Raw genomic sequence first — 54,683 nt, 5'->3', positions numbered from 1 at the left:
GTGGCCGGGATCCTGGTCTCGCTGGTCGGGCTGGTGCTGATCGGCCGTGAGCTGCTGTTCGGAATCCAGACCGAACGCCTGGCGGACGAGCTGGCCGCCACCGGCGGGCTGCCCGTGGACGATCTGCCGCGCTCGCCCGGGGGCCGGATCGACCGTGCTGCGGCCGACGCCCAGTTCCAGCGGTGGGCCGAGGAGGCCACGGCCGCCCCGGAGGACTGGCGCGCCCGGTACCGTCTCGCCCTGGCCTATGACGCCTCCGGGGACCGCTCCCGGGCCCGAGCGGCGGCCCGGGAAGCCGTGCGACTGCGTCAGCGCACCCGCTGACCGGGCTGTTCCCCGGCGCGTGAGAGCGCGGCGGTGAGGGCTTCGAGGGGGCCGCGTCGGCCGGTGCGGTGCGCCACCAGGCCTGCGCCGAGGAACAGGGCCCACAGCAGGACCACTGCGGCCGGGCCCTGCAGGGGAGCGCCCGCGGCGGCGGCCACGCCGAGAAGCACGAGGTGCCCCACGTAGAGGCTCAGGGAGAGTCGCCCCGTGCCCGCGAGCACCCCCGTGCCGGCGAGCAGGCAGAGCCCGAGCACGGCTGCCGCCCAACCGGCCGCACGGACGGCCTCGAGGGGGGAACCGCTGTGCGGGGTCACCATGGTCAGCCAGAGCGGGTCCGGCACGAGCCAGGCGAGGCGGTGCTCGCCCACCAGCACGGTGGCGGACAGTTCGGCCACCGGGGCGTGCGTGGCGGCGGCCACCCGGGCCATCACACCCGGTGCCGCCCGCACGGCGGTTCCCAGCACCCACATTCCGCCCGATGCGGCGGCTCCTGCCGTGAGCAGGCACCCGGCCGTCCGTGGGGACCGCAGCTGCAGGCGGCCCAGGGCCATGCCGAGCACCATGAACCCCGTCCAGGAGAGCACGGGGTAGTACCCGGTGACGGTCAGGTCCAGCAGCAGCAGTGGGAGGTCCGCCAGGTGCTCGGGAGAGGGGCTCACCCAGAGCCGGCCTCCGGTGAGGAACTCCTCCCGCCCGAGCAGCCGCTGGCCCGCGGTGGCGGCGGCGAACACCAGCAGCGGCCCGGCGGTCACCCATGCCGCGCCCACGGCCGCGAGCGTGCGCAGCCGGGCACGCAGCAGGGGCAGCACCAGCACAAACATGAGCGCGTAGTGGCACAGGATCACGGCCACTGGCGCCCCGGCCCAGCCGCAGACCAGCCCCAGCCCGAACAGCAGCGTGGCCCGGCGGGCGGTGCGCCGACGCAGCAGGGCGGCACGGGCCCGTCCCACGGGGCGCACACCGCCGGAGGCAAGGGAGAGCCCGACGCCGGCCAGCACCACGAACAGGGCTGCGGCACCGCCGGCGAACACCAGGTGCAGCGGGCCCGGGGCTCCGTGCCCGGTGAGCGGGGGCATCACGTGCACGGCGGCCAGGCCCAGCAGGGCCACACCGCGGGCGGCGTCCACCCCTGCCAAGCGCGCGGTGCGCGGCCTGCGTGGGTCCGGGGACGGTGTGGTGAGGCCGGCCGCGGGGCCGCTGGGTCCCGTCGGCGGGGGAGTCTGCGGCATGGTCACCTGTCCTCACGGTTGGGGCGGCGGCGGGGTCGGGCGCGGCACGCGTCGGTCGAGCCCTGCCCTGGGCCATCCTCCCAGGTAGCCTGGGGCCATGACTGACCTGCCTGGAACCGCTGGAACCGTCCGCCCCGCCGACCTGCCCTTCGGCACCGTCGTGCCCGCCATGGTGACCCCCATGGCCGAGGACGGGGCGGTGGACCTCGACGCGGCACAGGCCCTCGCTGTGCACCTGGTGGACCGCGGCGCGGACGGGATCGTGGTCACCGGCACCACGGGGGAGACCTCCACGCTCTCCGACGAGGAGAACATGGCCATGTTCCGGGCCGTGCTCGAGGCCGTGGGCGGGCGCGCGAAGGTCATTGCCGGCACCGGCACCAACGACACCGCGCACTCCGTGGAGCTGTCCCGCAAGGCCGCCGCGGCCGGCGTCGACGGTCTGCTGGTGGTGACCCCGTACTACAACAAGCCCAACCAGGCCGGCATCCGCGCGCACTTCGAGGCCGTCGCCGACGCCGTGGACGTCCCCGTGATGCTCTACGACATCCCCGGCCGCTCGGTCATGCCGATCCAGGCCGAGACGATCGTCGCGCTCGCCGCGCACCCGAACATCGCGGCCCTCAAGGACGCCAAGGGCGACCTGCAGTCCACCACCACCGTCCTGGCGCACACGGACCTGCACGTGTACTCCGGCGACGACGGCGCGACCCTGCCGCTGATGGCGATGGGCGCCGTCGGCGTCGTCTCCGTGTCGACGCACGCCGCCCCGGAGCGCTACCGGGCGCTCGTGGATGCGGTGCACGCCGGGGACCTCGCTGCGGCCCGCCGTGAACACTTCGCCCTGGACCCGGTGCAGCGCGGTGTGATGGGTCACGTGCAGGGTGCGGTCGCGGCCAAGGCCGTGCTCGCCGCCCAGGGCGTCATCCCCACGGACACCGTGCGCCTGCCGCTGGTGCGAGCCACCGAGCAGGAGCTGGCCGCCATCCGCGCCGACCTCGCCGAGGCCGGCATCAGCATCTGACCGACCGCGCCCCGGGTGCGTATCGCGTCCGCGGGCGCGGTACGTTGGAGGGCATGGCGACCCGCAGCACCTCCTCGCGCTCGTCGTCCTCCTCGAAGGCCCCGTCCGGCTCCCGTGCCGGCCGGTCGCGCACCTCGGGGAAGGGCGCGACCGCCTCGTCCTCCGCGAACGAAGGCCCCTCCGCGTTCAGCCGTGCCGTGCACGGGGCGTGGATGGCCGTGGCGACCCCGGTGGGCGCAGCCTTCCGCAAGGCGGGCCCGGATGTGCGGATCGCCCGGGAGGATCGCCGGGACGGCACCGGCCTGCTGCTGGTGCTGCTGGCCGCACTCGTGGCGGCCGTCCACTGGTGGGGCCTGCGCCGCACCGTGGTGGGCGGGGTCGTGGAGGCCGTGGTCGCCGGCACCGTGGGCTGGTTCGCCCTGCTGCTGCCGGTCGTCCTGCTGGTGATCGCGGTGCGGTGCTTCCGGCACCCCACGGACCACCGGGCCAACGGGCGCATCGTCATCGGCCTGCTCATGGCCACCGTCGCCGGCTGCGGCATCGCGCACCTGGTGGGCGGTCTGCCCTCGGCCAAGGACTCCTTCGAGGCCCTCCTGGGCGCCGGCGGCATCGTCGGCTACCTCGCCACGGTTCCGCTGGCCGCGCTCGTGACCCCGATCCCGGTGTGGATCCTCATGGTGGTGCTGGCCCTGTTCTCGTTGCTCGTGCTCACGGCCACGCCGCTGGGCTCCATCCCGGAACGGCTGCGCGGGGCCTACGCGTGGCTCACCGGCCAGGACGCCGAGGACGCCGAGCAGCGGCGCGGCGAGCGCCGGGAGCAGCGCCGCCGCCGTCGTGAACGGTCCGGGGCGCACCACGGGGAGCAGACCTCCGTGGACCTGCACGGCGGGCGCACCCACCCGGACCACGATCAGTCCTACCTCGACCACGGCAGTCACGCCGCCGAGCCCGCCGCAGAACGTCCCGGGTTCCTCGCGCGCCTGTTCAGCCGCTCCGGGGGCCAGAGCGGGCAGGAGGACTACCTGCCCGAGCACGGCCACGAGTCGGTGGCCTATGACACCGCCGTGGTCGGCACGGCGGAGCCGGCAGGGTACGGGGCCCACGCCGTCGAGGAGGCCACCGTGCCCCTGGATCGCGCGGCCGTGCCCTCCCGGCCGGCCCGGCATGCCGGCGGGCAACAGGTCTTCGACGCCGAGCGCCCCACCGGTCGGCGGCGCCGTCCGGCCCCCGTGGACGACTTCGACCCGTGGGTCGAGGAGGACGGCGACACCCCTGCCGGTGCGCCTGAGCCCCCGGCCGGGGTACGCCGTCCCACGGCGGCGGACCGGGCCCTGGAGCAGGTGCGCGAGCACGCCCGCGCCGTGCGCGAGCGCAGCGCTCAGGAGGCCGCCGGCCAGGACGCCGCCGGCCCCGCCCCCGCTCGGTCGGCCACGTCCGCCCAGGAGGACCTTCCGGCTGATGAGCAGCCGACCGTCGCCCTGCCCTCGGCCCGACCGGCCGCCGAGGAGACGGCCGACGCCGCGCGGGCCGAGCCCGCAGCGCCTGCCGAGCCCGCGCGTCGTGCCTCCGTGCCCGCGGTGAGCCGCCCCGAGCCGGTCCCGCCCGTGGAGTCTGCGGCACCGGCGGCCCGGCAGACCTCCCCGGACGGCAGCGTCTACGAGCTGCCGGACACCGCCCTGCTGCCGGCCGGCCCGCGCCCGAAGGAGCGCTCCGAGGCCAACGACCGCGTGGTGGAGGCGCTGACCACCACGTTCACGGAGTTCAAGGTGGACGCCCAGGTCACAGGTTTCTCCCGTGGCCCGACAGTCACCCGCTACGAGGTGGAGGTCGCCCCGGGCACCAAGGTGGAGAAGGTCACGGCGCTCGAGCGCAACATCGCCTACGCGGTGGCCTCCTCGGACGTGCGCATCCTCAGCCCCATCCCCGGCAAGTCGGCGATCGGCATCGAGATCCCCAACGCGGACAAGGAGGTCGTGGTGCTCGGCGACGTCCTGCGCTCGCAGGCGGCCCAGCAGACGGACCACCCGATGGTCATGGGCGTCGGCAAGGACGTCGAGGGCGGCTACGTGGTGGCCAACCTCGCCAAGATGCCGCACATGCTCGTCGCCGGTGCCACCGGCGCGGGCAAGTCCTCGTTCGTGAACTCGATGATCACCTCGATCCTCATGCGGGCCACCCCGGACGAGGTCCGGATGGTGATGGTGGACCCCAAGCGTGTGGAGCTCACCGCCTATGAGGGCGTCCCGCACCTGGTGACGCCGATCATCACCTCCCCGAAGAAGGCTGCCGAGGCGCTGCAGTGGGTGGTCAAGGAGATGGACACCCGCTACGACGACCTCGCCGCGTTCGGTTTCAAGCACGTGGACGACTTCAACAGGGCCGTGCGCGCCGGGCAGGTGACCCTCCCGCCGGATTCGAAACGGGTGCTGCGCCCCTACCCGTACCTGTTGGTGATCGTGGACGAGCTCGCGGACCTGATGATGGTCGCCCCCCGGGACGTGGAGGACGCCATCGTGCGCATCACCCAGCTGGCTCGTGCCGCCGGCATCCACCTGGTGCTGGCCACCCAGCGGCCCTCGGTGGACGTGGTGACCGGATTGATCAAGGCGAACGTGCCCTCCCGCATGGCGTTCGCCACCTCCTCCGTCACGGATTCGCGCGTGGTGCTGGACCAGCCCGGTGCGGAGAAGCTGCTCGGCCAGGGCGACGCCCTGTTCCTGCCCATGGGCAAGTCCAAGCCCATGCGTGTGCAGGGCGCCTGGGTCAACGAGTCCGAGATCCACGCGGTGGTGGAGCACGTCAAGTCCCAGATGCAGGTGCAGTACCGGGAGGACGTGGTTCCCGAGAAGGCCGAGAAGGTCATCGACGAGGACATCGGCGACGATCTCGACCTGCTCCTGCAGGCCGTCGAGCTCGTGGTCACCACCCAGTTCGGCTCCACCTCCATGCTGCAGCGCAAGCTGCGGGTGGGCTTCGCCAAGGCAGGCCGCCTCATGGACCTCATGGAGTCCCGCGGCGTGGTGGGCCCCTCCGAAGGCTCCAAGGCCCGCGACGTGCTCGTCAAGCCCGAGGACCTCGCCGGGGTGCTGGCCACGATCTCCGGCGACGCTCCGCCGGAGGAGCCGGCCAGTGCTCCCGCCTCCGAGGCCTCGGCCCCGGCCGGCCAGGCCCCCGCGGGCCAGGCCCCGAGCGCTCAGACTCCGAGCGGTCAGGGCTCGGGTGCGGCGGCCGTGTCTGCAGGGCAGGACCGCTGGTCCTCCACGGACCTGGTCGGCGACGACCTCGACTCGCGCCCGCAGGCCGTGTCCTGGGACGATGAGGATGACGACGCTGAATCGGAGGACGCATGGCAGCTGACAGGGCGGTGACCCCCGACCAGGGGCAGAAGGTCTCGGCGTGGAACCTGCCGAACATCCTCACAGGCCTGCGCATCGTGATGGTCCCGTTCTTCGCGTGGGCCTTGTGGGCCGGCGGACCGTGGGGGCAGGACTCCACGGTGGCCCGCTGGGCGGCCTTCGGCCTGTTCGCGGCGGCCATGTACACGGACAAGCTGGACGGCGACATCGCCCGCAGCCGCGGGCTGATCACCGACTTCGGCAAGATCGCAGACCCCATTGCGGACAAGCTCCTCACCGGGGCGGCGCTCGTGCTGTTCTCCCTGCTGGGGGAGCTGTGGTGGTGGGTCACCATCGTGATTCTCGTGCGCGAATGGGGCATCACCCTGATGCGCTTCGTAGTGATCCGCTACGGCGTGATGCCCGCCGGCCGCGGTGGCAAGCTCAAGACCGTCCTGCAGGCCGTGGGCATCGCCCTGCTGCTGATGCCCCTGGTGCCCGTCGTGGGGGCCTGGTGGCCGTGGCCGGGCTGGATCGTGATCGGTGCCGCCACCGTGCTCACGGTGCTCACCGGCATCGAGTACGTGCGCGACGCCCTGCGTCTGCGCCGTGACTTCCTCGCCCGCGGGGGTGCCTGATGCCCGCCGGGCCCTCGTCGGCCGCACGGCAGATCGTGCACACGGCGACGGCGGCCGGGATCACCGTGGCCACCGCCGAGTCCCTGACAGCCGGGCAGGTGGCCGCGGCCCTGGCGGACGTGCCGGGGGCCTCGGCGGTGCTGCAGGGTGGCGTGGTCGCCTACCAGAACCATGTGAAGCAGCGGGTGCTCGGCGTGGACGCCGAGCGGCTGCGTCTCCACGGTGCGGTGGATCCGGAGGTGGCCGGGCAGATGGCTGCTGGCGCCCGCCGGGTCTGCCGAGCCGACGTCGGCGTGGCCACCACCGGCGTCGCCGGCCCCGAGCCGCACCAGGGGCGGCCGGTGGGGACCGTGTGGGTCGGCCTCAGCGCCCCGGCCGCGTTCGCGGACGCCCTGACTGCCCTGGTCGAGAGCACCGGCGGGCAATGGGCGGGGGAGGAATCCATCGCGGTGCCGCTGCGGGCGGACGGGGGCCGCGCCCGGATCCGGGCGACCGCTACTGCGCGGGCCCTCGAGCTGCTGCGGCGGGCGCTTCAGGGGTGAACCGCGCCGTCCCGGCCGCTGCCGGGGAATGGCCACGCGGTCGGGCGTGTTGACCTGGGCGAGTCTGGAATCCGGGTGCCGCCCGTCCGCTGCGCGCCCACAGGATGTCCAGGGAAATTCCAGGAGTGACCGATACACATGATGCGACACCCCGTGCAGGCGAACGGCGTCACCCGATGGGTGGACGCCCAGCCGCGCCGCCACGACCCCGTCCCTGAGCTCAAGGAGCGCAGCATGCCCATCCTCCGTCACGAGATCGGCGACGTCCTGCGGGACGTGCGTCAGCGCCAGGGCCGCACGCTCCGCGAGGTCTCCCACGACGCCCGCGTCTCCCTCGGCTACCTGTCCGAGGTCGAGCGCGGCCAGAAAGAGGCATCCTCGGAGCTGCTCGCCTCCATCTGCGAGGCCCTCGAGATCCCGCTGTCCTACCTGCTGCGCGAGGTGTCCGACCGCCTCGCGGACCAGGAGGGCGTGGCCGTGCCGGACACCGTCCCGGCCGGGCTGGCCGAGGACGCCTCCGAACTGGACGCGCTCGTCCGCTGAGCCCTGCCGGGACCGGCCCGGTACGGCATCGACCATGCGCGTCAGCGAGTTCACCCGCCTCATGAGCGAGGAGTTCGGCCCCGCCCGGGCCGGCGTCGTCGCCGACTCCCTCCACCTGCCCGGCCTGGACACGACGGCCTCCTGCGCCCTCGCCTCCGGCGTGGACCCCCGTGAGGTCTGGCTGGCCGTGTGCGAGCTGCACGACATCCCCGAGGAGCGCCGCCTCGGCCGGGACATCCCGCCCCGTCCCTGACCGTTCCGGGGGCGGTCGCCCCGACGGCCGACCACCCTGGCATCACCGTCCCGGAGTTCGAACACGTGTTCGAACGATGCGCTACACTCCTGCACAACGGCACGGACCCCCGCCGCCGTCCCCAGCAGACGCCCCGTCCGGCTTATCGTGTCCGCCGGGTGCGTAGCCTCGGGGTCATGACACGGACGGCACGCGCCGCCCCGCCCGACCACCACGACCCCAGGAGGGCACGGATGAGCAAGGACACCACCACGGACCGCGAGAAGGCCCTTGAGGCCGCGCTCGCCCAGATCGACAAGCAGTTCGGCAAGGGCTCCGTCATGCGTCTCGGGGACCGCACCCAGGCCCCGGTGGAGGTCATCCCCACCGGCTCGGTCGCCATGGACGTCGCCCTCGGCATCGGAGGCCTGCCCCGAGGCCGTGTGGTGGAGATCTACGGCCCGGAGTCCTCGGGCAAGACCACCCTGGCCCTGCACGCGGTGGCCAACGTGCAGCGCGCCGGCGGCATCGCTGCGTTCATCGACGCCGAGCACGCCCTGGATCCGGTCTACGCCCGTCAGCTGGGCGTGGACACGGACGCGCTGCTGGTGAGCCAGCCGGACACCGGCGAGCAGGCGCTCGAGATCATGGACATGCTCGTCTCCTCGGGCACCCTGGACGTCGTGGTCATCGACTCCGTGGCCGCGCTCACCCCGCGCGCCGAGATCGAGGGCGAGATGGGCGACTCCCACGTGGGCCTGCAGGCCCGCCTGATGTCCCAGGCGCTGCGCAAGGTGACCGGCCGCCTGCACCAGACCAACACCACGGCCATCTTCATCAACCAGCTGCGCGAGAAGATCGGCGTGTTCTTCGGCTCCCCGGAGACCACCACCGGCGGCAAGGCCCTGAAGTTCTACGCCTCCGTGCGCATCGACGTCCGCCGTATCGAGACCCTCAAGGAGGGCGGCAACCCGGTGGGCAACCGCACCCGGGTCAAGATCGTGAAGAACAAGATGGCCCCGCCCTTCAAGCAGGCCGAGTTCGACATCCTCTACGGCGTCGGCATCTCCCGCGAGGGCGGGCTGATCGACATGGGCGTGGAGCACGGGATCGTGAAGAAGTCCGGCGCCTGGTTCACCTACGACGGCGACCAGCTCGGCCAGGGCAAGGAGAACGCCCGCCGCTTCCTCAAGGACAACCCGGACCTCGCCCTCGAGATCGAGCAGCGCATCCTCACCAAGCTGGGTGTGATCAAGGAGGACGAGGCCGAAGACGCCCCGGCCCTGACCGCCGTGGCCGGAGACGCTGCCGCCGGATGACCGCGCCGTCGTCTCGGGGTCGCCGTCCGGGGAGCCGCCGCATGGAGCACCGCTCCGGTGCCGGCCGCTCCCCGGAGGCCGTGCCCGACTTCGACGACCCCCGGGACACCGACGCCGCAGCCCTGTGGCTCGGCCTGGCCGGCGTCGAGCAGGACGCCGGCCAGACCCCGGTGCCTGTTGACACCCCGGAATTCCGGGAAGCTCCCGACCTCGGGGCGCTGCTGACGCGCGCCAGCGACCTGCCGGCCCCCACCCCGGCCTCCGGGCCGCGGGTGCTGCCGTGGTCGGCAGACGCTCCGGGCTCCGCCTCCGGTCCCTCGGGATCCTCTTCCTCCGGTTCATCGGGCTCCCGGGCGAGCTCCCGCCGGAGCAGAAGCTCCCAGGGGCCAAGGTCCCGGACAGTGGCCGCCGAGGGCCGGGACACTCGCACCGGCCGCACCCGTGCCCCCGGACCAGCTCCGCTGCCGGAGGACCCGCACGAGCGGGAGGAGGCCGCCCGCGAGGTCGTGCTGCGGCAGCTGGCCCTGGGTCCCCGCTCCCGCCGCCAGCTCGAGGACAAGCTCACCGAGCGGGGCGCGGAGCCCGAGCTCGTGGCCCGGATCCTCGACCGCATGGAGGAGGTCCGGCTCGTGGACGACGCCGCCTTCGCGGAGGTCTGGGTCCGCAGCCGCCACCGGGGCAAGGGCCTGGCCCGGCGTGCCCTGCGCCACGAGCTGCAGCAGAAGGGCGTGGACCGGGACGTCGCCGCCGAGGCCCTGGAGGCCATCGACTCCGAGGACGAGCGGGCCGCCGCCGAGGACCTCGTCCGCCGTCGTCTGCGGGGCCGCACCGTGCCCGCCGGGTCGGACCCGCAGGCCCGGGCGGAGCGGGACCGCCAGACCCGGCGCCTGGTCGGCATGCTCGGCCGCAAGGGGTACGGCGGCTCCCTGGCCTTCACCGTGGTGCGCGAGGTGCTCGCCGAGCACGAGGCCTGAGCACCCATGCCCACCCCGGCGGCACGAGTGCCGGGTGCGAGGTCCCGGACACTAGTTCCTAGAATGGTGCGGTGACGTTGACGGATCCCCCCACTGAAGCCCCCGCCCCCGCCGCCGGCGCCCCGCGCCCGCACGAGGGCCTCACCTACGAGGTCCGCACGTTCGGGTGCCAGATGAACGTGCACGATTCCGAACGCATCAGCGGGCTCCTCGAGTCCACCGGGTACACCCCGGCGGAGGAGGGTGCGGAGCCCGACCTCGTGGTCTTCAACACCTGCGCCGTCCGGGAGAACGCGGACAACCGCCTCTACGGCAACCTCGGCAACCTGCGCGCCCTCAAGGACGCCCGCCCGGGCCTGCAGATCGCCGTCGGCGGCTGCCTCGCGCAGAAGGACCAGACCGCCATCCAGCAGAAGGCCCCCTGGGTGGACGTCGTCTTCGGTACCCACAACATCGGTTCCCTGCCGGTGCTGCTCGAGCGCTCCCGGCACAACGCCGAGGCGGAGATCGAGATCCTCGAGTCCCTCGAGGTCTTCCCCTCCACGCTGCCCACCAAGCGGGACTCCACCCACTCCGGCTGGGTGTCCATCTCCGTGGGCTGCAACAACACGTGCACGTTCTGCATCGTCCCCTCGCTGCGCGGCAAGGAGAAGGACCGCCGCCCGGGGGAGATCCTCGCGGAGGTCCAGGCGCTCGTGGACGCCGGCGCCGTGGAGGTCACCCTGCTGGGGCAGAACGTGAACACCTACGGTGTGGAGTTCGGCGACCGCGGCGCGTTCGCCAAGCTGCTGCGCGCCTGCGGGCAGATCGAGGGCCTCGAGCGCATCCGCTTCACCAGCCCGCACCCTGCCGCGTTTACGGACGACGTCATCGACGCCATGGCCGAGACCCCCACCGTGATGCCGCAGCTGCACATGCCCCTGCAGTCCGGCTCGGACAGGGTGCTCAAGGACATGCGCCGCTCCTACCGGTCCGCGAAGTTCCTGCGCATCCTCGAGAAGGTCCGCGAGCGCATCCCTCACGCGGCCATCACCACGGACATCATCGTGGGTTTCCCGGGGGAGACGGAGGAAGACTTCGCCGAGACGATGCGGGTGGTGGAGGCCTCCCGGTTCTCCTCCGCGTTCACGTTCCAGTACTCGATCCGCCCGGGCACCCCGGCCGGTGCGATGCAGAACCAGGTGCCCAAGGCCGTCGTGCAGGAGCGGTTCGAGCGCCTTGTGGCGCTGCAGGACCGCATCAGCGCCGAGGAGATGGCCACGCTCGTGGGCACCCGCCAGGAGCTGCTGGTCACCGCGGACTCCGGGTCCAAGGCGGCCGAGCGGGGCCGGCTCTCCGGGCGCGCCCCGGACAACCGGCTCGTGCACTTCTCCGTGCCCGACGGAGCGCCGGTGCCTCGCCCGGGGGACTTCGTGACGGTCACCGTCACGCAGGCGCACCCGTTCTTCGCGGTCGCCGACCCCTCGTCCGAGGACTACACGCTGCGCCGTTCTCGGGCCGGGGACGCCTGGGACCGGGCGCAGGCCGAGTCCTGTGGTGCCCCGGCGCCTGGGGAAGCGGGTACGGGCGGAGCCACGAGCCTGGGCATGCCCACCCTGCGTCCGCGCGCGTGAACGGCGTGCCCGCCCCGCTGGGCCGTCCACCGGTGGTTGCCGTGGTCGGGGCGACGGCGACGGGCAAGTCCGCACTCGCCGTCGCCCTGGCCCAGGCGCTGGACGGTGAGGTCGTCAACGGGGACGCCCTGCAGTTCTACCGGGGCATGGACGTGGGCACCGCCAAGGTGACCGAGGCCGAGCGCCAGGGGGTGTCGCACCACCTGCTGGACGTGCTCGACGTCGGCCAGGAGGCCTCGGTGGCCGCATTCCAGCAGTGGGCTCGCACCCTGTTCGCGCAGATCCGAGAGCGCGGCCGCACCCCGATCCTGGTGGGCGGTTCGGGCCTGTACGTGCGGGCGGCCCTCGACGTGCTCGAGTTCCCGCCCACGGATGCGGCGGTGCGTGCGGAATTGGAGGAACGGGCACGGGCCCAGGGGTTGGCGGCGTTGCGTGCGGAGCTGGCCGCGGTGGACCCGGCCTCGGCGGAACGTCTGCAGGACGAGCGGCGCCTGGTCCGTGCCCTGGAGGTGTACCGGCTCACCGGGCGTCCGTTCTCCTCGTTCATGCCGGAGCGGGTCTACGCGCCGGAGGCCGCGCCGGTGGTGCAGATCGGGCTGCGCATCGACAGGGAGGTGCTGCACGGGCGGATCGCCCAGCGGGTGGAGGCCATGCTCGCTGCCGGGTTCCTGGAGGAGGTCCGTTCCCTGGACGTGCCTGGCCCGGACGGGCTGCGGCAGGGGCCCACGGCGTCGCGGGCCATCGGGTACCGGGAGATGCTGGCCGTGCTGGACGGCGAGCTCACCGTGGCCGAGGCCGCCGAGCGCACCGTGGTGGCCACCCGCCGGTTCGCCCGCCGGCAGGAGACCTGGTTCCGGGCGGATCCGCGGGTGCACTGGGTGGACGTGCCCGCCCCGGACGTGGTGGAGCAGGCGATGGCCGCCGTCGCTGGGCAGGGCCTCTCCTAGACTGGGCGCATGACTGAGCAGCCGCAGCCCCGCACTCGACGCCGTCGGGACGCCGAGACCGCCCACCGCCCCTCCCTGCCGTTCACGAAGGGGCACGGCACCGGCAACGACTTCGTGCTCATCGCGGACCCGGAGGGCAACGCGCACCTCGAGCCCGAGCAGGTGGCCCGCCTGGCGGACCGTCATCAGGGCATCGGCGCGGACGGCGTGATCCGAGCGGTGCGCTCGGCCCGGCTGCCCGAGGGGGAGACGGTGCTCGCCGAGCACCCTGAGGCGGAGTGGTTCATGGACTACCGCAACGGGGACGGCTCGACCGCGGAGATGTGTGGCAACGGGGTGCGGGTGTTCGTGCACTTCCTGGTGGAGTCCGGCCTGGTGGAGCTGACCCCGGGACAGAGCCTGACCATCGGCACCCGGGCCGGGGCGAGGACGGTGACGCGCCTGGAGCGCGGGTACTCGATCGACATGGGCACCTGGACGCTCCTGGAGCCGGAGCAGGCCGAGCAGAACGCCTCCGACGCCCTGGTCCGCCTGGCAGGCCTGCCGGATCCGCGCCCGGCGCTGAGCATCTCGATGGGCAACCCGCACACGGTGGTGCCGCTGACCTCGCTGGCGGAGCTGCAGACCCTGGACCTGCACGAGGCGCCCCTGGTGGAACCGGTGCCGCCGCACGGCACGAACGTGGAGTTCGTGGCCGCCCATGAGCCCCTGGTGGCCGAGGGGGTGGGCCGGGTGCGGATGCGGGTGCACGAGCGCGGTGTGGGGGAGACGCAGTCCTGCGGCACCGGCGCGTGCGCGGCCGCCGCAGCGATGCGACTGTGGGCCGGGGCCGAGGGCTCGGACTCGTGGCTCGTTGAGGTGCCCGGCGGGGTGCTCGGCGTGGACTTCGTGGCCGGTGGGGACGGCCAGGAGCATGTGGTGCTCTCCGGCCCGGCCGAACTCGTCTTCGAAGGCGAACTCACCGCCTGACACTTCCGTTCGAGAAACGGGTGGTTCCCGGGGCGCTTCCGTTGACGAAACGGGAGCGCCCCGGCCCGTTCCCGTTGATGGAACGGGAGGTTCCAGCGCCCCTCCCGTGCGAGAAGCGGGAGACGGCAGGCTCAGCCGGCCCGCACCACCTTCAGGATCCGGAACCCCTTGACCGTGTCCGCCCGCTCGGCGGTGAACGCCCCCGGCTCCCGCTCCTCCAGCATGGTCCGGACCCACGGCAGCAGCGAGTCCGCCCCGAGGTTCTTCTGCACCACCAGCCAGGCCTCACCGCCGGGGGCGAGCGCCGGCAGCCAGCGTTCGAGGATCCCGTGCAGGGCCTCCTTGCCGATCCGGATGGGCGGGTTGGACCAGATCAGGTCGAACTCGGCGTCGGCCGTCACCTCCTCCGGCCGCAGGAACCGAACGTTGCCGGCCCCGAGTGCGGCGGCGTTGTCCCGGGCCAGGGCGAGCGAGCGCTGGTTGACCTCGACGCCGGTCACCTCCGCCCCGGGCGAGGACAGCGCCAGGGTGAGGGCGAGGGGCCCCCATCCGGCGCCGACGTCGAGGAACCGTCCCGTCTGTGGAGGGGCGGGCACGGCGGACAGCAGCGCGGCCGTGCCCTTGTCCAGCCCGTCGGGGGAGAAGATCCCGTTGGCCGTCTGCACCTGCACCCGGCGGCCGGCCAGGGGCACGGTCACGGTGCGTCGGCGCTCGGGCGCGGTCGGGGCCGCGTCGAAGTAGTGGGAGGCGGGGGCGCCGCCGTCGGGGGAGTGCTGGCTCACCTGGCCATGGTAGTCAGCGGGGACCCCCGACGCCGGGGCTGGCCACCGCGACGCCGGCCCGCCCCGTTCGCCCCCGTTCGCCCAGGGCGAGCACCTTCCCCCGGCGGAGGCCCCTCGCTACACTGGACCCCATGATCCTGCTGTTCGCCTGACGCCGTCCGCCGTCGAGCCCATCGCTCCGGCCGCCGTCGTCCTCCGCCTGCCCCGCCCGAGATGCCCCCGTGCGCCCGGGCCACGCCGGACGAGCACCTGAGGATCCCCCTCCATGACCATCCCCGCGCCCTCGCGGGCCTCCCCGGACCCAGCCTCCCCGTGCGCCGAGCCCCGGCGTCGACTGCGTCCACCCCTGCGCCACAGCCGCCCCGCCCGTGCGGCGGCCCTGCCGTGATCCACCGTCGGCGCCCTTCCCGGGCGTCCACATCCCCGTAACGCGTCACCCTGACGCACTAGCCTGAGACGACACCGGGCCGCCGACCGTGCAGGCCCAGAGGAGACCATGACCGACCAGAACCAGACCACCCCGCCCGCCTCGGGCGCATCCTCCGAGGACGAGATCCAGGCCGTCATCGACCGGATCCTCGCTGCGGACGACGCCCGCCGCGCCGCCCGCGAGACCGACGACGCCGGCCCCGCCCCGGAGAGCGCCGAGCACCGCTCGTCCGCCCTCGCCGGCCGTGCCCTCGCCCTGGCCGAGGGCGGCAACGCCCATACCGAGGCCGACGGCGACCAGGACGAGCTGGCCGCCCGCCACTCCCTGCGCCGCGTGGCCGGACTCTCCACCGAGCTCGAGGACATGTCCGAGGTCGAGTACCGGCAGCTGCGCCTGGAGCGCGTGGTGCTCGCCGGCGTGTGGACCGAGGGCACCGCGGAGGACGCGGAGAACTCGTTGCGGGAGCTCGCCGCGCTCGCGGAGACCGCCGGCTCGGAGGTGCTCGACGGCGTCGTGCAGCGCCGCGCCACCCCGGACCCGGCCACGTTCCTCGGCAAGGGCAAGGCCCGGGAGCTCGCCGAGATCGTCGCGCTGACCGGTGCGGACACCGTGATCGTGGACTCCGAGCTCGCCCCCTCCCAGCGGCGTGCGCTCGAGGACGTGGTGCGTGTGAAGGTGATCGACCGCACCGCGCTGATCCTCGACATCTTCGCCCAGCATGCCACCTCCCGTGAGGGCCGGGCGCAGGTGGAGCTCGCTCAGCTCGAGTACCTGCTGCCGCGCCTGCGCGGTTGGGGTGAGTCCATGTCCCGGCAGGCCGGCGGTCGCGCCGCCGGCGGTGAGGGCATCGGCTCCCGTGGCCCCGGTGAGACGAAGATCGAGCTGGACCGCCGCCGCATCCGCACCCGTATGGCCAAGCTCAAGCGGGAGATCGCCGCGATGAAGCCGGCGCGCGAGACCAAGCGGGCCAACCGCCGCCGCAACCGGGTGCCCTCCGTGGCGATCGCCGGCTACACCAACGCCGGCAAGTCCTCCCTGCTGAACCGGCTCACCCACGCCGGGGTGCTCGTGGAGAACGCCCTGTTCGCCACCCTGGACCCGACCGTCCGCCGGGCCATGACCCCGGACGGCATCGGCTACACCCTCTCCGACACCGTGGGCTTCGTGCGCAACCTGCCCACGCAGCTCGTGGAGGCCTTCCGCTCCACGCTTGAGGAGGTCGCGGACGCGGACGTGATCCTGCACGTGGTGGACGGCTCGCACCCGGACCCGGAGGGGCAGATCGCCGCCGTGCGCGGGGTGCTGGCCGAGGTGGACGCCCACCGGATCCCCGAGATCATCGTGCTGAACAAGGCGGACGCCGCCGAGCCGGCCGTGATCGCCCGCATCCGTGCCAAGGAGCCCCACACTGTGGTGGTCTCCGCCCGTACGGGCGAGGGCATCGCCGAGCTCGAGCGCGCCATCGCCTCCACCATCCCGCGCCCGAGCGTGCGCCTGGAGCTGCTCGTGCCGTTCACGGACGGCCAGGTGGTCTCCCGCCTGCACTCCGAGGACGCCGAGATCCTCGCTGAGGCGTACGAGGAGGGCGGCACCCGACTGTCCGTGTTGGTCCGTGAGGACATCGCCGAGGACCTCGCCCCCTACCGGGTGGATGCCTCGGGCCGCCCGGAGCCCGCCGTCTGATGGGGGCGCCGGGGTCGGAGGAGGCCGGCGCATCCGCCGCGGTGCCCACCACGGACCGTGAGGAGGAGGCGCTGCGGCTGCTGGACGTCGTCGTGGAGGCCACCGGCGGGCAGCAACGCGCCGGTCAGCGGGAGATGGTCCTGCAGGTGGCGCGTGCGCTCGAGACCCGCCGCCACCTGCTGGTGCAGGCCGGCACGGGCACGGGCAAGTCGCTGGCCTATCTGATCCCCGCGCTCCAGCACGCCATGGGGCAGGACGACCCGGTGGTCGTGGCCACCGCCACCCTGGCGCTGCAGGCGCAGATCATGCGCCGGGACGCCCCCCGCCTGGTGGAGATCCTCCGGGATGAGCTGCCGCGCGAGCCCGTGGTGGCGCTCGTGAAGGGCCGGTCCAACTACTTGTGCCGGCACAAGATCGAGGGCGGCTACCCGGGGGACGAGGGGGACGAGACCCTCTTTGCCGTCACGGACGACGGCGGCACGGTCCTGGGCACCGGCGACGACGGCACCCCGACCTCCCTGCTCGGCAAGGAGGTGCTCTACCTGCGACGGTGGGCCGAGACCACCGAGACGGGCGACCGCGACGACCTCGACGTCCCCGTGACGGACCGCGCCTGGCGTCAGGTGTCCGTCTCCGCGGTGGACTGCCTCGGCGCCTCGCGCTGCCCCATGGCGGAGGAGTGCTTCTCCGAACGCGCCCGGGCTGAGGCCGCCGACGCCGACGTGGTGGTCACCAATCACGCGATGCTCGCGATCAGCGCCTTCGAGGGCCTGGCGGTGCTGCCGGCCTACTCGGCGGTGGTGGTGGACGAGGCCCACGAGCTGCAGGACCGGGTGACCGGCGCCGTCACCGGCCAGCTCTCCGGGTCCATCGTGCACGGGGCGGCGACCTCGCTGCGCAAGCACACCGCCGTGGCCGTGGAGGATCTCCTGCAGGCCGCCGCCGGCCTGGACCGAGCGTTCGAGGGCGTGCCCTCCGGGCTCATCCACGGCGGCCCGGACGAGGCCCAGGAGCAGGCCTTGGGGGCCGTGCTCGCGGCCGCCCGGCAGTGCTTCTCCGACCTCGGCAAGGACAAGGAGTCGGAGGCTGACGGCGGGCGCCAGATGGCCCGGTCCCGGCTGCTCGAGGTGGTTGAGGTGGTGGAGCGGATGCTCGCGGCCCGGCCCGAGGCCGACTTCCCCGAGGTCCTGTGGGCCACCCGACCCGGGCACTTCGAGCCCGGCGTGGGGTGGCAGCCCGGGGACGAATCCGACCCGCCCCAGCTCTACGTGGCGCCCATCTCCGTGGCGGGCAAGCTCCGCGAGGGCCTGTTCGGCAAGGCCACCACGGTGCTCACCTCCGCCACGCTCACCGTGGGCAAGGGGGAACGGCGCTTCGACTCGGTGGCCGGCGACGTCGGGCTGGCAGGCCCGGGTGCGCCGCGCTACACCGCGCTCGACGTGGGCAGCCCCTTCGACTACCCCCGCCAGGGGATCCTCTACGTGGCCCGGCACCTGCCGAAGCCGGGGCGCACCGCGTCCCCGGAGTCGCTGGACGAGCTCGAGGCGCTGCTGCGGGCCTCTCGGGGCGGGGCGCTGGGGCTGTTCTCCTCACGCCGGGCCGCCGAGGATGCTGCCGCGCAGATGCGGACCCGGCTGGGCCGGGGCCACACGATCCTCTGCCAGGGCGAGGCCACCCTCTCCGCCCTGGTCCGGCAGTTCGCGGACGAGCCGGACACCTCCCTGTTCGGCACCATGAGCCTGTGGCAGGGAGTGGACGTCCCGGGGCCCTCGCTGCGACTGGTGGTGATCGACCGCATCCCGTTCCCGCGCCCGGACGACCCGCTCTCTCAGGCCCGCACCCGGGACGTCGCCCGGCACGGCGGCAACGGGTTCATGAAGGTCTCGGCCACCCACGCGGCCGTGCGCATGGCACAGGGCGCCGGCCGGCTCGTGCGTGCCCAGGGCGACCGGGGCGTCGTCGCCGTGCTGGACTCGCGCCTGGCGACCGAGCGCTACGGCGGGTACATCACCAGCGCCCTGCCGGACTTCTGGCGCACCACGGACCCGGCGGTGGTGCGCGGCGTCCTGAGCCGTCTGGCGCCCTGAGGTGTCCGCCCGCTGAGGTGTCGGCCGCCCGGTCCTCTCCAGAACCGGGCGGCGGTCGGCTCAGAGGGCCCGCAGGACGGTGACGACCCGGCCCATGATGGTGGCGCGGTCGCCCAGGATCGGCTCGTACGCCGTGTTCTGGGGGAGCAGCCAGGTGTGGCCGTCGCGCTGGCGGAAGGTCTTCACGGTGGACTCGTCGTCCAGGAGGGCGGCGACGATGTCCCCGTTCTGGGCGGTCTCCTGACGCCGGACCACCACCCAGTCGCCGTCGCAGATCGCGGCGTCCACCATGGAGTCCCCGGAGACGCGCAGCATGAACAGCTCGCCCTCGCCCGTGAGTCGTCGGGGCACCTCCATGACCTCCTCGACCCGCTGCTCGGCCAGGATCGGTCCACCGGCGGCGATGCGCCCCACCCACGGCACGGGCACGGTCTCGCCCTCGTGGGCGCCGGTGTGCCAGGAGGGCAGGCCGGCCAGGCCTGCGCGATCCTGGGCGGCGGCGTTCTCGTGCACGGGGGCGCCGTCCTCGTCCCGGAGCACCTCGAGGGCGCGGGGGCGGCCCGGATCCCTGCGGATGTAGCCGAAGCGCTTCAGTTGGTCGAGCTGGTGGGTCACGGAGGAGAGGGAGGACAGGTCCGCCGCGTCGCCGATCTCCCGCATCGACGGCGGGTAGCCGCGCTCGGCGATGACGTCGCGGATGGTCCGCAGGATCCGCCGCTGGCGGTCTGTGAGCGCCGGAGCGGGGTGCTGGGGGGCGGGGGTGGCCATGCCGGGCGTCCGTTCTGCTGGAGGGGCTTATCGTGTCCGGCCCGGCTGGTGGGATCGGGGTGACCGCCGGGGCCGGCCCTGGGGTTCGGGTGTCCTCCGACACTACTGGAGGGGCCCGTCGGATCCAAAGATGTGTTCGACTCGCTCTGGGCGAGTCTCGAACACATGTGCTAGAAAAGGGTTCGAAGAGCATCGAACAGATGTTCGACTCGCCCGCTCGCCGGGAGGAAGGCAAGGACTCCATGACACTCGCGCACGCAGCCCAGCATCGTCCGGGCGGCTTCCGCCTCACCCGCCGTGGCCGCCTCGTGCTCCGAGGGGTGCCGCTGATCCTCTCCGTCTGCGCGCTCACGGCGGCCGCCGTGTTCTTCGCGGGCATCCTGCTCTCGCCTCCGGCGGCCTCGGCGGACGTGCCCGCCGCGGAGCTGCAGACCATCACGGTGATGCCGGGGGACAGTCTCTGGTCGATCGCCCAGACGGTGGCCCCGGGGCAGGATCCGTACGTGATCGTGGAACGGCTGGACCAGCTGAACAGTCTGGAGGGCCGCGCCCCGGAGCCCGGTGAGGAGCTGTTCCTCCCCTTCGCGGCATGAGTGCCGCCGTTGGAGGGCGCCGCTGTGGGCGGGGGTGGTGGGCGACCCAATCCGACCCACGGTCCGCCGAGGTGCCCGCTCTTTCCTAGGATGGACGCCATGCCCGACCTCTCCTCGCTGCCGCTGCGCGACAGTCTGCGCGGCCTCAGCCCGTACGGCGCCCCCCAGCTGGACGTGCCGTACATGCTCAACACGAACGAGAACACCCACCCGGTGCCCGCCGAGGTGGCCGAGGCCATCACGGCCCGTGTGGCCGCGGTGGCCGGCGGCCTCAACCGGTACCCGGACCGTGAGTTCACGCAGCTGCGCGAGCACCTGGCGGGCTACCTCGGCCACGGGATCGGCCCGGAGCAGGTGTGGGCGGCCAACGGCTCCAACGAGGTCCTGCAGCAGATCCTCCAGGCCTTCGGCGGTCCGGGGCGCACGCTGCTGTCCTTCCAGCCCAGCTACTCGATGTACCCCCTGCTCGCCGCGGGCACGGACACCGCGTTCGTGGACGGCGGCCGCGCCGAGGACCACACCCTCTCCGCCGAGCACGCCGCCGAGCAGGTGCGGCGCCACCGGCCCCACGTCGTCGTGCTCGCCTCCCCGAACAACCCCACGGGCACGGCCCTCGAGCTCGAGGTGATCGAGGCCGTCTACGACGCCCAGGCGCGCAACGAGGCCGACGGTGGCCACGGCGCCATGATCGTGGTGGACGAGGCCTACGCGGAGTTCGCCCTCGCCGGCACGCGCTCGGCGCTGACCCTGCTGCCCGGTCGGGAGCGGCTGATCGTGACCCGCACGATGTCCAAGGCCTTCGCCCTGGCCGGTGCCCGCCTGGGCTACCTGGCCGCGGACGCCGCCGTCACCGACGCCCTGCGCCTGGTGCGCCTGCCGTACCACCTCTCGGCCGTCACCCAGGCCACCGCCCTCGCCGCGCTCGAGCACGTGGACACCCTGCTGGGCACCGTCGAGGCCATCAAGGGCCAGCGCGACCGCATCGTCGCGCGTCTGCGCGAGCTCGGGCTGCACCCGGCAGTCTCGGACTCCAACTTCGTGTTCTTCGGCCGCTTCCAGGACGCCCACGCCGTGTGGCAGGCCCTGCTGGCCCACGGCGTGCTGGTGCGCGACGTCGGCATCCCCCACCACCTGCGCGTCACCGCCGGAACGGAGGAGGAGACCACCGCGTTCCTCACCGCGCTCGAGGTCGTCCTGGCCGAGCATCCCGCCGAGCGCCCTGCCGAACCCTCCGCCTGACCGCCCCACTCCGGCCGAAGCCTCCGTCCGGAATCCCCTGACCGACCCGAGCGGATCACCCCGAGGCCCGCCGCACCTACGATGGACTGGGCACCCGCCCGCCCGCCGCCCTCACCCCGCCGACCTCACCCCGACGCCCGCCCACCCCAGGAGGACCCCGTGGCCCCCGAGCTCATCTCCGGACGCCGTGCCCGCATGCACCGCACCACCAGCGAGTCCGACATCCGCCTCGAACTGGACCTTGACGGCACGGGTACGGCCGACATCTCCACCGGCGTGCCGTTCTACGACCACATGCTCACCGCGCTGGCCCGCCACTCCCAGATGGACCTCACCGTCCACGCGGAGGGGGACACCCACATCGACGTGCACCACACCGTGGAGGACGTCGCCATCACCCTGGGCGAGACCCTCAAGACGGCCCTCGGCGACAAGCGCGGCATCCGCCGCTTCGGGGAGGCCTCCGCCCCCCTGGACGAGGCCCTGGCCCGCGCCGTCGTGGACCTGTCCGGCCGCCCCTACCTCGTGCACGAGGGCGAGCCCGAGGGTCAGCAGTATCACCTCATCGGCGGGCACTTCACCGGGTCGATGACCCGCCACGTGTTCGAGGCCATCACCTTCCACGCGGCCATCTGCCTGCACATGGACGTGGTGCGCGGCCGCGATCCGCACCACATCGTCGAGGCCCAGTTCAAGGCCTTCGCCCGGGCCCTGCGCTCGGCCGCGGAGGACGACCCGCGCGTCAGCGGCATCCCCTCCACCAAGGGCGCCCTCTGATGGCCGCCCCCACCTCCGTGCCCGGGGTGCGGCCGCGCGTCGCCGTCCTGGACTACGGATCGGGGAACGTGCGCTCGGCCGTGCGCGCCGTCGAGCACGCCGGCGCCCAGGTGGAGCTCACCCGGGACCCGGACGCCGTGCTCTCCGCGGACGGGCTGCTCGTGCCCGGCGTGGGGGCATACGGGGCCGTGATGCAGGCCCTCACGGAGGTCGGCGGCACCCGCTGGATCGGCCGTCGGGTGGCCGGCGGCCGTCCCGTGCTCGGGGTGTGCGTGGGCCACCAGGTGCTGTTCGAGGCCGGCGAGGAGCACGGCGAGCACACCGCAGGCATGGGGGAGTGGCCCGGCCTGGTGGAGCGCCTGCCCGCCGACGTCCTGCCCCACATGGGCTGGAACACTGTCCGCCCGGCCGCCGGCAGCGCGCTCTTCGACGGCATCGAGGACGAGCGCTTCTACTTCGTGCACTCCTACGGCGTGCTGCGCTGGGACTTCGACCAGAGCATCCCCGCCATGCGCCCGCCGCAGGTCACCTGGGCCCACCACGGGGCGGACTTCATCGCCGCCGTGGAGAACGGCCCACTCTGCGCCACCCAGTTCCACCCCGAGAAGTCCGGGGAGGCCGGTCTGCAGTTGCTGCGCAACTGGCTGGACACCCTCTGATGCCCTACTGGTCGGTCCTCTACCTCGGCCTCGGCGGCCTGCTGATCGGCGCCGCCTGGTCCCTGCGCGCCCAGCGCGCACCGGGGTGGGCCGCCCTGATCGCCCTGGTGCTGGCCGGCATGGCCATCGCCGCCGCCTTCCTGACCGTCGGCACCTGACCGACCTCGCTCACACCCCCTGAGAGGAACCCCCATGACCCGGAACGACGCCGCTCCCGCCCTCGAGCTCCTGCCCGCCGTCGACGTCCAGGACGGCCAGGCCGTGCGCCTCGTCCAGGGCGAGGCCGGTTCCGCCACCTCCTACGGCGAGCCGCTGGCCGCCGCCCTGGACTGGCAGCGCGCCGGCGCCGAGTGGATCCACCTCGTGGACCTCGACGCCGCCTTCGGCCGCGGGGACAACCGCGAGATCCTGCGCGAGGTGGTGGACAGCCTCGGCATCAAGGTGGAGCTCTCCGGCGGCATCCGGGACGACGCCTCCCTCGAGCACGCCCTCGAGATGGGCGCCACCCGTGTGAACCTGGGCACCGCGGCCCTCGAGGACCCGGAGTGGACGGCCCGGGCCATCGAGCGCTTCGGGGACCGGATCGCCGTCGGCCTGGACGTGCGCGGGACCACCCTGGCCGCCCGCGGCTGGACGAAGGAGGGCGGCGACCTCTGGGAGGTGCTCGCCCGTCTCGAGGACGCCGGCTGCCCCCGCTACGTGGTGACGGACGTGACCAAGGACGGCACCCTGCGCGGGCCCAACACGGAGCTGCTCGCCGAGGTCTGCCGGGTCACCGACAAGCCCGTGGTCGCCTCCGGCGGTATCTCCTCCCTCGAGGACATCGCGGCTCTGGCCGCCATGGTCCCGCAGGGGGTGGAGGGCGCCATCATGGGCAAGGCCCTGTACGCCGGGCGCTTCACCCTGCCGCAGGCGCTCGCGGTGGCCGCCGGCGCCGACGTCGCCGAGGCCCGTGCCGCCCACCCTGCCCCGGAGGCCGAGTGAGCGCCACCGAGGGCGAGGACGCCCCGGTCCGGGTGCCCGTGGAGGGCGCCCGGGAGCTGCCCGGCCACATCCGTGCCGCCCTGGAGCGGATGCGCGCGAAGACGGCGGGGGAGAACACCGCGGACACCGCTGGGGTGCCCTGGGCGGGCCGTGACCTCTCCGGCCCGGGCGTGGACGGCTCCGCGAACCCGTTGCACGTGTTCGACGACGACGACGGCACCGCCCCGTCCGCGTGGACGCAGGCGATGGAGTCCCTCACCTCCGGGTCGGCCGGGGAGGCCGAGGTGGCGCAGGTGCTCGCCGGGATCCGCGTGTTCGCGGCCGTGGTGCCCACGCTCGCCGTGGACGACTCCGCGGTGCACGGGCATCCGGGCCACACCGGCCACACCGAGGGACACGACCACGAGCACGAGCACGCTCACGGGCATGACCACACCGACGCCGCCCTCCACGGGGACAAGGCCGCGGACGTGGCCCTGGTGACGATGCGCGCCCCGGACGGGCGCAGCGCGCTGCCCGTGTTCACGAGTGTGCCGGCGCTGACGGCCTGGAACCGGCAGGCCCGGCCGGTGGCGGTCTGGATGCCGCGCGCGTGCCTGTCCGCGGTGGACGAGGGGTGCGATCTGGTGGTGGTCGACGCCGGCGCGGAGCACACCTATGTGGTGCGCCGCCCCGCCGTGTGGGCCCTGGCCCAGCAGCGGGCGTGGACGCCGTCCTATGTGGACGAGGAGCTGGCGGCGGCGATCGGGGAGGTCGCGGACCTCGTGCCGAACCTGATGTCCCTGGGCCTGGCTCCCGGGCCGGGCGTGGCCACCCGGACGGCCTCCGGGGAGGTCATGGCCGGCGGCGGCTCCGGCACGGAGCTGCGGGTCGTGGCGATGCCGGCCCGCGGCACGGACGCCGCCGGGGTGCGCCTGATGACCGCGACGCTGCGCACGGTGCTGGCGGACCTGCCGCTGCTGGCTGAGCGTGCGGACTCTGTGGAGATCACCGTCCGGCGGCCTTGAACGGCGTCCGGGGGCATCGGCTACCGTGGGCTGACAGGGGGCGGAGCCCTCCGTCCCGTCGTCCGGTCGGCCGTGTGGAGGCCACCGGCCCGATCCCCAGCACCTGAGGAATACCCCATGAACAGCCGAACCCTCTCCGGGGCCGCCACCGTGGCCCTGGGCGCGGTGGTCGTCACCGGTGCCGCCCCGGCGCTGGCCGCCACGCCTCTCACACAGGGCGCCGCCCTGGCCACCCCGGCCGGTGCCTGCAGCCTCACCATCGTCAGCGACTCCACCGCCTACACCGCCGCGCACTGCGGCGCCGGCCGGTGGGCCGTGGGCTCCCCGGTCCTCTCCGCCGAGGGCGTGCGGGTGGGCACGGTCGCGGCCCTGCCGGCCCCCGGCGGCGTGGACGTCGTGAGGATCGCCCTCGACCAGGGCGTGGAGGTCGTGGGCGACTGGTCCACACGCCCGGCCTCGTCCGTGGCGGTCGGGGAGACCGTGTACACCCACGGCTCCTCCGTGCCCCTGGGCCGGCCGAACTCGATCAGCCACACGCGTGCCTTCGACAGCGCCGCCGTCTGCCGGGACTCCTATGACGACCAGGTCGCGCTCGACGTGGCCAGCACCTACCCGGGTGACTCCGGCGGGGCCGTCTACGACGCCGAGCAGCGCGTGGTCGGCGTGATCTCCGGGGTCGCCCCGGTGCGCTTCGACGCCCAGGGCCGCGCCGTGGCCTGCGACGCCCAGGCGATGTCCACGATCATCGTGCCCGCCGAGTCCCTGGCCGAGGTGACCGAGAAGACCCCCGCGCCGGCCCGTGCCCCGAAGCACGCCGCGCCCAAGCACGCCGCGCCGGCCCTCACGACGCCGGCCCCCGCACCGAAGCACGCCGCCCAGGCTCCGGCCCCGAAGAGCGCTGTGAAGGCACCGGCCCGTGCGCCCAAGCACGCGCTCCCCGCGGACGGAGTGACCACCCTCGTGGCCGCGCCCGCCGAGGGGGTCGCGTTCAACACCCGCGTGGTGGTGGAGACCCCGCAGGGCGGCTTCTCCCGCGTGACCGTCACGGCCCACGCCGCCGACGGCACCGACCTGGGCCGCAGCCACCTCGACCTGCAGGGCGAGCCGTTGGCCTGGCTGCCGGTGATGGCGGATGTGCCCGCCGGCGGGCACGTCACCATCACCACGTGGGATGCCGCCGGCGCCCCCACGGCCACCACCGCGACCCTGGGCGGTGTGCCGGTCTCCTGACCGGACCGCCCGGTGCGGGTCTCAGGCTGATCCGTCGAGGCGCCGGCCGAGCCGGGAGAACACCCGGGTGAGCACGCGGGCCTCCTCGGGGTCGAGGTCGTGCAGGAAGAACTCGTCCACCTGGCTGCCGTGGTGCCGGCTCGCCTGCCGGAAGGCGGCCCGGCCGGCGTCGGTGATCACGGCCTCGGCCCCGCGCCGGTCGGTGGCGGTCGGGTGCCGCTCCACCAGGCCGCGCTCCATGAGCGAACGCACCTGGTAGGTCAGGCGGGAGGGGGAGAAGACCATGCGGGAGGCGAGCTCGCCCATCCGCAGCCGCCCCTCGTCGGACTCCACGAGCAGCAGCAGCACGTGGTAGTCGGCCAGGGACATCCAGCAGCTCTCCTTCAGCCCGCGTTCGAGGCGGTCGGTGAGCAGCTGGGTGGCCTCGAAGTAGGCGCGCCAGGCCAGGTGGGCGGTGTCGGCGGCGCGGTGGGCAGGCGTCGCGGTCCCGTACCAGGTGTCCGGCTCGGGTGCGTCCGTGTCCGCGGCGGCCTCCGGGCCGGTCCTGCCCGGCCGGGCGGGGTCAGGATGCGGGGTGGAGCAGCTGGTCAAAGGGGGTCACCTCCAGGGGAGAGGGATCGTCGGTGGTGGGGCGGGGACGGGGCTGCCGCAGGGTGAGGGCCGTGGCGAGGTCCCGTCCGGCGTCGGCGATGCGGGCCCGCAGCGGGGTGGTGCTCAGGGACTCCTGCTGCCCCTGAGCGCGGCCCCAGTCGTCGGAGGCAGCGAACACGGCTGTGGGCACGGCCTGGGTGCGCAGGTACGCGAACAGCGGGCGCAGGGCGGTGTCGATCATCAACGAGTGCCGTGCGGTGCCCCCGGTGGCGCCGAGGAGCACGGGCACGCCGGTGAGCGTGCCGTCCTCCAGGAGGTCCACGAAGGACTTGAACAGCCCCGAGTAGGAGGCTTTGAACGTGGGGGAGACCGCCACGACGCCGTCGGCCGTCTGCACCTGGCGCAGCGCCTCGGCGAGGGGCTCCGAGCGGGTGGGGGTCACGAGGGCCTGGGCGATGTCCCCGGCGAGCGGGCGCAGGGGGATCATGTGCACCTGGGGGGCCACCCCCTGCTCGGCGAGTGCGTCGGCGGTGGCCTCGGCCAGGGCCTCGGCGAGCATGGTGGACTGCGAGGGCTCGCCCAGGCCGCCGGAGACCACGGCGATGTGCCGGCTCTGCGGGGTGAAGGGGTCGGTGGCCTCGCGGCCGGGAACGGTGGGGGTGGGGAGGTCGGGGGAGGTCATCGGGTCTGTCCTTCCTGGGCGACGTCGGTGCGGGCGTCGTCCGTGGTGGTGTGGGCGGCCTGCCGGTCGGCCCAGGCCTGGGAGCCCTCGGCTCCGCCCGGCACGGGCGCCTCGCCGCGGCGCGCGCGCTCGACGAGGAACTCGTGCGTCGGGGCCTCGGGGACGTCCGCGGGTTTGAGGGCGGCGAACTCCCGGCGCAGCACGGGCAGGACCTTCTCGCCCATGAGGTCGATCTGGCGCAGCACCACGTCTGTGGGCAGGCCGGCGTGGTCGAGCAGGAACATCTGCCGCTGGTAGTCGCCGACCCACTCGCGGAACTCGAGGGTCCGCTCGATCACCTGCTGCGGGGAGCCGACGGTCAGCGGGGTCATCCGCATGAACTCCTCCAGGGAGGGCCCGTGCCCGTACACCGGAGCGTTGTCGAAGTACGGGCGGAACTCGCGCACGGCGTCCTGGGAGTTCTCGGCCAGGTAGGCCTGCCCGCCCAGGCCCACGTACGCCTGGTGGGCTCTGCCGTGGCCGTAGTACTCGTACCGCTGCCGGTACAGGCGCACCATCTGGATGACGTGCTCCTTGTTCCAGAAGATGTTGTTGTGGAAGAACCCGTCGCCGTAGTAGGCGGCCTGCTCGGCGATCTCGGGGGAGCGGATGGAGCCGTGCCACACGAAGGGGGCGACGCCGTCGAGCGGTTGGGGGGTGAGCGTGAAGTTCTGCAGCGGGGTGCGGAACCGGCCGGACCAGTCCACGGTGTGCTCGTGCCACAGGCGGTGCAGGAGGGCGTAGTTCTCCACGGCCAGCGGGATGCCCTGGCGGATGTCCTTGCCGAACCAGGGGTATACGGGGCCGGTGTTGCCGCGGCCCAGGGTGAGGTCCACGCGGCCGTCGGCCAGGTGCTGCAGGTAGGAGTAGTCCTCGGCCAGGCGTACCGGGTCCATCGTGGTGATGAGCGTGGTGGCGGTGGACAGCTGGATGCGGTCCGTCACCGCCGCCAGGTAGGACAGCAGCGTGGGCGGGTTGCCGGGTGCGGCGAAGGGAGGGTTGTGGTGCTGGCCGGTGGCGAACACGTCGAAGCCGGCCTGTTCGGCCCGCTGGGCGATCCGCACGGTGTCCTTGATGCGCTGGTGCTCGGTGGGGGTGGTGCCGGTGGTGGGGTCGGCGGTGAGGTCGCCGATGGTGAAGACGCCGAACTGCATGGTGTGCTCCTTCCGGGGTCCATGGGGTGGTGGACCCCATGTTCTTCAAAACTCAACGAGCCGAGAGGGCGGATTGTTCCCGGACCCCTGAGCGTCGACCCTCCGGTAGGGTTTGCCGTGATTCCACCTCGGGCGCACAGCGCGCCCGAGCAGCGGCACCGCGCGCTCCGGCTCCTCCGAGTCCGCGGAGTCACGACCAACGACGCCGCATCCCCTGGGAGGACGCCGGAGGCCATGATCCGACGAGTCACCACGCGCCCCGACGCGCCCCCACCCCCGAACCGTCCCGCCGAGGGCCCCTCCGGCGAGCCCACGGCCGGGCGCGGCGGCCTGCTGCGCCGCTACGCCGCCGTCGTGGGCGTCATCGCCGTCCCGGCCGGCCTCGCGATGGCCAGCGAAGCCCTCTCCTCCACCACCGGACCGCCCCCCGTGGACGGCGTGTCCGTGAGGGTGGACCTGGGGGCGACGCCGACGCCGGCCCAGTCCGCGCCGGCGCCCGCCGCCTCCGCCGACCCGGTGGCCCCCTCCTTGCCCCCCGCCGCGCCCGCGTCCCCACCGACCGGTGCGAGCCCTGTCCCGTCCGACGCCGGCCGGGGCACCGTGGTCCCGCGCGTGGTGGAGCCGCAGCCACCGGTCTCCGCACGTCCGGCGCCCCGCGACGCTCCGGGCGCCGGCGCCGAGGGAGACGACCGGGACGACGTCGCCACCGCCACCCCGGTGCCCACCACCGGCCCCGACGACGACGCCGAGGACCAGGACGACGACCGCGAGGACGACACCGACGAGGACGGGGACGACGATGACGACTGACACGACGAAGGCCCCCCACCGCACCGGTGCCCCGACCCGTTGGCGCATCGTCGGGTGGATTGTGCTCACCACGGCGATCGCCCTGCTCGCCGTCACCGTGACCACCCGGTCTGTCCTGCTCGGGCAGGTCGCCGACCGCGCCAACGCCTCCGTGGTGCAGGAGCTGGACGAGTTCCGCACCTTCGCCGCCGAGGGGGTGGACCCCACCACGGCTCAGCCGTTCGAGTCCACCCAGGCCATGCTGGACCGCTACCTGTCCCGGCAGACCCCGGCCACCGGCGAGGTCCTGATCGGCGTGGCAGGGCAGGACGCCGCCGGTGCCCCCGTGCTCTACCTCGACAACGTCGGCGGCGGGGCCGGTGGTCGGCTCGCCACGGACACCGCCCGTCTGCAGAGCATGCTGGACGCCCCGCAGGACGGCGGCATCTGGGACTCCCCGGACGGCGAGGTCCGCTGGGGTGTCACCCGGGTGGATGCCCGGGGCTCCGCGGCCGACGGCGCCGCGCTCGTCGTCGCGCACTTCACCGGCCGTGAGGAGGACGGGGTGGAGCGCGAGGCCCTCGTGCTGTTCGCCGTGGCCGCCGGGGGGCTGCTGCTCACCGCCGGCATCGCCTGGCTTGTGGCCGGCCGGATCCTGCGGCCCCTGCACCAGATGCGCCGGGCGGCCTCGCGGATCTCCGCCACCGACCTCTCGGCGCGTGTGCCCGTCGAGGGGGACGACGACGTCGCCCGCCTGGCCCTGGCGATCAACGGGATGCTGGACCGGGTGGAGCAGGCCCAGCACGACCAGCAGACCTTCGCCACCCAGGCCCAGCGACACCTGGACGGGCCATGCGAACGGGTGCGCGGCGCCGTCGCCGTGCTCGCCGATCCTCAGGCGGACCCGCAGGCGCGGGAGCGCGCCGTCCGGGACGCCGAGGACGGTCTCGCCGAGATGCGCCGCACCATGGACTCGCTGGGCACCCTCGCCCGCCAGCACACCCCGGACTTCGTGCGGCCCGTCGAGGTGATGGTGGACGATATCCTCACCCGCGCCTACGCGGAGGCCACCCGTGCCCGCCCCGACCGCCGCTGGGACCTCGTCGAGGCCGGCGCCGTGCGCGCCTGGATCGACCCTGCCCGTGTGGGGGAGGCCCTGCGCCGGCTGTGGGAGAACGCCGCGGAGCACGCCCAGGGGCGGCGGGCCATCGAGATCGGCGCCGCCGTGCTCACCGGCACCCCGGGCCAGGCCCAAGCGGATGTGGATGCCCCGGCCCGGGGGCGGTTCGTGCGCCTATGGGTGGCCAACGACGGCGCCCCGCTCACCCAGGAGGAGGCCGAGCGCCTCTACGGGGACACCCGCAGCTCCGAGGGCCCGGGTGCGGGCCCCGGCGCGATCCCCAGCGCGGCCCCGGGCTTCGGGCTGGCCCTGGTGCGTGCCGTGGCCGACGCCCATCACGGCTCCGCGTGGGTGGAGTCCGACGCCGAGGGCCTGACCCGCTTCGGCCTGGACCTGCCCGCGGACCCGCCCGTGGGGGCTGCCGGCACCGACCGGCTGGCCGAGGAGATCACCGAGTCCATGCGAGCCGAGTCGTGACGGCGGCCGCCCAGGCGCCCGTCCGCCACGCCACCCGGCCCCCGCTGCGGGCCACCGCCGAGACCGGCCGCCCACAGCACCGCGCCCGTCTGCGGCCCCCGCTGGGGGCCACGCTCACCGGTGTGGGGCTGGTTGCGTTCGTCGCGTGGTGCGCCTGGGCGGCCCTGGGGGAGCCGGCCGCCGGGGCGGACCCGTTGTCCCCGCAGGGGGCGCTCACCCTCGCCCTGTTCGCGGCCGCCGTCTGGCTGTGGGTGTTCTCCTCGGTCTCGGACACGTTCGTTGCGCTCGCGGTGGCGGTGGTCCTGGTGCTCATGGGGGTCCTGGACGACGACACCCTGTTCTCCTCGCTGGGCACGGACACGATCTGGCTGCTGCTGTCCGCGTTCGTGATCGCCGCGGGCGTGACGGCCACGGGGCTGGCCACCCGGTTCGCCGGGGTGATCGTGGCCGGGGCGGGCTCACTGCGCCAGCTGGCCCACCTGGTGACGGCGGTGCTCGTGGCCACGGCCTACGCGGTGCCCTCGACCTCCGGCCGGGCCGCGCTCGCGCTGCCGGTGTTCCTGGCGTTGGCCAAGGTGCTCGCGGGGCGGCGTCGAGTGGTGCTGGCCCTGGCCCTGCTGTTCCCCTCGGTGATCCTGCTCTCCGCGGTGGCCTCGTACCTGGGGGCTGGGGCGCACCTGATCACCAGTCAGATCCTCAGCGCCGCGGGCGAGCCGAGCTTCTCGTTCGTGCGCTGGCTGCTGCTGGGTCTGCCGCTGGCGGTGGTGTCCTCCCATGTGTGCGCGGAACTGATCCTGCGCCTGTTCACCACGGCGGAGGACCGCCGGGACCGGCTGCGGATCACGCTGGAGGACCTGCAGGAGCACTCGCCGGTGCCGCTCAGCGGGCCCCTCACGGTGGAGCAGTCCCGTTCCGCGCTGATCGTGGCGACCGTGGTGGCCCTGTGGTGCACGGAGCCGCTGCACGGCCTGCACCCGGCGGTGGTCGCGCTGCTGGGCGCCCTGCTCGTGGCCGGCCCCTATGTGGGGGCGGTGGGCCTGGGCAAGGCGCTCAAGGGGGTGCCGTGGTCGATGCTCGTGTTCATGGCCGCCACCCTCACCCTGGGCACGGCCCTCGTGGACACGGGTGCGGCCCAGTGGCTCGCCCACCGCGCCCTGGGACCGGTGGCTGGGGCGGGGGAAGCCGCGGGCGTGCTGTTCGTGGTGCTCGTGGTGGTGCTCTCCACGGCCGCGCACCTGGTGATCCAGTCCCGTTCAGCCCGCTCTGCGGTGCTGATCCCCATCGTCATCGCTCTCGCCCCCGCGGTGGGGGTGGCCCCGGCGGCGGTGGCCTTCGCCTCGACGGCGGCCGCGGGCTTCTGCCACACGCTCACCAGCTCCGCCAAGCCTGTGACCCTCTTCTCCGACCTCGAGGACGAGTCCGTGCTCACCTACACCCCGGCCGACCTGCTGCGCCTGTCCGCATGGCTGGCGCCGGTGATGGTGGCCCTCGTGCTCGTCTTCGCGTTCTGGGTGTGGCCCCTGATGGGCCTGACCCTCTTCCCCTGATCCTCCTGTCCGCCCGCAACCGCCCACATCCCCTTCAAGGAGTCGTCTCATGCCCACCGGACTGCCCCGCAACATCCTCATCGCCCCCTCCGGGTTCAAGGAGTCCCTCGACGCCGGCCAGGTCGCCGACGCGATCGCCGCCGGTGTGCGCCGTGCCCTGGCGGGGGCACGGGTGCGCACCGTCCCCATGGCGGACGGCGGTGAGGGCACCGCGGAGACCCTCGCGACCGCCACGGGCGGCAGGATCGTGTACCGGGAGGTGACCGGTCCGGTGGGGGAGCCCGTGGCCAGCCACTATGCGCTGCTGGGCGGTGAGGCGGAGGGGACCGCCGTCGTCGAGATGGCCGCTGCGGCCGGGCTGCGCCTGGTGCCCCGGGACCGGCGTGATCCGGGGGAGACCACCACGTACGGGGTGGGTGAGCTGATCGCCCACGCCCTGGACGAGGGTGTCACGGAGATCCTGCTCGGCTGTGGTGACTCCGGCACCTCGGACGGCGGTATGGGTGCGCTGCAGGCTCTCGGTGTGCGCATCCTGGACGCCGAGGGCGAGGAGGTCGGCCTGGGCGGGCGTCATCTGTCCGAGGTGGACCGTCTGGACCTGTCCGGGCTGCACCCGGCCCTGAAGGAGGGCCGGGCTCGGATCACCCTCGCGCTGAATCCGCACAATGTGCTGTGTGGTCCTTCGGGGGTGGCGCGGGTCTTCGGGCCGCAGAAGGGCGCCACCGAGGAGCAGGTGGAGCAGCTCTCCGCCGGCTTCGACCACTGGGCGGAGGTGCTGCGCCGGGACTGCGTGGAGCAGGCCCGTGGCCGTGACTTCGCCCATGGGCGGGGCACTGGCGCGTCCGGGGGTCTGGGGGCGGGCATGGCCGCGATCGGGGCCACCCTGAGCCCGCGTTTCGAGGCGCTGCTGGACTCGGGGCTGGCGGGCATCGACCTCGACGCGCTCCTGGAGGGGGCCGACCTGGTGATCACCGCGGAGGGGGCCATCGACTTCCAGACCCCCAAGGGCAAGGTGCCTGCGGAGATCGCCCGCCGGGCCGGGGCCCGGGGTGTGCCGGTGGTGGCCCTGGCGGGCACCCTGGGCCGGGGCGCCCGGGATGTGCACGACGTCGGCATCGATGCGATGGCCTCGATCGTGTCCGTCCCGATGAGCCTGGAGGAGGCCGTGCGTGACGGCGAGCGGCTGCTGGTCGAGGCCACCGAGCGGCTGCTGCGGACTCTCGTGCTGGGTGCGACGATCGCGGTGCGGAAGCTGGAGGGCGACTCCGGCTGGTGACCGCCGTGGTCTCCGCCGTGGGCACGTCCTAGGATTCTCCGGTGGACTTCGGAGCGTATGCGCGGCTGCTGCAGGACAAGAGGATCCGCCACCTGTTGGCGGTGGGCTTCATCGCACGGTTCCCCCACACAGCCGCCGGGGTGATCCTGACCCTGCATGTGGCCCTGACGCTGGAGCTGGGGTACGGCCAGGCCGGTCTCGCGGCCGCGGCCATGACCCTCGGCATCGCGGTGGGGTCGCCGTGGCGCGGGCGCACCATCGACCGCCGCGGCCTGCGCCGAGCCTTGCTGCCCTCGGTGGTGGCCGAGTCCCTGCTGTGGCCGGTGGTGCCGTGGCTGCCGTTCCCGTGGATGCTGGCGGCGGTGTTCGTGGCGGGTGTGTTCGCGGTGCCGATCTTCTCCGTGGTCCGTCAGGGCCTGGGCGTGCTCACGCGCGGCCCGGAGCGGCAGACGGCGTTCGCGCTGGACTCGATCATCACCGAGCTGATCTTCATGGTGGGTCCGGCGTCGGGTGCTGTGGTGGCGGCCACCTGGTCCACGGCGCTGGGCCTGACCATCGTGGGCCTCTCCGGGGGGCTGGGCGGGGCGCTGCTGATGTGGTTCAACCCGCCCACGCGCTCGTCCCAGCTGGCCTCGGACCCGGATCCGTACACGGAGGCCGAGGACCGGGACCAGGCTCTTGCGCAGGCTGTGCACGCCGCTCCCATGCATGTGGAGCGCACCGCCCCGGAGTTGGCCACCGGCGCGCTGCCGGTGGTCACGGAGGCGTTGCCGCTGGTCACCGGGGCACTGCCGGTGGTGTCCCTGGACGACTCGGGCCGGGCTGTCGCCCCGGGGCGGGAGTCCGACCGCCCGGAGGCGAGCGCCGGAGGTGCCGGGGGTGCCGGTGCTGGGAGCGCCGGCGACGGGGGCGCCGGGGCTGCTGCCTCGGGTGGGCCGGTGGGTGCCGTCCCGTCGGAGCTGACGCGTGCGGAGCGGTGGGCGCTGTGGCGTGAACGGCACTTCGGGTGGGTGGGCCCGGAGGTGCTCGGCGTGTTCGTGGTCTCGCTCGCGGCCGGTCTGACGCTCGTGGGCACGGAGGTGACGATCGTCGCACAGCTCGAGCGTGCGGACCAGGCGGCCTCGGTGGGGGTGGTCTACGCCCTGTGGTGCGGGGCCTCGGCCGTCGGCGGCCTGTTCTACGGGGCGTGGGGGCGGCAGGTGCACCCCTACCTGCTCATGTCGCTGTTCGCGCTGGCCACGCTGCCCATGGCGTTCGTGGGCGACGGTGTGTGGGCTCTCGCGGTGGCATCGATCCCTGCGGGCCTGCTCACGGCGCCCACCCTGGCCGCGACGTCGGCGCGCATCTCGGTGCTGGTGGTGGAAGAGCGTCGCGGGGAGGCGATGGGGTACTACGGGTCGGCGATGACGGCCGGCTCGGCCCTGGGCGCGCCCTCGGTGGGCATTGTGATCGACGCGGTGGCCCCGGCAGCCGGGTATGTGTTCGCGGTGGCGGCGGGGCTGGCCCTGGTGGCTCTGGCCGCCGCGGTGACGTTCCTGCGCCGCCGGCGCGCCGCACGCTGAAGGCCTCACGGTTCAGCTGCTCCGGGCGCCGCGGCGGGCACCGCGAGCTGGGCGGGCAGACCCGGCTCGGGGTGGGCGGGGCACACGTGCACGGCGCGGGCGGGGAGGGGTTCGACGGCGGCCAGCCGGGGCCACACGAGCCGGTGTTCGGTGCTCGTGCCGGCGGGCACGTAGAAGCGGTGCGGCAGGTGCAGCATGAGGCGGGAGGAGGCCAGATCCCGGCCGCCCACGGCGCCCACGCGCAGCCGGCGCCCGGCCCCGGTGGTGAGGATGCGTTGCAGCTCTTCGTCGAAGGAGCGGTAGCTCTCGCCCACTCGCAGCCCGCTCCAGGCCGACCATCCGGTGAGCAGCACCGTCCCGCCCGTCTCGGCCAGGGCCGTGAGCGCCTCCACGGCCTGGTCTCCGGCCTCGCCGGGGTTCGTGGTCGGGCAGATCACGGGGGCGCGTCCGTCCAGGCCCGCGGCGGTCAGCTCTCCGGTGCCGTCGAGGCCCAGCACGGGGTTGGGCCCGGCGAGTGCGGCGGCCACGACGGCGGCCAGCACCTGCGCCCGACCGCCTCCGGGTTCGACCACCCAGGCCGTCCCGCCGTCCGCGCCGGCCGGCCACCGCCAGTGCACGTGCCGGGCTCGGGCGGTGTCGTCGAGTAGGGCCAGTGTGGGGCCGTCCGGCTCCGGTGCGCCCCCGTCTGCGTCGGCCTGTGCGGAACGAGCGCCGGTCTGTTCGGCGAGAGTCAGGGGCAGGTGGTCCGGCAGTCCGGGGGAGACCACCGGTGCCGGGCGGGGCCAGTGGCCGGCGTCGTAGGCGGCGCGCAGCTCCTGCACCACGGCGCTCCACGGGCTGCCGCCGACCTCCTCGGGCGGCTGAGCGCCGGCGGGCCACCACACGGGGCTCTGGTGCCCGGCGGCCCAGACGGAGGCCCGGAACGGGACGGGGGCGCCGCCGCCGAGGGCGAGGAGCCCGGACCCGGGGGCGGCCGGGTCCAGCAGGGCGGCCTCGCGTGAGCCGACGAGGTCCCAGGACTCCTGCTCCGTGGCGGTGCGCAGCGCGATGGTCGCGCCGATGTTTGACCGGACGTCCGCGCCCACCGCGCCGGCGGCCCGCTGGGTGGCCAGAACGAGGTGGAACCCGAGGGACCGCCCCGTGGCGGCCAGACGCTGCAGCACCCCGCCGGCCTCCTCCTGCTCGTCCATGAGTACACGCAGCTCGTCCACCGCCACCACGAGTCGGGGCAGCCGGCGGTCCGGGTGGAGGCGGCGGTACGCCGGGTAGTCGGGCACGCCGGCCTGCGCGAACAGGGCCTCCCGGCGGTGCAGCTCGCTGCGGATCGCCGCGAGCGCCCGCAGGGACGCGGCCCCCACATGGTTGGTCTCCAGACTCATCACGTGGGGCAGCCCGGCGAGGGGACCGAAGGAGGCCCCGCCCTTGAAGTCCAGGAGGATCAGGGCGAGCTCCGCCGGCGGATGATGGGCGGTGAGGCCCACCAGCACCGAGAGCAGAAGGTCCGACTTCCCGGAGCCGGTGGTGCCGGCGATCAGCACATGGGGGCCGTCGGCGGCGAGGTCCAGGCACAGGGGCGTCTCGGCCCCTGTGGCAGCCACCAGCTCCACGACGGCGGCCCGTTCGGCACTGCGGGTGCCGACCCTCGGCGGTACGCGCAGCGGTGGCGCGGCACGGGCCGGGCCCGTCGGGGAGAGGGCGAGCACGTCCTCGGCCAGCTCGTCGAGCCACCACAGCAGGGTCGTCTCGCTGATGCCCAGGGGTGCCAGGTCCTCGACCGGCACGGCGATCCGCTGGTCGGCGCCGTCCTCGGCGCGGAGGGTGCCGGCGTCGAGGTCCACCACGACGTCGGCGGATGGACCTCCCGGGGCCGGCGCACCGAACCGGACGGTCGCGGCCGCCTGACCCGGAGGGGATGCGGCGGCCGCCTCAGGGACGGACTGGGACCAGGCGGTCCAGGCGGCGGCCGCCCAGGGGGTCGGGGGGAGCTGCAGGTGCAGTGGGTGGGTCCCGTCGCCGGCCCACCAGCGGTGGGTGTGCTCTCCTGCGGTGACCAGCAGGGCCCGGTGGGTGGCCACGGCGTGGCGCAGCATCTGGACGAGGGCCCACCGGGCGGCGGCTTCCCTTTCGCGGCCTGCGCCGAGGGCGTAGACGGTCACTGCCTCGTGCAGGGCGGTCACGGCCGGCTGGGCGACGTCGGTGGCGGCCTGCCAGTGGTCGTCGGCGTCCGGTCTGGACAGGGGCAGTCGTCCGTGGCCGTGGCCCCAGAGCAGCAGCGGCGGGGTCTGCGTGGGGGCCCCGGCGAGGCCGAGGCGGTCGGCGGTGCGGCTGCGCAGGGCGCGGGTCACCTGCTCCGGGGAAGAGACGGCCCGGGCCCGGCGTCGAGCGGTGTCGACAGCTCGGCCGTGGAGCAGGAGGATGTGGCGGCGGCGGGCCCGACGGTGCAGGGTGGTCATGATCCCGGCCCCGAGGAGGGAGACCATCCCGAAGAGCAGGAACAGCGGGTTGCCGGTGGCGCTCAGCAGCACCAGGCCCACCAGCAGCGGCGCCACGGCCATGGTGAGCGGCAGCAGGACCCCGACCTGACCGGGGGCGGATCCCAGATCGATCTCGGCGGAGGGGAGGTCGGACGGGGTCGGCAGGGGTTGCTGGGGGCCGCGGACGGTGGTCAGGCGCCCGCGGCCGACCGGCAGGTCCTGGCGGCCGTCCCACCAGTGCTCACCCTCGGCGCGGCTCACTCGGAGCCCGGAGGCGTGCAGGTGCAGGTCGAGGCCGGCGGAGGGGGCGGCGCCGTCGTCGAGCAGGAGACGGCTCGAGCCACGCCCCACGCTCAGCCCGCCGCGGGGCAGGGGAGCGAGACGGCCGGCGTCGGGCCCTCCCGCCACGGCCACGGAGAGCTCGGCTACTGGACTACGGGTGGGGCGGCCGGCGCCCGCCGGGCGGGCCCGGTAGAGCAGCCGGGTCCCGCGGGTGACGATCCGCTCCACCTGCCAGCCGGGATGGCGGGCGGCGACCGCTGCGTCCTGCCCGGCAGCGTCCTCCGGCAGACCGGTGACGTTCCACTCCGTGCGTCCGGGCAGGCCGAGGACCCTCACCTGCCATGCCATGGGTCCCTCCTCCACGTTCGACGCTCGACGACGGCGTCGCCGTCCTCGCCTGCCACCGTGCCATGCCGCGCGGGCGAGGAGAGTGGCCGAGGCGGAACTGTGGAGGAGTGGCGAACGCGACGTCAGTTGTCCACAGGGGTTGGTCAGGCCCTGTGCGGAGGACGTGCGGGAGGGTATCTTCACAGTCGATGCCTGAAGGGCGCAGTCGGCACCCGAGGGCACGGGGGAACGTGCCGGATCGGACACAGGAGGTCAGATGGATGCCGTTCGCATCCTGGAGGAGGAGCTGCGGGAGCTCATCCGGCGGCGTGGGGTGGACCCCCAACGGGAGAAGGAGCGCGTCCGGGCGCTGATCGAGGACGCCGCCTCCGACTATGAGGCTCGGGCACTCGTGAGCTCCCTGCCCGCTCTGCCGGACCCGGAGGCCGCCCGCCAGGAGCTGTTCGACCGGGTGGCCGGGCTCGGACCCCTGCAGCGCCTCATGGACGACACCTCCGTCGAGGAGGTCTGGTGGAACGCCCCGGACCAGGTCTACTGCGCCCGGTCGGGGCGCTCGGAGCTCACCGGGATCGTCCTCACCGAGGAACAGGTCAGGGACCTGGTCGAGCTCATGCTGAAGTCCTCGGGCCGCCGCCTGGACCTGTCCATGCCCTTCGTGGACGCCGCCCTCCCGGACGGCTCCCGGCTCCACGTGGCCATCCCGGACATCACCCGCCGCCACTGGGCCGTGAACATCCGCAAGTTCATCGCCCGGGCCACACGCCTGGAGGACCTCGTCCGCGGCGGATCGCTCACCGCCCCGGCTGCCCGGTTCCTCGACGCCGCCGTCGACGCCGGCATGAACATCCTGGTCTCCGGAGCCACCCAGGCGGGCAAGACCACCATGCTCAACTGCCTGGCCGCCTCGATCGGCGCGCGGGAGCGGGTGATCACCGTGGAGGAGATCTTCGAGCTGCAGATCCCCGTCCGGGACGTCGTCGGGCTCCAGTGCCGCCAGCCGAACCTCGAGGGCCATGGCGAGATCCCTCTGCGGCGCCTGGTCAAGGAGGCCCTGCGCATGCGGCCCGACCGGCTGATCGTGGGGGAGGTCCGCGAAGCCGAGGCCCTGGACATGCTCGTCGCCCTGAACTCGGGGCTGGCGGGGATGTGCACCATCCACGCCAACTCCGCCGCCGACGCCCTCACCAAGCTCTGCACCCTGCCGCTGCTGGCCGGAGAGAACATCAGCCGGGACTTCGTGGTGCCCACCGTGGCCACCTGCATCGATGCGGTGGTCCACTGCGAACGCGACCGTGAAGGACGGCGCCGGGTGCGGGAGATCCTGACCGTGGGTGCGAGGGTGGAGGACGGGGTCATCGAAACCTCCACCCTGTTCCGCCGCACCCCGGACGGCGACCTCACGGTCAACCCGGCGGCAGACCTCGAGTTCGAGGCGCTGACCCGCCGGGGAGTGGACGTCCGTGAACTGCTGGAGGCGGCCTGATGCCCGTGCTCCTCGGCCTCACCCTCGGCGCCGGCCTGCTGCTGATCTGGTGGTCGGCCTGGGCCGAGCCCGCCGCTGCGGGCCGCACACCCGTCCATGAGTCCCGCCTGCGCGCTCTGATCGCACGGGCCGGGATCTCCCGCCTGACACCGGCCGGAGTGCTCTCGGCCATGGCCGTCGGCGCCCTGGTGACCGGGGTGCTCGTCCTCGCGGTGACACGCACCTGGGCCATCGCCGGATGCTTCGCCCTCTTCGGGGCAGCCGTGCCGATCCTGCTCCTGAACTGGCAGGCGAACCGGCGCAGCGTGGCGTTGCGGGAGCTGTGGCCGGACGCGATCGACCATGTCCGCTCCGCCGTCCGTGCCGGTCTGACCCTGCCCGAGGCCCTCATCCAGCTGGGGGAGAGTGGCCCGGAGGGGTTGCGCGAGCCGTTCCGTGAGTTCGCCCGTGACTACCGCAGCGGTGCCAGCCTCGGAACCGCCCTGGACCGCTTGAAGGTCCGCATGGCCGACCCCGTCGCCGACCGGCTCGTCGTCTCCCTGCGCCTGACCCGCGAGGTCGGCGGCGCCGACATCGGCGTGCTCCTGCAGACCCTCGCCGAGTTCCTGCGCCAGGACGCCCGGATCCGCTCCGAACTCGAGGCCCGGCAGTCCTGGACGGTGAACGCCGCACGCCTGGCCGTGTGCGCGCCCTGGATCGTGCTCCTGCTGCTCGGCACCCAGCCCTCGGCGGTGGCCGCCTACCAGAGCCCCGCCGGAGTCGCGGTGCTGGCCGGCGGGCTGGCGGTCTCCGTGCTCTGCTACCGGGTGATGCTGCGGATCGGTGCCCTCCCCCGGGAGAAGAGGGTGTTCGCATGAGCCCGGTGATCGCATGGGGCCTCGTCCTCGGGCTGACGCTCGGCCTCGGCCTGCTGTTGATCGTCTCCGTGCAGCCCCTGGGATGGAGGCCCACCCTCGAGCAGCGGGTCGAGCCCCAGCTGCGCCACCACGTCCCGGCCTCCCGCCTGCTGGACGAGGAGGCCGCCTCCGCCTCCCCCTGGGGGGCCTGGGGCCGTCTGCTCGAGGGTCCGCTGGCCGCCGTCGCCGGGTGGCTGCAGCGCTTCAGCCCCGCCGGGGACGCCCTCGTCGCGAAGCTGGACGCCGCGGGGTCGGACCTGTCTCCGGCGGACTACCGGGCCCAGCAGACGCTGCTCACCTGCGGGGGCGCCGCCGTCGGCATGGGGCTGGCCGTCCTCCTCCTGGCCACCGGCAGTGCACCGGTGATCACCGGGCTCGCGCTCGTCCTCGCCCTCGCCATGGCAGGGTTCATCCTCCGGGATCAGCTGCTGGCCCTGAGGATCACCCGCCGACGCGCGGCGATCCTCACCGAGTTCCCCTCCGTCGCCGAGCTGTTCGCGCTCGCGGTCGGTGCCGGGGAGAGCGCCTCCGCGGCCCTGGAGCGCATCGCGACGACGGCGCGCGGGGAGCTGGCCGGAGAGTTCGGCCGGGCGCTGGCGGACATGCGTGCGGGCACGTCCCTGGCCGGTGCGCTCAAGGTGATGTCCCGTCGGCTCGAGCTGCCGCCCGTCGAACGGTTCGTCGCCGGTGTCCTGATCGCCATCGACCGGGGCACCCCGCTGGCGGACGTGCTCCGCGCCCAGGCCCAGGACGTCCGGGAGATGGGCCGGCGCGAACTCATGGAGGCCGCCGGGCGCAAGGAGATCCAGATGATGGTCCCGCTCGTCTTCGGCATTCTCCCGCTCACCGTCGTCTTCGCAGTCTTCCCCGGCATCTCACTGCTGAAGCTGGGGTTCTGACCCGTGTCCCACGGGTCGCCTCGTCCCCGTCCCTACAACGTCCCCCGTCCCTACGACCCGGCCCCGACGGCCGGCCCACCCGCACCACCTGTCACACGATCGGACGCGCTCCGGTGCGTCCGCCGCCACCGCCCCGTCCGGGGCACCGACCCGAGAAGGGGTACTCCGATGCAGTCCATCACCACCGCCATGTCCGCCCTGTTCGCCGCCCTGAGCCACCTGAACGCCGACGACCCCCGGGATGAGCGCGGCGACGTACCCGGCTGGGTGATGATCACCCTGATGTCCGCCGTCCTCGTGGCCGGGCTGCTCGCCCTCGCCGCGCCCGCCCTGCGGGACCTGTTCAACCAGGCCATCTCGCAGGTCTCCCAGGGGTCCTGAGTGGGAGCCCGCACCAGGGCCCCACGCAGGAGGCCGTCGCACCGCCCGCGGTCGTCCTGGACGGACGACCGCGGTGCGGCGGTCGCCGAGTCGACCATGGTCACCGCCCTCGTGGTGATGCTCTTCGCCGCCCTCCTGCAGGCCGGGATCGTCATCCACACCCGCAACGTGATGATCGATGCCGCCTCCGCCGGCGCCCGCTACGGAGCCCTGGCGGACCGCACCCCCGAGCAGGGGGCCCAGAGGGCGCAGGAGGTGTTGGACTCCTCCCTGCCGGGGTCCCCGTCCGTGACCATCACGGCCGGAGCCGTCGAACGGGACGGCGTCCCGCTCGTGCAGGTCACCGTCTCTGGCTCACTGCCCGCCGCCGGCTTCCTTCCCGGCCCCGTGCCCCTGACTGTGAGCGGCCATGCCTATCGCCAGTGACCCTATCCCGTTCCCACCCCCGGCCTGCTCCCGCAGCGGCGGGGAGGAAGGCTCAGCGACCGTGGAGTTCCTCGGCCTCGCTCTCGTCCTGCTCATCCCCTTGATCTACCTGATGGTGTTCGCCTCCCAGGTGCAGGCTGCGGCCTTCGCCGCCGTCGCCGCCGCGGACCAGGCAGCCAAGGTGGTGGTGGGCGGCACGGACGGCAGCGCCGGCGCCCAGGCTCACAACACGGTGCGCCTGACTCTGGAGGACTACGGCATCACGGCGGACCGCTATGAGGTGTCCCTCGTGTGCTCCGCCCAGGACTGCACGCAGATGCAGCCCGGCGAAGTGGTCGAGGCCCGCGTGGACGTCCGGGTGCCGCTGCCGCTCACCCCGCACGCCTGGGCGGACTCCGCACCGGTGACGGTCGGGTCCGAGGCCCGTGCACGGGTGCCGAGGTTCTGATGACCCGCCAGCGCAGACCCGCCGCCGAGGAGGGGCAGACCACCGTGCTCACCGTGGGGCTCAGCGCCGTGCTGATCGCCCTGGTGCTCGTCCTGTTCGCCGTCACCACCGTCCAGATCCAGGCCCGCAAGGTGCAGTCCCTCGCCGACGGCGCGGCCCTGGCCGGTGCGGAGGAGCTCGGCTTCCAGCTCGACGCCGGCCCCGGCGTGGTGCTCGACCCGCACGCCGTGCAGGACTCCGTCACCGAGCACCTGGCCGCCGTCGGCGCCCGGTCCGCCGTCCCCGGCCTGGGGGACGTGCGCACCGCCGTGGCCGCCGACGGCACCACCGTGGACGTCCGCATCGAGGCGCGCGTCCCCCTGGTGCCCACCGGCGGCTGGCTCGCCGGAGTCATCCCCGTCTCCGTGCCCGTCAGCGCTGAGGGCAGCTCCCGCACCGCCCTCACCCGCTGACACCGGTCGCCCGCCGGGGTGTCTCCTCACCTGAATTCACTGGATCGATTCTTCCCATGCAGAGGGGCCCTCCAGTGGGGCCCGGGGGAAACCCGCCCCCTGCCGAACAGCGCACGGCACGCGGTGCACACGGAAGGTGCACACGGAAAAAGCCCCCGCCGTCACAGCGGGGGCCTTTTGCGTTCCCGGTGGTCAGAAGCCGGGTCAGAGATGGTGGGGGTCTCCCCGGACCCACCTCTGAAAGAGGAAGGATCAACCCTTCCGGGAGCGGTTCCGGTAGGCCTCCATGATCTCGGCGGAGATGCGGCCCCGATCCTTCACCTCATAGCCGTTCTCCTGGGCCCAGGCGCGGACCTTCGCGGTCTCGCCCGAGGCGTTCGAGGACGAGGCGGTGCGGGTCTTGCGGGTGGCGCGGCCCAGCGGGCGGGCCGCGGCGGTGAAGCGGCGGAGCTTCTCCTCCATCTCGGCCAGAACGTCCTCCAGCTCCTTGCGGTGCTCCTCGTTGAGATCGATGGCGTACTCCTTGCCGGCCACCGAGAACGTCATGGTCTCTGCGGGGGTGGAGCCGTCGAAGTCGTCAGCGCGGGTCTCGATGATTGCCATGGTTTTTCCTCACGTCCGTGGATGTTCTCTGGAAAAGATAGTTTTCCAGAACAATCACGTCAAGTCGAGAACACGCCAATCCCTGGGAATCGCCTGCGAAATCCTGCGCCTGCATTCTCCGGCCCCGCCTTCCCCGGCCGCCAGCAGGGCATCGCCCAGCACGCCCGCCCAGCACGCCCTCGCTCAGCGCCCGCGCGCCGCGTCCTGCGCCCAGTTCTGCACCATCCCCCGGACGGCGCCCTCCTGGTCCAGGTGCACGTTGTGACCGGCGCGGTCCAGCATCGCCAGGGTCAGGCGGGGGAAGTGCTCGGCCAGGGCCAGCTGGTCCCGATACCCCACCTTGTTGTCCTGGCGGCCGGTGACGATCAGCGTGGGCCCCTCATAGGTTCCGGACCGCTCCTCGGGCAGGGGCCCCGGCAGGGCGTAGTCGTCCTGCAGGCGGCGCAGCGCGTCCGGGTCCACCACGGGGGCCAGCAGCGCCAGCCCGGACACCTGGTCCGGCCGGCGCACCACCAGCTCGCGCACCAGCACCCCGGCGATCGAGTTGCCGAGCACCGCGAAGGGCTCCTCGCCCACCACCTCGCCGACGACGTCGTCCAGCCAGTCCGCGAAGGCGCCCAGGCCGCCGTCGCCCTCCAGGACGGGGGTCTGCCCGAAACCGGGCAGGTCCGGGGCCCGGTGCCGGCCGCCACCCTGCGCGGTAGGCTGGGCGCACCATGGCTGACACTGACTTCTCCGCAGAGATCGGCGCTCTGCGCCACACCCTCGCCTCCATCGAGCAGGTCTCCGACGTCGAGCGCATCCGCACCGAGATCGCCGAGCTCGAGCAGCAGGCCTCCGCCCCGGACCTCTGGGACGACCCGGAGGAGGCCCAGAAGGTCACCTCCAAGCTCTCCCACCGCCAGTCCGACCTCAAGCGCCTCATCGCGCTCTCGGACCGGATCGACGACCTGGAGACCATGGTCGAGCTCGCCGCTGAGGAGGATGAGCCCTCCCTGCTGGAGGACGCGGACGAGGAGCTGACCTCCATCCGCAAGGCCCTCGAGGAGCTCGAGGTCGTCACCCTCCTGAACGGGGAGTACGACCAGCGCGACGCCGTCATCACCATCCGCGCCGGCGCCGGCGGTGTGGACGCGGCCGACTTCGCCGAGACCCTCATGCGCAGGTACCTGCGCTGGGCCGAGCAGAAGGGCTGGTCCACGAAGGTCATGGACACCTCCTACGCGGAGGAGGCCGGCCTGAAGTCCGTGACATTCGAGGTCAACGCGCCCTTCGCCTACGGCACCCTCTCCGTGGAGGCCGGCACCCACCGCCTGGTGCGCATCAGCCCGTTCGACAACCAGGGCCGACGTCAGACCTCCTTCGCTGCGGTGGAGGTGGTCCCGCTCATCGAGTCGGACGACTCCATCGAGATCCCCGAGTCCGAGATCAAGGTGGACGTGTTCCGCTCCTCGGGCCCCGGCGGCCAGTCCGTGAACACCACAGACTCCGCCGTGCGCATGACGCACATCCCCACGGGCATCGTGGTGTCCATGCAGAACGAGAAGTCCCAGATCCAGAACCGCGCCGCCGCGCTGCGCGTGCTGCAGTCCCGCCTCCTCCTGGTCCGCAAGGCCGAGGAGGACGCGAAGAAGAAGGAGATGGCCGGGGACATCAAGGCTTCGTGGGGCGACCAGATGCGTTCCTACGTGCTGAACCCGTACCAGATGGTCAAGGACCTGCGCACGGGCCACGAAGAGGGCAATCCTGCCTCCGTGTTCGACGGGCACATCGATGCCTTCGTGGACGCTGGCATCCGCTGGCGCGCCGAGCAGGCCCAGGCCGCGCGGGACGAGGCCGAGCAGCAGGGCTGAGTTCGGGCCCGCGCGGCAGGCACTCTGGTGAGGATGTGACGCAGGTCATAGACTGCGGGGTGGTGGACCCTCGGTGGACCGCAGGCGCCGGCCCAGCGCGCCCCACCGGGGTCGCCATCAGGAGGCCCCGATGCATCCCACCCCCGCGCCCTCGCCCCGCGACGCCGTGATCGTCGGCGGCGCCCGCACTCCCTTCACGCGCCTGCTCTCCACGCAGGCCGGGCTCAGCGCCGCCCAGCTCGGCACCCATGCGATCCGCCACGCCCTCGACTGCGCCGGGGTGCCGGCCGAGGATGTCGACATGGTGGTGATGGGCCAGGTGGTCCAGGCCGGCGCCGGGCAGAACCCGGCCCGCCAGGCCGCCCTCGCCGCCGGGGTGCCGTGGTCCGTGCCGGCCGTGACCGTCAACAAGGTCTGCCTGTCCGGGCTCACCGCCGTGATCGACGCCGGGCGGATGATCCGACTGGGGGAGGCGGAGGTGGTGGTCGCCGGCGGCCAGGAATCCATGACCGGCGCCCCTCACCTGCTGCCCGGCGCCCGCCGCGGCTTCACCTACGGGCCGGCCGCTCTGCAGGACGCCCTCGCCCGGGACGGGCTCACCGACGCTCTGAGCCACGAGAGCATGGGGGAGCTCACCGAGTCCGGCAACGCGGAGCGGGGCATCACCCGCCGGGACCAGGACGAGGTGGCCGCCGCCTCGCACCAGCGTGCCGCCCGCGCCCGTGCCGAGGGGATCTTCGACGCCGAGATCGTCCCCGTGGAGGTTCCGCAGCGCCGGGGGGAACCGCTCACGGTCGACGAGGACGAGGGCGTCCGCCCGGAGGCCACCGTGCAGACCCTCGCCGGGCTGCGCCCCGCATTCGTCGACGGCGGCACCATCACCGCGGGCAACGCCTCCCCGCTCTCCGACGGCGCCGCCGCCCTCGTGGTGGCCTCCCGCGCCTACGCCGACGAGCGCGGCCTGGAGATCCTCGCGGTGCTCGGTGCCCCCGGGCAGACCGCCGGGCCCACCAGCACGCAGCTGCACTCCCAGCCCTCCGACGCGGTGCGCGCCGCCCTGGACCGGCAGGGGTGGGCACCCGAGGACCTGGACCTGGTGGAGATCAACGAGGCCTTCGGGGCGGTGGTGGTGCAGTCCCTGCGAGACCTCGGCCTGCCCCTGCAGATGTGCAACGTGCACGGCGGGGCCATCGCCCTGGGCCACCCCATCGGCGCCTCGGGCGCCCGGCTCGCCCTGCACGCCGCCCTCGAGCTGCAGCGGCGAGGCAGCGGGCGGGCGGCCGTGGCCCTGTGCGGCGGCGGCGGCCAAGGGGAGGCCCTGCTGCTGTTCCGGTGAGCCGGGTCCCGGCCCTGCCCGGGTTGTGCACCGGCGGGATACACTGGGCGGCCGCACCCTGAAAGCGGGTGCGGCCGTCGTCGTGCACGCTGGAAGGAAGTGATGGCCGTGGGCAAGAACGGCAAGGGCAAGGCCGCGAAGCAGCCGGCCCCCGGCGAGCGCCAGGTGATCGCCAACAACAAGAAGGCCCGGCACGACTACACCATCCTCGACACCTACGAGGCGGGCATGGTGCTGACCGGCACCGAGGTGAAGTCCCTGCGTGAGGGCAAGGCGTCCCTCGTGGACGGGTTCGCCGTGTTCTACCGGGACGAGCTGTGGCTCGAGCAGGTCTACATCCCGGAGTACCTCAACGGCTCCTGGACCAACCACGCCGCGCGCCGGCGCCGCAAGCTGCTGCTGCACCGGGCGGAGCTGACGAAGATCTCCCGGCAGATCCAGGATCCCGGCCTGACCATCGTGCCGCTGTCCCTGTACTTCAAGGATGGCCGCGTGAAGGTGGAGATCGGGGTAGCCCGAGGCAACCGGGAGTACGACAAGCGCCACAAGCTGCGGGAGAAGCAGGACAACCGCGAGGCCCAGCGGGCCATGCGCATCCGCAATCGCCGCGCCGGCGTCGCCTGAGCCGGGGCCTGCGCGGCTGGGGAATGGCTGCGGCCCGTGATACGTTGTCCATCTCGCGAGGCCCGGTCAGGCCGGTGTCCTCCGCAGCGGTGATTGACAACCTCATAGAGGAGTCGCCCTTCATGGGGCCGATCGGTTTCGACGGTGTGCGTCGCGCCAGGGGAAGCGGGCCGAGGATGCAGAGTCATCTCGTCAAACGCTCTCTGCACACCAATAAGTGCCGAATCCAAGCGCACTGACTTCGCTCTCGCTGCCTGATCAGTGATCGAGTCCGTCAGCCCGGGGTCGCTGTCGCCCCGGATCCTGGCGTCAGCTAGATAGCCACTGGGCATCACCCTCGCCGGGGGTCGTGATGCCGACATCAATCCGGCTGGGTCCGGGTTGGCCGCCCGTCTGCGGGACGGCCAGGACCGAGTAACACCCACAGCAGACTGCGCCCGGAGAAGACCTGGCAACACCACATCGGACGCGGGTTCAATTCCCGCCGGCTCCACTCATCGCCGCGAAGGCCCCGGGACCGCTGGTCCCGGGGCCTTCGTCGTCTCCGGCCTTCGTCGTCTCCGGCCTTCGTCGGTCTCAGCCGTGCAGCAGCAGACGGACGGCCAGCAGGCCCGCTCCGGCCGCGAGCGCGCCCCAGCTCAGGTGCCGCAGCCACATCCGCAGGGCCGGGCCGGGTCCGCCGTGCTCGGCGGCCTGCAGGGACTCGACCGCGAGGGTGGAGAACGTGCCGAGCCCGAGGGGGAACGCGACCAGCGCCGCCAGCGGCACCCGGGGTGCGTGCATGGAGTGGATGTCCCACAGCGGCTGCGGCGGGGTCACGGCGGCCATGGCCGCCCCCGCCACCAGGCAGGCGAGGACGTTCGCGGCGAGCAGCCCGTGTGGCCCCCACCATCGGGTCAGCGCCCAGCGCAGGCTCGCCCCGGCGGCCCCGCACACCAACACCACGACGACGACGAGCACCGGCTCCTCGCTCATGCCTCGCCCTCCGGCGGGGTGGCCGGGCGGCCCTGCCCCACCTGGAGGCCGGCAGCGGCGGCCGCGACACCGAGGAGCAGCAGGACCGCCCAGAGGGACAGCGGCCCGATCGCGGAGAGCAGGGTCAGGATCCACACGCCGCTCGGCTGCGCGCCCATCTCTGCCAGGACCTCGGCGGCCGCCGCCATCGGCAGGGCCGCGATGGCCGTGAACGAGGTGAACGCCCCCAGGAACCCGGCCCCCAGGGCCGCGTCCAGGCGTGGGTCGAGCCCGGCATCGGGCCGTGAGGCCCGGCCCTTCAGGAGCCCGAGGAGGAATGCGCCGACGGCGTTGATCGCCCCGAGAGGCAGGAGCATGCCGGCCAGGCCGGCCATGTCCGCCGGGCCCGGGCCGAGGTGGCCGGCCAGCAGCCACAGCAGCAGCGTGCTGGCCCCGGCCCCGGCGGCACCGCCGAGGGCGACCCCGGGCAGCACGGCGAGGGCCGGCGTCGTCCGTGGCGGCGTGCTCGGGGCCGAGTGCTCCGGCTCGGGCAGGGGCCGGACCGTTGCCGGCGATCCGGGCATGCTCAGTGCCCGTCGGTGCGCAGCCGCTCCAGGACCGTCTCGTGCAGCAGCCCGTTGGTGGCCAGGGCGTGCCCGCCGAAGGGGCCGTCCTCGCCGTCCAGGGAGGTGAAGCGGCCTCCGGCCTCGGTGACGATCGGCACGAGGGCGGCCATGTCGTGCAGGGCCAGCTCGGGTTCGGCGGCGATGTCCACGGCGCCCTCGGCCAGGAGCATGTAGGACCAGAAGTCCCCGAAGGCCCGCACCCGCCACACGTCCGAGGTCAGCTGCAGGAAGGGGGCGGCCCGGTCGATCTGCCGCCAGCCCTCGAGCGAGGAGAAGGAGAGCGAGGCGTCCTCCAGGCGGTCCACCTCGGAGACGTGGATGCGCTGGGCGCGGCTCAGGGAGGTGCCGGCGTAGGCGCCCTGGCCTCGGGCGGCCCACCAGCGCCGGTGCAGCGCCGGGGCGGAGACCACACCCACCACGGGCTCGCCGTCCACGAGCAGCGCCACCAGGGTGGCCCACACAGGCACACCGCGCACGAAGTTCTTGGTGCCGTCGATCGGGTCCACCACCCACTGGCGCCCGCTCAGGCTGAGCTCGCCGCCGAACTCCTCGCCGAGGATCGCGTCCCGGGCCCGTGCCCGCGAGAGCGTCTGACGGATGGACTCCTCCGCGGCCCGGTCGGCGTCCGTCACAGGAGTGAGGTCGGGTTTGGTGCTGACCTGCAGGTCCTGGGCCTTGAAACGGGCCAGGGTCAGCGCATCCACGTTGTCGGCGAGCATGTGGGCCAGCCGGAGGTCCTCGGTGAGGTCCCGGGCGGCGGTCGAGGAGTGGTCCATGGGGTTCACGCTATACCTCCGCTCAGTCCTCGGACGAAGCCGAGTCATAGGCCTCCACGCTCACCCGGTTCGCCAGCAGGCGCCGCAGGGAGGCCAGCCGCGCCGCCCCGGCCGGGCCCGCACGGCCCTGCGCGACCCACGCATCCAGCCCGCAGCCCGGGGCGTCGGCCAGGTGCGTGCACCCGCGGGGGCAGTCGGCCAGGCCCCCGGCGAGATCCCCGAAGGCCTCCACCACACGGTCCGGGTCCACCCAGCCCAACCCGAAGGAGCGGATCCCGGGGGTGTCCACCACCCACGTGTCCGTGCGGGGGGAGCCATCCGGGCCGGGCAGGGGCATTGCGAGCGCGGAGGAGGAGGTGTGCCGGCCGCGGCCGGTCACGGCGTTCACGTGCCCGGTGGCCCGCTCCGCACCCGTGAGTGCGTTCAACAGGGTGGACTTGCCGACGCCGGAGGGCCCCACGAACGCGGCCGTATGCCCGGCGAGGCGCTCGGCGACACGCTCGACCAGGCCGCCGTCGAGGTCCGTGTCCCCGGAGGCCTCCTCGAAGCGGGCGGCCCCGGAGGTCATCACCTCCAGGTCCAGGGCCTCGTAGTGGGCCACCAGGTCCGCAGGGTCGCGCAGGTCGGTCTTGGTGATCAGCAGCACCGGGTGGATGCCGGCGTCGTAGCAGGCCACGAGGGCGCGGTCGATGAACCCGGTGCGGGGCTCCGGGTTGGCCGCGGCCACCATCACCATGAGCGTGTCCGCGTTGGCCACCACCACGCGCTCCACCTCGTCCGAGTCGTCCGCGGAGCGGCGCAGCACCGTGTCCCGCTCGGCCACGCGCACGATCCGGGCCAGCGTGCCCTCGTCCCCGCTGAGGTCGCCCACCACCGCCACCCGGTCGCCCGTGGCGATGGGGGTGCGCCGCAGCTCGCGGGCGCGCATGGCCGTCACAGGTGTGTCGATCCGCCCGGGCAGCACCACGGTGTAGCGGCCGCGGTCCACCGTGGTGACCATGCCGGTCTCGGCGTCCTCGTGCTTGGGCCGCTCCTTGGTGCGTGGGCGGGTGCCCCGCTTGGACGGGCGCACCCGCACATCCGACTCGTCCCATGCATGCGGGTCCACACGCGATGCCATCACGCCGCTCCGTCCGTGCCGTCGGCCGTCAGGGCCGTCCACATGCCCGGGAAGTCCGGGATGGTCTTTCCGGTGGTCGCCACGTCCTCCACCGCCGTGCCGGGCACACGCAGGCCCACCACCGCCGCGAACGTGGCCATCCGGTGGTCGTGGTAGGTGCGGGCCGTGGCCGCCCGCAGAGGGCCCGAACCGTCCGTGCCGGGGAAGGCCAGGGCGTCCTCGGTCTGCTCCACTGCCACCCCGAACCGGGCCGCCTCCGCGGTCAGGGCGGCCAGTCGGTCCGTCTCATGCCCGCGCAGGTGGCCGATGCCCGTCAGCTCGGTGGGCCCTTCGGCCAGCATCGCCAGGGCCGCCACGGTGGGGGCCAGCTCGGCGGTGTCCGCGAGCACACCGGCCCCGAGCACCCGGGGCCGGCCCGCCGTATCCGTGCCGCCTCGGACGGTCAGCACACCGCAGGCAGGGTCGGCCGGGTCCGGGCGCAGCTCCACCTCGGCACCGAACCGGGGGAGGATCTGGCGCCAGCGGTCGCCGATCTGGGTGGTCTCCAGCGGCCAGCCGGGCACCTGCACCGTCCCGCCGGTCACTGCGGCTGCGGCCAGGAACGGGCCCGCGTTGGACAGGTCCGGCTCCACCCGGCATTCCAGGGCCGCCGGCCCGCCCGGGGCCACCTGCCACACGCCCTCCTGCGGCACCTGCACCTGCACCCCGTGCTTGCGCAGGGTCTGGACGGTCATCGCCACATGCTCCGGGCTGGGCACCCGGGCGCCGGTGTGGTGCACGGTCAGCCCGCCCGGGCGGCGCGCGGCGGACAGCAGCAGCCCCGAGAGGAACTGGGAGGAGGCCCCCGCATCCACCGCGACCTCCGCCGGCCCGGTCCCGGCGCCGCTCTCAGGTCTGGGAGTGGGTGTGTGCAGGCGCAGGGGCAGACGGCCGGGCTCGCCCTGCTCCTGCACCTCCACCCCCAGCTGGCGCAGTGCCGAGACCAGCGGGCCCATCGGGCGCAGACGGGCGCCGGCGTCGCCGTCGATCACCACCGTCCCCGGCCGCAGCGCGGCCACCGCCGGCAGAAAGCGCATCACCGTGCCGGCCAGGCCGCAGTCCACGTGCACGAGCTCGGGCAGGGGTTCGCCCACTGGCAGGGGGGTCACGACGACGGCCCCGTCCGGGCGGTCCTCGAAGCCCGCCCCGAGCGCCGCCAGCCCCGCACGCATCAGCCGTGCATCCCGGGAGTCGAGCACCCCGTGCAGCGTGGAGGGCCCCTCAGCGATCGCGGCCAGCACCAGCAGACGGTTCGTCAGGGACTTCGACCCCGGAAGGGACACCGTGCCCGTCACAGGCCCGGAGGCCGCGGGGGCCGGCCAAGGGTCCGGCCACGGGAAGCGGGCGGCGGGGGAGGCGGAGCTCGTCTGGGTCACCCCGCCAGCCTACCGAGCGGGCCCGGCCGCACACCGCCGAACGGGGGAATACCGCCGCCGCGGGCGGCGCTGTACCCGAGTGCAGGCCCCGGGCCTGCCGGAGCGCCGCAGACGCCGCGCACCGCATCTGGAGACCACACCGGGAGACCGCACCTGGAGGACGGAGGCAGCCCATGCCGGGAACCCTGATGCTGGAGCGCCCCGCCGCCGTACACTGGCCGACGATGAGCACTCAGCAGACCCCGGAGATCGCCCGGCCCGCCGACGCCCCCGAGCACGACCTCGCGAGCATCGACGTCGCCGCGGAGACCGAGACGGAGCGCCGCGCCCGATTCGAGCGTGACGCGATGGAGTTCGTGGACCAGCTCTACTCGGCCGCGATGCGCATGACTCGTAACCCGCAGGACGCGGAGGACCTCGTGCAGGAGGCCTACACCAAGGCGTACTCCTCCTTCCACCAGTACCGCCCAGGCACCAACCTCAAGGCCTGGCTCTACCGCATCCTGACAAACACCTACATCAACCTGTACCGCAAGCGTCAGCGTCAGCCCCTCGAAGCGGACACGGACACGGTGGAGGACTGGCAGATGGCCCGCGCCGCCGAGCACACCTCCACCGGGCTGCGCTCGGCCGAGACGGAGGCGCTCGACCACCTCCCGGACTCCGAGGTCAAGGCCGCCCTGCAGGCCATCCCGGAGGAGTTCCGGCTGGCCGTGTACTTCGCGGACGTCGAGGGCTTCGCCTACAAGGAGATCGCTGAGATCCTCGACATCCCGATCGGCACCGTGATGTCCCGGCTCCACCGCGGGCGCAAGCAGCTCAGGGAGCGGCTGACCGACTACGCCGCCGAGCGCGGCATGGGCCCCAAGGGCCGCACGGCACAGGCTGCGAGCGCGAAGGAGGCCGGGCGATGAGCGCCGGACGAGACCAGAACGAGTGCTGCCGGGCCGCCGAGGTGCGCCTGGAGGAGATCTGCCGCTACCTGGACGGAGCCCTCGATCCCGAGGACGTGGAGAAGGTTCGCCAGCACCTGGCCGACTGCCCCGACTGCATCCACGAGCGGGAGATCGAGCTGTTCATCCGCTCGGCGGTGCGCCGCTGCTGCCAGGAGAAGGCTCCCGCCCAGCTGCGCGCCGCGATCCTCACCCGCCTGACGCAGGTCACCGTCACCACCACCCCCCGCTGACCTCGACGGCGGCACCCCGGCGTCGCCGCAGCGTCCACGGACACGACGAGGGCCGATCCCCGTGGGGATCGGCCCTCGTGCTGCGCCTGCCCGGCGGCGGTGCCGCGGGGTGGGCCCGTCCGGAGATGGACTCAGGCGTTGGGGCGCTTGCCGTGGTTCGCGGCCTTCTTCTTGCGGTCGCGGCGCTTGCGTGCACGCTTGCTCATGGCTTCTCCCTTCGACGAGACAGCGGTCGGCGGTCAGTCCGTCATTCTGTCACACCCGGGGCCGGGCGGCGTCATCACGCCGTGGGCTCGGGAAGCCCCAGCCACTGGTACCAGCCGCGGTGCAGCACCAGCCAGGCGATCAGCCCATGCCCGGCCTGCCCGGGCAGGCCGTCGCCGGCGGCGAGGTCCGTGCGCCACTGCTCATGGCCCACCAGCGGGGTGAAGGCGTCCACGTACACCTGCTGACGGCGGTCGGCCACGTCCAGGAACGCGGCGTTCAGCTCAGCCAGGCGCTCGTTGCGCGCCTCGTCCAGCGTGGGGGTCGGCCCGACGACGAGCACCGGGATGCCCCTCTGCGCGGCGGTGTCCAGGATGTTGGCGAGGTTCAGCCGCGACCGGGCTGACGACGTCGCCTCCAGGTCCAGGTCCGCGTCGGAGAGGGCCACCACCAGCCGGTTCTCGGTGTCCTCGGAGAACCGGCGCGAGGCCTCACCCCACCAGCGCTCGTTGAGCTGTTCGGTGGTCTCGTGCGGCACCGCCAGCACATAGTTCTCCAGCATGGCGTCCGGGGCCGAGGTGCGGGCCAGGACACGGCCCCACCAGCCGATCGCCCGTGCGTCGCCCGCGCCGGCGAGCATGTGGTCGCCGACGGCGGCGATCCGGATCCGGCGAGTGGTCATGTCGAGTCCTTTCATGGAACCTCCCCGGGGGGGGGGGGGGGGGGGGGGGG

56 protein-coding genes and 1 other RNA gene (1 of these 57 running past the window's edge) are annotated in these 54,683 nt (G+C 73.7%); 41 read left to right on the top strand and 16 right to left on the bottom strand.

Annotated elements, in window-relative coordinates; all coding sequences use genetic code 11:
* Window positions 1-324, top strand: the 3' portion of a protein-coding gene (locus tag SPI96_RS04450) for a hypothetical protein (RefSeq protein WP_321081162.1). It extends 168 nt beyond the left edge of the window; 324 of the gene's 492 nt are visible here — the last part of the coding sequence; the start codon falls outside the window, past its left edge; the stop codon is at window positions 322-324.
* On the opposite strand, the gene SPI96_RS04445 is transcribed toward SPI96_RS04450, so the two are convergent.
* Window positions 309-1,553, bottom strand: a complete 1,245-nt coding sequence (locus SPI96_RS04445) for a heparan-alpha-glucosaminide N-acetyltransferase domain-containing protein (RefSeq protein WP_321081161.1) — start codon at window positions 1,551-1,553, stop codon at window positions 309-311. The genes SPI96_RS04450 and SPI96_RS04445 overlap by 16 nt on opposite strands.
* Window positions 1,554-1,650: 97 nt before the next feature.
* On the opposite strand from SPI96_RS04445, the gene dapA reads away from it, so the two are divergent.
* The 11 genes from dapA (at window position 1,651) to dapF (ending at window position 13,689) form a co-directional block, all read left to right on the top strand.
* Window positions 1,651-2,577: a 4-hydroxy-tetrahydrodipicolinate synthase gene (gene dapA / locus SPI96_RS04440; RefSeq protein ID WP_321081160.1), complete on the top strand. Its 927-nt coding sequence runs from the start codon at window positions 1,651-1,653 to the stop codon at window positions 2,575-2,577.
* 53 nt (window positions 2,578-2,630) lie between these two features.
* Window positions 2,631-5,945 (top strand): DNA translocase FtsK, encoded by a 3,315-nt coding sequence (locus SPI96_RS04435; protein WP_321081159.1) that lies wholly within the window; start codon window positions 2,631-2,633, stop codon window positions 5,943-5,945.
* Window positions 5,924-6,550: a CDP-diacylglycerol--glycerol-3-phosphate 3-phosphatidyltransferase gene (gene pgsA, locus SPI96_RS04430; RefSeq protein WP_321081158.1), complete on the top strand. Its 627-nt coding sequence runs from the start codon at window positions 5,924-5,926 to the stop codon at window positions 6,548-6,550. Before SPI96_RS04435 ends, pgsA begins: the two co-directional genes overlap by 22 nt.
* Window positions 6,550-7,092: a nicotinamide-nucleotide amidohydrolase family protein gene (locus tag SPI96_RS04425; RefSeq protein WP_321081157.1), complete on the top strand. Its 543-nt coding sequence runs from the start codon at window positions 6,550-6,552 to the stop codon at window positions 7,090-7,092. Before pgsA ends, SPI96_RS04425 begins: the two co-directional genes overlap by 1 nt.
* Window positions 7,093-7,230: 138 nt before the next feature.
* On the top strand, window positions 7,231-7,635 hold the full coding sequence (locus tag SPI96_RS04420; protein ID WP_321081156.1) for a helix-turn-helix transcriptional regulator: 405 nt from the start codon (window positions 7,231-7,233) through the stop codon (window positions 7,633-7,635).
* Window positions 7,636-7,669: 34 nt separating this feature from the next.
* Window positions 7,670-7,888, top strand: coding sequence for a DUF3046 domain-containing protein (locus tag SPI96_RS04415; RefSeq protein ID WP_321081155.1), 219 nt, complete (start codon window positions 7,670-7,672; stop codon window positions 7,886-7,888).
* A gap of 233 nt (window positions 7,889-8,121) precedes the next feature.
* A complete protein-coding gene (gene recA / locus SPI96_RS04410; protein WP_321081154.1) occupies window positions 8,122-9,186 on the top strand; it encodes a recombinase RecA in 1,065 nt (354 codons plus the stop codon).
* 41 nt (window positions 9,187-9,227) lie between these two features.
* A complete protein-coding gene (locus SPI96_RS04405; protein WP_321081153.1) occupies window positions 9,228-10,160 on the top strand; it encodes a regulatory protein RecX in 933 nt (310 codons plus the stop codon).
* A gap of 71 nt (window positions 10,161-10,231) precedes the next feature.
* Window positions 10,232-11,773: a tRNA (N6-isopentenyl adenosine(37)-C2)-methylthiotransferase MiaB gene (miaB, locus tag SPI96_RS04400; RefSeq protein WP_321081152.1), complete on the top strand. Its 1,542-nt coding sequence runs from the start codon at window positions 10,232-10,234 to the stop codon at window positions 11,771-11,773.
* Entirely contained in the window at window positions 11,770-12,720 is a 951-nt protein-coding gene (miaA, locus tag SPI96_RS04395; RefSeq protein ID WP_321081151.1) for a tRNA (adenosine(37)-N6)-dimethylallyltransferase MiaA, read from the top strand. Before miaB ends, miaA begins: the two co-directional genes overlap by 4 nt.
* Window positions 12,721-12,729: 9 nt before the next feature.
* Window positions 12,730-13,689, top strand: a complete 960-nt coding sequence (dapF, locus tag SPI96_RS04390) for a diaminopimelate epimerase (RefSeq protein ID WP_321081150.1) — start codon at window positions 12,730-12,732, stop codon at window positions 13,687-13,689.
* A 131-nt stretch (window positions 13,690-13,820) separates the two neighbouring features.
* Here dapF and SPI96_RS04385 read toward each other — a convergent pair whose 3' ends face one another.
* Entirely contained in the window at window positions 13,821-14,471 is a 651-nt protein-coding gene (locus SPI96_RS04385) for a class I SAM-dependent methyltransferase (RefSeq protein WP_321081149.1), read from the bottom strand.
* A 265-nt stretch (window positions 14,472-14,736) separates the two neighbouring features.
* Here SPI96_RS04385 and SPI96_RS04380 point away from each other — a divergent pair, with 265 nt between their 5' ends.
* From SPI96_RS04380 to SPI96_RS04370, 3 genes are all read left to right on the top strand, one after another.
* Complete coding sequence (locus SPI96_RS04380) at window positions 14,737-14,859, top strand: hypothetical protein (RefSeq protein WP_321081148.1); 123 nt, start codon at window positions 14,737-14,739, stop codon at window positions 14,857-14,859.
* 108 nt (window positions 14,860-14,967) lie between these two features.
* Window positions 14,968-16,584 (top strand): GTPase HflX, encoded by a 1,617-nt coding sequence (hflX, locus tag SPI96_RS04375; RefSeq protein WP_321081147.1) that lies wholly within the window; start codon window positions 14,968-14,970, stop codon window positions 16,582-16,584.
* The gene (locus SPI96_RS04370) at window positions 16,584-18,671 is read left to right on the top strand and encodes an ATP-dependent DNA helicase (RefSeq protein ID WP_321081146.1); all 2,088 of its coding nucleotides are present in this window, start codon (window positions 16,584-16,586) and stop codon (window positions 18,669-18,671) included. The genes hflX and SPI96_RS04370 overlap by 1 nt, the downstream gene beginning before the upstream one ends.
* Window positions 18,672-18,731: 60 nt before the next feature.
* Here SPI96_RS04370 and lexA read toward each other — a convergent pair whose 3' ends face one another.
* Window positions 18,732-19,439, bottom strand: a complete 708-nt coding sequence (lexA, locus tag SPI96_RS04365; RefSeq protein ID WP_321081145.1) for a transcriptional repressor LexA — start codon at window positions 19,437-19,439, stop codon at window positions 18,732-18,734.
* Between the two features lie 242 nt (window positions 19,440-19,681).
* Here lexA and SPI96_RS04360 point away from each other — a divergent pair, with 242 nt between their 5' ends.
* The 8 genes from SPI96_RS04360 to SPI96_RS04325 all read left to right on the top strand — a co-directional run bounded on the left by SPI96_RS04360 (window position 19,682) and on the right by SPI96_RS04325 (window position 25,928).
* Window positions 19,682-20,032 carry a LysM peptidoglycan-binding domain-containing protein gene (locus tag SPI96_RS04360; protein ID WP_321081144.1) on the top strand — a complete coding sequence of 117 codons (351 nt, stop codon included), beginning with the start codon at window positions 19,682-19,684 and terminating at the stop codon, window positions 20,030-20,032.
* 99 nt (window positions 20,033-20,131) lie between these two features.
* The gene (locus tag SPI96_RS04355) at window positions 20,132-21,271 is read left to right on the top strand and encodes a histidinol-phosphate transaminase (RefSeq protein WP_321081143.1); all 1,140 of its coding nucleotides are present in this window, start codon (window positions 20,132-20,134) and stop codon (window positions 21,269-21,271) included.
* A 195-nt stretch (window positions 21,272-21,466) separates the two neighbouring features.
* Window positions 21,467-22,048: an imidazoleglycerol-phosphate dehydratase HisB gene (hisB, locus tag SPI96_RS04350; RefSeq protein WP_321081169.1), complete on the top strand. Its 582-nt coding sequence runs from the start codon at window positions 21,467-21,469 to the stop codon at window positions 22,046-22,048.
* Window positions 22,048-22,707 (top strand): imidazole glycerol phosphate synthase subunit HisH, encoded by a 660-nt coding sequence (gene hisH / locus SPI96_RS04345; RefSeq protein WP_321081142.1) that lies wholly within the window; start codon window positions 22,048-22,050, stop codon window positions 22,705-22,707. The genes hisB and hisH overlap by 1 nt, the downstream gene beginning before the upstream one ends.
* Entirely contained in the window at window positions 22,707-22,865 is a 159-nt protein-coding gene (locus tag SPI96_RS04340) for a hypothetical protein (RefSeq protein WP_321081141.1), read from the top strand. Before hisH ends, SPI96_RS04340 begins: the two co-directional genes overlap by 1 nt.
* Before the next feature lie 34 nt (window positions 22,866-22,899).
* Entirely contained in the window at window positions 22,900-23,691 is a 792-nt protein-coding gene (gene priA, locus SPI96_RS04335) for a bifunctional 1-(5-phosphoribosyl)-5-((5-phosphoribosylamino)methylideneamino)imidazole-4-carboxamide isomerase/phosphoribosylanthranilate isomerase PriA (RefSeq protein ID WP_321081140.1), read from the top strand.
* The gene (locus SPI96_RS04330) at window positions 23,688-24,698 is read left to right on the top strand and encodes an SseB family protein (RefSeq protein WP_414601903.1); all 1,011 of its coding nucleotides are present in this window, start codon (window positions 23,688-23,690) and stop codon (window positions 24,696-24,698) included. The genes priA and SPI96_RS04330 overlap by 4 nt, the downstream gene beginning before the upstream one ends.
* Window positions 24,699-24,815: 117 nt before the next feature.
* A complete protein-coding gene (locus tag SPI96_RS04325; RefSeq protein ID WP_321081139.1) occupies window positions 24,816-25,928 on the top strand; it encodes a trypsin-like serine protease in 1,113 nt (370 codons plus the stop codon).
* A 21-nt stretch (window positions 25,929-25,949) separates the two neighbouring features.
* Here the strand turns inward: SPI96_RS04325 and SPI96_RS04320 are convergent, their stop codons facing one another.
* The 3 genes from SPI96_RS04320 to SPI96_RS04310 are packed head-to-tail and all read right to left on the bottom strand — an operon-like array spanning window position 25,950 to window position 28,394.
* The gene (locus SPI96_RS04320; RefSeq protein WP_321081138.1) at window positions 25,950-26,519 is read right to left on the bottom strand and encodes a MarR family winged helix-turn-helix transcriptional regulator; all 570 of its coding nucleotides are present in this window, start codon (window positions 26,517-26,519) and stop codon (window positions 25,950-25,952) included.
* Window positions 26,491-27,201: a CE1759 family FMN reductase gene (locus tag SPI96_RS04315; protein ID WP_321081137.1), complete on the bottom strand. Its 711-nt coding sequence runs from the start codon at window positions 27,199-27,201 to the stop codon at window positions 26,491-26,493. Before SPI96_RS04315 ends, SPI96_RS04320 begins: the two co-directional genes overlap by 29 nt.
* Complete coding sequence (locus SPI96_RS04310; protein WP_321081136.1) at window positions 27,198-28,394, bottom strand: LLM class flavin-dependent oxidoreductase; 1,197 nt, start codon at window positions 28,392-28,394, stop codon at window positions 27,198-27,200. The genes SPI96_RS04315 and SPI96_RS04310 overlap by 4 nt, the downstream gene beginning before the upstream one ends.
* Before the next feature lie 234 nt (window positions 28,395-28,628).
* Here SPI96_RS04310 and SPI96_RS04305 point away from each other — a divergent pair, with 234 nt between their 5' ends.
* From SPI96_RS04305 to SPI96_RS04285, 5 genes are read left to right on the top strand one after another with little or no spacing between them, the layout of a single operon-like run.
* On the top strand, window positions 28,629-29,204 hold the full coding sequence (locus tag SPI96_RS04305) for a hypothetical protein (protein WP_321081135.1): 576 nt from the start codon (window positions 28,629-28,631) through the stop codon (window positions 29,202-29,204).
* A complete protein-coding gene (locus SPI96_RS04300; RefSeq protein ID WP_321081134.1) occupies window positions 29,194-30,780 on the top strand; it encodes a HAMP domain-containing sensor histidine kinase in 1,587 nt (528 codons plus the stop codon). The genes SPI96_RS04305 and SPI96_RS04300 overlap by 11 nt, the downstream gene beginning before the upstream one ends.
* Window positions 30,777-32,327, top strand: coding sequence for an SLC13 family permease (locus SPI96_RS04295; protein ID WP_321081133.1), 1,551 nt, complete (start codon window positions 30,777-30,779; stop codon window positions 32,325-32,327). The genes SPI96_RS04300 and SPI96_RS04295 overlap by 4 nt, the downstream gene beginning before the upstream one ends.
* A gap of 49 nt (window positions 32,328-32,376) precedes the next feature.
* Window positions 32,377-33,603, top strand: coding sequence for a glycerate kinase (locus SPI96_RS04290; protein ID WP_321081132.1), 1,227 nt, complete (start codon window positions 32,377-32,379; stop codon window positions 33,601-33,603).
* Window positions 33,604-33,644: 41 nt separating this feature from the next.
* Entirely contained in the window at window positions 33,645-35,165 is a 1,521-nt protein-coding gene (locus tag SPI96_RS04285; protein WP_321081131.1) for an MFS transporter, read from the top strand.
* Window positions 35,166-35,170: 5 nt separating this feature from the next.
* Here SPI96_RS04285 and SPI96_RS04280 read toward each other — a convergent pair whose 3' ends face one another.
* Window positions 35,171-38,269, bottom strand: a complete 3,099-nt coding sequence (locus SPI96_RS04280) for an FtsK/SpoIIIE domain-containing protein (protein ID WP_321081130.1) — start codon at window positions 38,267-38,269, stop codon at window positions 35,171-35,173.
* 256 nt (window positions 38,270-38,525) lie between these two features.
* Between SPI96_RS04280 and SPI96_RS04275 the strand changes: the two genes are divergently transcribed.
* The 7 genes from SPI96_RS04275 to SPI96_RS04245 all read left to right on the top strand — a co-directional run bounded on the left by SPI96_RS04275 (window position 38,526) and on the right by SPI96_RS04245 (window position 43,254).
* On the top strand, window positions 38,526-39,752 hold the full coding sequence (locus SPI96_RS04275) for a CpaF family protein (protein ID WP_321081129.1): 1,227 nt from the start codon (window positions 38,526-38,528) through the stop codon (window positions 39,750-39,752).
* Complete coding sequence (locus tag SPI96_RS04270) at window positions 39,752-40,609, top strand: type II secretion system F family protein (protein ID WP_321081128.1); 858 nt, start codon at window positions 39,752-39,754, stop codon at window positions 40,607-40,609. The genes SPI96_RS04275 and SPI96_RS04270 overlap by 1 nt, the downstream gene beginning before the upstream one ends.
* Complete coding sequence (locus tag SPI96_RS04265) at window positions 40,606-41,547, top strand: type II secretion system F family protein (RefSeq protein WP_321081127.1); 942 nt, start codon at window positions 40,606-40,608, stop codon at window positions 41,545-41,547. The genes SPI96_RS04270 and SPI96_RS04265 overlap by 4 nt, the downstream gene beginning before the upstream one ends.
* 189 nt (window positions 41,548-41,736) lie before the next feature.
* The gene (locus SPI96_RS04260; RefSeq protein ID WP_321081167.1) at window positions 41,737-41,928 is read left to right on the top strand and encodes a hypothetical protein; all 192 of its coding nucleotides are present in this window, start codon (window positions 41,737-41,739) and stop codon (window positions 41,926-41,928) included.
* A complete protein-coding gene (locus SPI96_RS04255; protein ID WP_321081126.1) occupies window positions 41,929-42,354 on the top strand; it encodes a TadE family protein in 426 nt (141 codons plus the stop codon). It abuts the gene before it with no gap.
* Between the two features lie 61 nt (window positions 42,355-42,415).
* A complete protein-coding gene (locus SPI96_RS04250; RefSeq protein WP_321081125.1) occupies window positions 42,416-42,802 on the top strand; it encodes a hypothetical protein in 387 nt (128 codons plus the stop codon).
* Window positions 42,802-43,254 carry a pilus assembly protein TadG-related protein gene (locus SPI96_RS04245; protein ID WP_321081124.1) on the top strand — a complete coding sequence of 151 codons (453 nt, stop codon included), beginning with the start codon at window positions 42,802-42,804 and terminating at the stop codon, window positions 43,252-43,254. The genes SPI96_RS04250 and SPI96_RS04245 overlap by 1 nt, the downstream gene beginning before the upstream one ends.
* Before the next feature lie 252 nt (window positions 43,255-43,506).
* Here SPI96_RS04245 and SPI96_RS04240 read toward each other — a convergent pair whose 3' ends face one another.
* Together SPI96_RS04240 and SPI96_RS04235 are read right to left on the bottom strand one after the other, a co-directional pair.
* Window positions 43,507-43,857, bottom strand: coding sequence for an Lsr2 family protein (locus SPI96_RS04240; protein ID WP_321081123.1), 351 nt, complete (start codon window positions 43,855-43,857; stop codon window positions 43,507-43,509).
* Window positions 43,858-44,040: 183 nt separating this feature from the next.
* Window positions 44,041-44,598, bottom strand: coding sequence for an alpha/beta fold hydrolase (locus SPI96_RS04235; RefSeq protein WP_321081166.1), 558 nt, complete (start codon window positions 44,596-44,598; stop codon window positions 44,041-44,043).
* On the opposite strand from SPI96_RS04235, the gene prfB reads away from it, so the two are divergent.
* From prfB to ssrA, 4 genes are all read left to right on the top strand, one after another.
* Window positions 44,574-45,710 carry a peptide chain release factor 2 gene (gene prfB, locus SPI96_RS04230; protein WP_321081122.1) on the top strand — a complete coding sequence of 379 codons (1,137 nt, stop codon included), beginning with the start codon at window positions 44,574-44,576 and terminating at the stop codon, window positions 45,708-45,710. The two genes, SPI96_RS04235 and prfB, sit on opposite strands and share 25 nt — an antisense overlap.
* Window positions 45,711-45,840: 130 nt before the next feature.
* Window positions 45,841-47,046, top strand: a complete 1,206-nt coding sequence (locus tag SPI96_RS04225; RefSeq protein ID WP_321081121.1) for an acetyl-CoA C-acetyltransferase — start codon at window positions 45,841-45,843, stop codon at window positions 47,044-47,046.
* A gap of 108 nt (window positions 47,047-47,154) precedes the next feature.
* Complete coding sequence (smpB, locus tag SPI96_RS04220; RefSeq protein ID WP_321081165.1) at window positions 47,155-47,670, top strand: SsrA-binding protein SmpB; 516 nt, start codon at window positions 47,155-47,157, stop codon at window positions 47,668-47,670.
* Window positions 47,671-47,794: 124 nt separating this feature from the next.
* Window positions 47,795-48,166: a transfer-messenger RNA gene (ssrA, locus tag SPI96_RS04215) on the top strand.
* 80 nt (window positions 48,167-48,246) lie between these two features.
* Here ssrA and SPI96_RS04210 read toward each other — a convergent pair.
* From SPI96_RS04210 to aroA, 5 genes are read right to left on the bottom strand one after another with little or no spacing between them, the layout of a single operon-like run.
* Window positions 48,247-48,645, bottom strand: coding sequence for a CrcB family protein (locus tag SPI96_RS04210; protein ID WP_321081120.1), 399 nt, complete (start codon window positions 48,643-48,645; stop codon window positions 48,247-48,249).
* On the bottom strand, window positions 48,642-49,208 hold the full coding sequence (locus SPI96_RS04205; RefSeq protein ID WP_321081119.1) for a CrcB family protein: 567 nt from the start codon (window positions 49,206-49,208) through the stop codon (window positions 48,642-48,644). Before SPI96_RS04205 ends, SPI96_RS04210 begins: the two co-directional genes overlap by 4 nt.
* Before the next feature lie 2 nt (window positions 49,209-49,210).
* Window positions 49,211-50,026: a histidinol-phosphatase gene (gene hisN, locus SPI96_RS04200; RefSeq protein WP_321081118.1), complete on the bottom strand. Its 816-nt coding sequence runs from the start codon at window positions 50,024-50,026 to the stop codon at window positions 49,211-49,213.
* Between the two features lie 22 nt (window positions 50,027-50,048).
* Window positions 50,049-51,146: a ribosome small subunit-dependent GTPase A gene (rsgA, locus tag SPI96_RS04195; RefSeq protein WP_321081117.1), complete on the bottom strand. Its 1,098-nt coding sequence runs from the start codon at window positions 51,144-51,146 to the stop codon at window positions 50,049-50,051.
* The gene (gene aroA / locus SPI96_RS04190; RefSeq protein ID WP_321081116.1) at window positions 51,146-52,561 is read right to left on the bottom strand and encodes a 3-phosphoshikimate 1-carboxyvinyltransferase; all 1,416 of its coding nucleotides are present in this window, start codon (window positions 52,559-52,561) and stop codon (window positions 51,146-51,148) included. The genes rsgA and aroA overlap by 1 nt, the downstream gene beginning before the upstream one ends.
* A gap of 224 nt (window positions 52,562-52,785) precedes the next feature.
* On the opposite strand from aroA, the gene SPI96_RS04185 reads away from it, so the two are divergent.
* Together SPI96_RS04185 and rsrA are read left to right on the top strand one after the other, a co-directional pair.
* Window positions 52,786-53,475: a sigma-70 family RNA polymerase sigma factor gene (locus SPI96_RS04185; RefSeq protein WP_321081115.1), complete on the top strand. Its 690-nt coding sequence runs from the start codon at window positions 52,786-52,788 to the stop codon at window positions 53,473-53,475.
* A complete protein-coding gene (rsrA, locus tag SPI96_RS04180; protein WP_321081114.1) occupies window positions 53,472-53,747 on the top strand; it encodes a mycothiol system anti-sigma-R factor in 276 nt (91 codons plus the stop codon). The genes SPI96_RS04185 and rsrA overlap by 4 nt, the downstream gene beginning before the upstream one ends.
* A gap of 131 nt (window positions 53,748-53,878) precedes the next feature.
* Here rsrA and SPI96_RS09945 read toward each other — a convergent pair whose 3' ends face one another.
* Together SPI96_RS09945 and SPI96_RS04175 are read right to left on the bottom strand one after the other, a co-directional pair.
* Window positions 53,879-53,953: a 50S ribosomal protein bL37 gene (locus SPI96_RS09945; RefSeq protein WP_414601904.1), complete on the bottom strand. Its 75-nt coding sequence runs from the start codon at window positions 53,951-53,953 to the stop codon at window positions 53,879-53,881.
* A 74-nt stretch (window positions 53,954-54,027) separates the two neighbouring features.
* Complete coding sequence (locus tag SPI96_RS04175) at window positions 54,028-54,633, bottom strand: GDSL-type esterase/lipase family protein (RefSeq protein WP_321081113.1); 606 nt, start codon at window positions 54,631-54,633, stop codon at window positions 54,028-54,030.
* Between the last annotated feature and the right edge of the window lie 50 nt (window positions 54,634-54,683).

It is taken from the genome of Micrococcus sp., assembly GCF_034179925.1.
GTDB lineage: Bacteria > Actinomycetota > Actinomycetes > Actinomycetales > Micrococcaceae > Micrococcus.
This window is presented reverse-complemented; position numbering and strand designations above follow the sequence as displayed.

What these genes read in the sequence shown, in the direction of transcription:
- SPI96_RS04425 (WP_321081157.1), top strand. Translation starts at nt 6,550, where the DNA reads ATGCCCGCCGGGCCCTCGTCGGCCGCACGGCAGATCGTGCACACGGCG.
- SPI96_RS04415 (WP_321081155.1), top strand. Translation starts at nt 7,670, where the DNA reads ATGCGCGTCAGCGAGTTCACCCGCCTCATGAGCGAGGAGTTCGGCCCC.
- SPI96_RS04340 (WP_321081141.1), top strand. Translation starts at nt 22,707, where the DNA reads ATGCCCTACTGGTCGGTCCTCTACCTCGGCCTCGGCGGCCTGCTGATC.
- SPI96_RS04325 (WP_321081139.1), top strand. Translation starts at nt 24,816, where the DNA reads ATGAACAGCCGAACCCTCTCCGGGGCCGCCACCGTGGCCCTGGGCGCG.
- SPI96_RS04225 (WP_321081121.1), top strand. Translation starts at nt 45,841, where the DNA reads ATGCATCCCACCCCCGCGCCCTCGCCCCGCGACGCCGTGATCGTCGGC.
- hisB (WP_321081169.1), top strand. Translation starts at nt 21,467, where the DNA reads ATGCACCGCACCACCAGCGAGTCCGACATCCGCCTCGAACTGGACCTT.
- SPI96_RS04370 (WP_321081146.1), top strand. Translation starts at nt 16,584, where the DNA reads ATGGGGGCGCCGGGGTCGGAGGAGGCCGGCGCATCCGCCGCGGTGCCC.
- hisN (WP_321081118.1), bottom strand. Translation starts at nt 50,026, where the DNA reads ATGGACCACTCCTCGACCGCCGCCCGGGACCTCACCGAGGACCTCCGG.
- SPI96_RS04265 (WP_321081127.1), top strand. Translation starts at nt 40,606, where the DNA reads ATGAGCCCGGTGATCGCATGGGGCCTCGTCCTCGGGCTGACGCTCGGC.
- SPI96_RS04290 (WP_321081132.1), top strand. Translation starts at nt 32,377, where the DNA reads ATGCCCACCGGACTGCCCCGCAACATCCTCATCGCCCCCTCCGGGTTC.
- SPI96_RS04305 (WP_321081135.1), top strand. Translation starts at nt 28,629, where the DNA reads ATGATCCGACGAGTCACCACGCGCCCCGACGCGCCCCCACCCCCGAAC.
- SPI96_RS04355 (WP_321081143.1), top strand. Translation starts at nt 20,132, where the DNA reads ATGCCCGACCTCTCCTCGCTGCCGCTGCGCGACAGTCTGCGCGGCCTC.
- SPI96_RS04245 (WP_321081124.1), top strand. Translation starts at nt 42,802, where the DNA reads ATGACCCGCCAGCGCAGACCCGCCGCCGAGGAGGGGCAGACCACCGTG.
- SPI96_RS04380 (WP_321081148.1), top strand. Translation starts at nt 14,737, where the DNA reads ATGACCATCCCCGCGCCCTCGCGGGCCTCCCCGGACCCAGCCTCCCCG.
- pgsA (WP_321081158.1), top strand. Translation starts at nt 5,924, where the DNA reads ATGGCAGCTGACAGGGCGGTGACCCCCGACCAGGGGCAGAAGGTCTCG.
- SPI96_RS04435 (WP_321081159.1), top strand. Translation starts at nt 2,631, where the DNA reads ATGGCGACCCGCAGCACCTCCTCGCGCTCGTCGTCCTCCTCGAAGGCC.
- SPI96_RS04275 (WP_321081129.1), top strand. Translation starts at nt 38,526, where the DNA reads ATGGATGCCGTTCGCATCCTGGAGGAGGAGCTGCGGGAGCTCATCCGG.
- SPI96_RS04240 (WP_321081123.1), bottom strand. Translation starts at nt 43,857, where the DNA reads ATGGCAATCATCGAGACCCGCGCTGACGACTTCGACGGCTCCACCCCC.
- SPI96_RS04360 (WP_321081144.1), top strand. Translation starts at nt 19,682, where the DNA reads ATGACACTCGCGCACGCAGCCCAGCATCGTCCGGGCGGCTTCCGCCTC.
- dapA (WP_321081160.1), top strand. Translation starts at nt 1,651, where the DNA reads ATGACTGACCTGCCTGGAACCGCTGGAACCGTCCGCCCCGCCGACCTG.
- hflX (WP_321081147.1), top strand. Translation starts at nt 14,968, where the DNA reads ATGACCGACCAGAACCAGACCACCCCGCCCGCCTCGGGCGCATCCTCC.
- SPI96_RS04310 (WP_321081136.1), bottom strand. Translation starts at nt 28,394, where the DNA reads ATGCAGTTCGGCGTCTTCACCATCGGCGACCTCACCGCCGACCCCACC.
- SPI96_RS04420 (WP_321081156.1), top strand. Translation starts at nt 7,231, where the DNA reads ATGATGCGACACCCCGTGCAGGCGAACGGCGTCACCCGATGGGTGGAC.
- priA (WP_321081140.1), top strand. Translation starts at nt 22,900, where the DNA reads ATGACCCGGAACGACGCCGCTCCCGCCCTCGAGCTCCTGCCCGCCGTC.
- SPI96_RS04185 (WP_321081115.1), top strand. Translation starts at nt 52,786, where the DNA reads ATGAGCACTCAGCAGACCCCGGAGATCGCCCGGCCCGCCGACGCCCCC.
- SPI96_RS04260 (WP_321081167.1), top strand. Translation starts at nt 41,737, where the DNA reads ATGTCCGCCCTGTTCGCCGCCCTGAGCCACCTGAACGCCGACGACCCC.
- rsgA (WP_321081117.1), bottom strand. Translation starts at nt 51,146, where the DNA reads ATGGCATCGCGTGTGGACCCGCATGCATGGGACGAGTCGGATGTGCGG.
- rsrA (WP_321081114.1), top strand. Translation starts at nt 53,472, where the DNA reads ATGAGCGCCGGACGAGACCAGAACGAGTGCTGCCGGGCCGCCGAGGTG.
- SPI96_RS04205 (WP_321081119.1), bottom strand. Translation starts at nt 49,208, where the DNA reads ATGCCCGGATCGCCGGCAACGGTCCGGCCCCTGCCCGAGCCGGAGCAC.
- SPI96_RS04445 (WP_321081161.1), bottom strand. Translation starts at nt 1,553, where the DNA reads ATGCCGCAGACTCCCCCGCCGACGGGACCCAGCGGCCCCGCGGCCGGC.
- dapF (WP_321081150.1), top strand. Translation starts at nt 12,730, where the DNA reads ATGACTGAGCAGCCGCAGCCCCGCACTCGACGCCGTCGGGACGCCGAG.
- recA (WP_321081154.1), top strand. Translation starts at nt 8,122, where the DNA reads ATGAGCAAGGACACCACCACGGACCGCGAGAAGGCCCTTGAGGCCGCG.
- SPI96_RS04175 (WP_321081113.1), bottom strand. Translation starts at nt 54,633, where the DNA reads ATGACCACTCGCCGGATCCGGATCGCCGCCGTCGGCGACCACATGCTC.
- lexA (WP_321081145.1), bottom strand. Translation starts at nt 19,439, where the DNA reads ATGGCCACCCCCGCCCCCCAGCACCCCGCTCCGGCGCTCACAGACCGC.
- SPI96_RS04300 (WP_321081134.1), top strand. Translation starts at nt 29,194, where the DNA reads ATGACGACTGACACGACGAAGGCCCCCCACCGCACCGGTGCCCCGACC.
- prfB (WP_321081122.1), top strand. Translation starts at nt 44,574, where the DNA reads ATGGCTGACACTGACTTCTCCGCAGAGATCGGCGCTCTGCGCCACACC.
- SPI96_RS04210 (WP_321081120.1), bottom strand. Translation starts at nt 48,645, where the DNA reads ATGAGCGAGGAGCCGGTGCTCGTCGTCGTCGTGGTGTTGGTGTGCGGG.
- SPI96_RS04405 (WP_321081153.1), top strand. Translation starts at nt 9,228, where the DNA reads ATGGAGCACCGCTCCGGTGCCGGCCGCTCCCCGGAGGCCGTGCCCGAC.
- SPI96_RS04270 (WP_321081128.1), top strand. Translation starts at nt 39,752, where the DNA reads ATGCCCGTGCTCCTCGGCCTCACCCTCGGCGCCGGCCTGCTGCTGATC.
- SPI96_RS04280 (WP_321081130.1), bottom strand. Translation starts at nt 38,269, where the DNA reads ATGGCATGGCAGGTGAGGGTCCTCGGCCTGCCCGGACGCACGGAGTGG.
- SPI96_RS04315 (WP_321081137.1), bottom strand. Translation starts at nt 27,201, where the DNA reads ATGACCTCCCCCGACCTCCCCACCCCCACCGTTCCCGGCCGCGAGGCC.
- hisH (WP_321081142.1), top strand. Translation starts at nt 22,048, where the DNA reads ATGGCCGCCCCCACCTCCGTGCCCGGGGTGCGGCCGCGCGTCGCCGTC.